This is a genomic window from Nocardia sp. NPDC046763 (genome assembly GCF_040645495.1).
Classification (GTDB): Bacteria; Actinomycetota; Actinomycetes; order Mycobacteriales; family Mycobacteriaceae; genus Nocardia.
In genome coordinates this window covers 1-56,125 of record NZ_JBEYYI010000010.1, presented here as the reverse complement: position 1 = coordinate 56,125, position 56,125 = coordinate 1, and the positions used below count along the sequence as shown (strand labels likewise).

Below are 56,125 nucleotides of genomic sequence, written 5' to 3'. Positions count from 1 at the left end.
CGCCTTGCCCGGTTTTCTTGACTAGTTCCAGAAAACTCGGCACGCTCGAAAACATGACCAAGGCGACCACCACCAATACCGGCGCCCCGGTGCCCAGCGACAACGAATCGCTCACCGCGGGCACACAGGGCCCGATCCTGCTGCACGATCACTACCTGATCGAGAAGCTCGCCCACTTCAACCGGGAGCGGGTGCCCGAGCGCGTGGTGCACGCCAAGGGTTCGGGAGCGTTCGGCGAACTGGTGGTTACCGGTGATGTCAGCCGCTACACCAGGGCCGCGTTGTTTCAGCCGGGCACCCGCACCGAGTCGCTGGTGCGTTTCTCCACCGTCGCCGGTGAGCAGGGCAGCCCCGACACCTGGCGCGACCCGCGCGGCTTCGCGGTGAAGTTCTACACCACCGAGGGCAACTACGACATCGTTGGCAACAACACCCCGGTGTTCTTCATCAAGGACCCGATCAAGTTCCCCGACTTCATCCACTCGCAGAAGCGCCTGCCCGGGTCCGGCCTGCGCGACGCGAACATGCAGTGGGACTTCTGGACCCTGCGTCCGGAGACCGCCCACCAGGTCACCTGGCTCATGGGCGACCGCGGCATCCCGGCCACCCTGCGCCACATGGACGGCTTCGGCTCGCACACCTACCAGTGGATCAACGAGGCCGGCGAGCGCTTCTGGGTGAAGTACCACTTCAAGACCGACCAGGGCATCAAGAACCTGACCCAGGCCGAGGCCGACGAGCTCGCCGGTAAGGACGCCGACTTCCACCGTCGCGACCTGCACCAGGCCATCGAGCGCGGCGATTTCCCGAGCTGGACCCTGAAGGTCCAGATCATGCCGGTCGCCGAGGCGGACAACTACCGCTTCAACCCGTTCGACCTGACCAAGGTCTGGTCGCAGCAGGACTACCCGCTCATCGAGGTCGGCCGCTGGACCCTGAACCGCAACCCCGCGAACTTCTTCGTGGATATCGAGCAGGCCGCCTTCGCGCCCTCGAATGTGGTTCCCGGCATTGCCTTCTCGCCCGACAAGATGCTGCTGGGCCGCGTCTTCGCCTACGCCGACGCGCACCGCTACCGCATCGGCGCGAACCACGAGCAGCTGCCGCCGAACCGGGCCAAGGCCGCGCCGGTGAACTCCTACTCGCAGGACGGCGCCATGCGCTTCGCGCACAATGCCGCCAGTGTTCCGGTGTACGCGCCCAACTCCTTCGGCGGCCCGCACGCCGATCCGGCGCGCGCCATCGACGACGGCGCCTGGGCGTTCGACCCGACCATGGTCCGGGCCGGCTACATCCAGCACCGCGAGGACAATGACTTCGCGCAGGCCGGCACCCTGGTCCGCGAGGTCATGAACGACGCCGAGCGGGATCGCCTGGTGGGCAATGTGGTCGGCCACATCCTGGGCGGTGTGCGCGAGCCGATTCTGAGCCGTGTCTTCGACTACTGGAAGAGTGTCGACGCCGAGCTCGGCAAGCGCATCGAGATCGGCGTCCGCGAGCAGCTCTGACCCGACTCCCGGGATTCCTCGGACCCCACACGAGGCCCGCGCTGCGAATTGTGGCGCGGGCCTTCGCCGTACCCGCGTAACGGATAGCTCGGCTGTCTATAACGCGGCTATCTATGATGGTGGGTCGGTGGGCAAGCCCCGCGCGGTGACGAGGAGGTCCGATGCGAATCGGGGAGCTGAGCAAGGCCAGTGGCGTGTCCACCCCGACGATCAAGTACTACCTGCGGGAAGGCCTGCTGCCCAAGGGGGAGGCGACCGGCCACAATCAGGCGCAGTACGACGACGCGCATCTGCGCCGCCTGCGTTTGGTCCGGGCGCTCATCGAGGTCGGCGGGCTCTCCATCGCCTCGGCGCGCGAGGTGATCGCGGCCCTGGACGATTCGGATCTCGGCACCCACAAGATCCTCGGCGTCGCCCAGCACACCGCCGCCCGCAGCATTGCCTTCTGCGACGAGGAATCGCGCACTGCCGCCCGCGCCGAGGTGGGGGCCATGCTCGATCGCCTGGGCTGGCGCGTCGGCCGTGACAATCCGGCGGTGTCGGCCGCCGCCGAGGTGGTCGGCGCGCTCCGCCAGCTCGGCCACGGCGATATCGCGGACCGCCTCGGCGACTATGCCCGCGCCGTGGCGCCGATCGCCGAATTGGATATGGCCGTACTGACCTCGCGCGGCGATATCGACAGCATGGCCGAGACGGTCGTGGTCGGAAACGTCCTCGGTGACGAGCTCATCGCCGCGCTGCGGCATCTGGCGCAGACGGATCGCTCGGCCGAATTCTTCAGCGGCCGGCCAGCATCGAGTCGGTGAGCCGTTCGGCGAGCGCGTCGTCCAGGGGCGCGTGGCCGAGGATGAAGCGGTACCAGAACACCCCGTAGAACTGGTCGACCAGCAGATCGAGATCGGCGTCGGCGGGCAGTTCGCCGCGCTGCCGCCCGCGCTCGAGCACGGCCCGCGCCGCTGCCCGGCGCTGGGCGGTGAAGGTCCGCAACAGCTCCGCGAGATGCGGGTCGTGCGCCGCCTCGCGCACCAGCGTGCGCAGCGCGGGTGCGGTCGAACTGCTCTGCGCGCCACGGAAAGTCGCTTGCATGAGGGTGCGCAGATCGGTGCGCAGCGAGCCGCTGTCCGGTGGCGGCACCTCGAGCGCCGACCGCTCGGTGAGTGCGTCCAGCAGGACCGCGCCCTTGGATGGCCACCATCGGTACACGGTCTGCTTCCCGACGCCGGCCGCCCGCGCGATGGCATCGATGGTGACCGGGGCGCCTGCGGATTCGCCGAGCAGCCGCAGCGAGGCGTCGAGGATGGCCTGCCGGGTGGCTTCGTTGCGCCGTCGCCCGGTGTGCGGCCGGGCCGGATTGGGCTGTGCCGCCGTGCTTTCCATGGTCGCCCTCCTGTGACACACCTCACCGTTTTGTCGAGACTAAAAGTCTCGCCAACAGTGTTGTCGAGACTGTCAGTTCCGTAAGAAAAGACGGGCAGCGACAGAGAGGTTTCCGACAATGACCACAACACCGCGCGTCGTCGTCATGGGTGGCAGCTCCGGCATCGGCGAGGCCACCGCCACCGCCTTCGCGGCCGACGGCGCCGAGGTCGTCATCACCGGCCGCGGCCGGGACAAGCTCGACGCGGCCGTCGCGCGCATCGGCGGCAAGACCACCGGCTACGCCCTGGACGCCACCAGCCAGGCCGATATCGACGCCTTCTTCGCCCAGGCCGGGACCATCGATCACCTGGTCATCTCGGTGAGCGGCTCGGCCGGCAGCGGTCCCTTCGCCGACCTCGATCTGGACCAGCTGGCCGCCGGCTTCGACGGCAAGTTCTGGCCGCAGGTGCGCATCCTGAAAGCCGCGCTCCCGCACCTGGATTCGCAGGGCTCGGTCACCCTGGTGACCGCGGGCTCGTCCCGCTCGGCCTTCCCCGGCACCGCGGGCCTGGCCGCCATCAACGGCGCGCTCGACGCCATGGTGCCGCCGCTCGCCGTCGAACTCGCCCCGCTGCGCATCAATGCCGTTTCCCCGGGCGTCATCGACACCCCGTGGTGGGACCGGGTTCCCGAGGCGCAGCGCACCGCCCTGTTCGACGGCCTGGTGGCGACCACGCCGGTCGGCCGCGTCGGCCGCCCCGAGGACATCGCCCGCGCCATCCACATGCTGGCCACCAATGGATTCATCACCGGCGTCGTGCTCGACGCCAATGGCGGCACCAGTCTCGCGACGGGTCGCTGACCGGCCAGTAGTTTGGTCGGCATGCTCGAAAGCTCCGCCGCCGCACCGGAAACCACCACACCGCGCCGGGCCACCTGGTTCGAATGCTTCGGTGATCTGGTGTTCGCGGCGGCGGTCGGTCAGATCACCCATCGGGTGGGCGCGCACCCCGATGCCGGTTCGGTGGCCGCGGCGGCCGGGCTGTTCGTGCCGCTGTGGTGGGCGTGGGTCCTGTACGCGGTGCACGCCAATCGGGCCGATCGGGATACCGCGGCCCACCGCCTGCTCACCAGTTTCGGGTTGACCGGCATCGTCGGCATGGCCGTGTTCGCGGGGTCGGTCGGCCAGAGCCGGGGCGTCGACGCCGGATTCGTGCTCGCGTACCTGGTGGCCCGCGCCGGTGTCGCCCTGCTGTATGCCTGGGATTCCCGGCGGAATCCCGCGCTGAAGGACGTATTCCGTTCGTTCACACTGGGTTCGGCGATGAGCGCGGTGGGCTGGCTCGGCGGCCTCGCCTTCGACGCCGGCCCGCTGCGCCACGGCGCCTGGACGCTGGCCATGCTCATGGAGCTGGCTCTGCCGCTGGTGGTGACCCGGCGGCTGGCCGGCGTCGAGCAGGAGACCGACCATCTGCGAGAACGCTTCGGGCTCTTCACCATTGTGATCCTGGGCGAGTCCGTGCTGGGCTTCACCAATGGCCTGGCGGCCGCGCACACCGCCGGCTGGGCGGCGGTGACCGCGGCCGCTGCCTTCGCGCTCACCGTGGGCCTGTGGTGGTCCTACTTCAATGGGAGCGGGATGCGACCGGGGTCGCACACCGAGTTGGCGCGCACCGGAAAACTGCTGCACCTCTACACCTTCGGGCACCTGCCGCTGCTGCTCGGCCTGGCCTTGGCCGGAGCGTCCATGGGCATCGCGGTGACCGGCGGCAGCGCGCATTCGAATGCCACCGCCGCGGACTGTGTCGTCGGCGGCGTGATCGTGTACCTGGTCTCGGTAGCGCTGACCCGGGCCGCCTTCACCGGAATTCGCGAGAGCGTCGTGGTGATCCGCCTGATCACCGCCGTGCTGGTGGCGGGGCTGCTGCCGATCGCCACCCACATTCCGGTGGCGGGATTGCTCAGCGTACTGGCCGGATTGGTGATCGGCTCGGTGGTGGTAGAGACTCCGGCCCAGCGCCGTCGGCTGGCGACGTTGGGCTGAATCACCTGTCGCCGCGGCTCATTTGGCGCGGTCGCGCCGAAACTCCAGTCCGTCCAGGATGAGTCCGAGCTCGGAGTCGAAGAAGTCGTTCCTGGACTGCGTGGGGTCGAGTTCGCGGTAGACGTCGTACCGTTTGGCGACGTGGGGGTAACCACGGACCGCCTGTTCGGACACGGCAATCATCTTGGCGAACCATTCCTGTTCACTGAGCCCGCTGCGGGAGACGCTGGTGAGCATGGCGGTTTCGGTGCCGGCGGAGCCGAGGACGAAGGCCCAGAAGGCATTCGAGGCCCGGTCCGCCTCCCCGTCGTCGAAGCCCGCCGCTTCGAGGGTCGCGAGCATGGCGTTCGACAGGCGCATGAGATTGGGGCCGAGGTAGGCGAGTCCGGCGCCGGTGATGGCGGTGCTCATCCAGGGGTGGCGCAGGACGGTGTCGCGCACATCGCGACCCAGAGCGAGTAGATCGGCGCGCCAGTTCTCCGGTGCGATGGTGGCGGGCTCGTGGACCTCGCCGAACGCCTCGTCGATCACCAGTTCCAGGATCTCGTCCTTGTTCGTGACATGCGTGTAGAGCGAGGTGGCTCCGGCATTGAGGCGGGTGCCGAGCTTGCGCATGCTGAGCGCGTCGTAGCCCTCGGTATCGAGCAGCGCGAGAGCTTCGGACACGATCTGTTCCCGGCTCAGTGCGGGCTGATCTCGCCGCTGTCGCTGCGGGCGGGTCCACACCGACGAAAACTCCTGTGTCTTGGCCGCCATAGCTCTTCCTCCTTCGTCTGTGGAACAGCATAACCCCAGCTAGAACGCCGTTCGTTCGACCGTACACCGTTCCTTCTTGCGAACAGTGTACGGAGACCGTACAGTGTTCGACAACGCCGCACAGTGTGCGGAAGAGCTTCTCGAAGGGGACCTGAAATGACTGCCGAAGACTTGACCGGGGCGTTGACATCGCCTGCGGCCCAGCGCAATCCGAAGCGCTGGCTGATCCTGGTCGTACTCTGTCTGGCAACGCTCGTGCTGGTGATCGACAATATGGTCCTCACCGTGGCGCTGCCGCAGATCGCGATCGACCTGCACGCCGGGTCTCAGGCCCTGCAGTGGGTGATCGACTCTTACATCCTGGTTTTCGCGGGCCTGCTGCTCACCACCGGTAGCCTGTCGGACCGCTTCGGCCGCCGGCTGGTGATGGTGCTCGGGCTCGCGCTCTTCGGCGCGGCCTCACTCATCGCCGCCTACGCGACCAGCACGGGGATGCTCATCTCCGGCCGCGTGATCATGGCGGTGGGCGGCGCGCTCATCATGCCGAGCACGCTGTCCATCCTGATCACGGTGTTCGACGAGGACGAGCGGCCCAAGGCGATCGCCGCCTGGACCGGTGTGTCCGTGCTCGGCATGGTCGGCGGCCCGGTGCTGGGCGGCGTGCTGCTGAACCACTTCTGGTGGGGTTCGGTCTTCCTGCTGAACGTGCCGATCGCGGCGCTGGCCATCGTGGCCGCCTTCGCCCTGATGCCGGAATCCAAGGGTCCCGTCCGTCCGATCGATCTGCCGGGCATGGTGCTCTCGATCGTCGGCATGGTGTCGCTGGTGTGGTCCATCATCGAGTTCCCGGCCAAGGGTCTCAGCGGTACCTGGGTGACCCTGGTGCTGGCGGTTGTCGTGCTGGCGGCCTTCGTGATTCGCGAACTGAAGGCTGAGCACCCGATGGTTCCGCTGCAGCTGTTCCGCAATCGGGTCTTCACCGGATCCAGCTTCTCGTTGGTGCTGGCCACCTTCGCCAATGCCGGCCTGACCCTGGTGCTGACCCAGTACCTGCAGTTCGTGCTCGGCTACTCGCCCATCAAAACGGCCCTCGCCTTCACACCGTTCGCGCTGACCGCGCTGGTGTTCAACGGCCTGGGCGCCGCGCTGGTGCAGAAGCTGGGCGTGCGGCCCGTCGCCCTGGTCGGCATGCTGGTGCTGGCCGGCGGCTTCGGCGCCCTGGCCGCGCTCACCTCCGACTCCGGCTTCTGGCTGCCGGCCCTGGCCATGTCGCTGGTCGGCGCCGGTGCGGGCCTGGCCATGCCGGCCGCGGTCGGTGCGCTGATGGGCGCGATCCCGCCGGAGCAGGCGGGTGTGGGTTCGGCGCTGAACGACACCATCCAGCAGACCGGTGGCGCGCTCGGTGTGGCGGTGCTCGGTGCGGTGCTGGCCGGTACCTACACCGATGGCATGCCCGCCGATGCCCCGGCGGCGGCCCGGGAGGGCATCGCCGGCGCCTTCGCCACCGGTGACGGCACCCTGGTGGCCGCGGCCCGCGACGCCTTCACCGACGCCATGTCGAACACCTTCCTGGCCGGTGGCGCGGCGGTGCTGGCCGCCACGGTGGTCGCCTTCTTCCTCATGAAGGGCGCGAAGTCGGCTGCGCCGGAAGGCGTTCCGGTCGACGCGGATGCCGAGGAACTGATCGAAGCCCGCTAGTCGTCGACACCCACCGGGCAACGACACCCGCGACAGACTCCGCCCCCGGCAGTACGCCGGGGGCGGAGTCGTTCACGTTATTCGCCTGCTCGACCGCCTCGGCCGACTAACTGCTCGATGCGGGCGGTGCAGAACCCGGTGATGTCCATCTCCGGCGGGAGTTGCACGCGGTGGGTCATGCGCAGCAAGGGAATCGACAGCAGGGCGGCCGAGAAGATCTCCTGGTATTCGAGATTGTGAACCTCGTGACCGGTCCGCTTCTCGTAGTAGGCGATGGTCTCGGCGCGGGTCGGCGTGCCCGGCAACGGGGCATGGCCCTCGTACTCGCTGCACGCCCAATCCAGGAACAGCAGCCAGCCCAGATCCGACTCCGGTGCGCCGAGGTGGGCGATTTCCCAATCCAGAACGCCGCTGACCTGGAAGTCGTTGTCGTACAGGATATTCGACATGCGAGCGTCGCCCCAGCAGAGGCACGGCTGATCCGGCTCGTAGAGATTGTCCCGCAGATGGGCGATGGCTCGCCGGTACGTCTCCGGCGGATCGCCCTCGCACGCCCAGCGCAGCGCGGCCTCGAGGTAGTTCACACCCTGCTCGATGACCCCGGCGCCGTGCTGTGGATAGGCGAGGAAGTCCAATCGCAGTGCCCGCCAATCCAGCTGGTTGACCTCGGCGATGGTCTCCACGCATCCCCACCACATGCGAGCCCGCTGGCCCGGCGTGGCCTCGAAGTAGTTCCCGGCGGTGTGATACGAGGGGAAGTCGCTCGGGGCCTTGCCTGCCAGCCGGTTCATGACGAAATACGGACTGCCGAGCGGATTGTCGCCGCGTTCGAGCCACGAGACGGTCGGCACCGGCAGCGCGGTGTCGGCCAGACGCCGCATGACGAGTACTTGCCGCAGCAGGTCGTAGTCGGGGAACAGTGACATGTCCGGTGGCCGTCGCATGACCAGAGGGGTGCGGCCGGATTCGTCCTCGACGTCGAAAAGATAGGTCTCGGTGGCGAATCCGCGCTCGGTGCGCGTGAGGTCGAGCACCCGCGCTTTTCCGGTGAGCGAAAGGTGGTCGCGCACCGGCTGTTCCAGTGCCGTACCGAGATGCTCGGGGGGAATTCTGGTGGTGCTCACGGTCAGTACCCCTCGTACCCGTACCGCGTATTGCGGCCCAGGAACACCATTTCGACCAGCCCGTATCCGACCTTGCCTGCGGCCTCGATGCGGCAGAAGGTCTCGCTGAGCATGCTGGCCTGTTTCAGGTCGGCGGTGTCGGTGAGGTCGGCGGTGAAGCCGTCGCTCCAGTCCGCGCCCTTCCACAGTCCGGAGGCGTAGCCGCGGTAGTGGTCGTATCCCGCGAGGCCGGGCCAGAAGCCGGAGACCGGCGTGATGGTGAATTCGCGATCGCGGCCGTCAGCGCTGCGCACGGTGAAGCTGCCGCCGCTGACGATGCGGAAGTCGTCGCGGAAGGTCAGCGCGTGGTCGGTGGTGACGATCGGCACCGGCTGCGCACCGGAATCGATCGGGGCCAGCACGGTGCCCTCGAAGTGCCACCGCTGCCCGTCGGCGGTCTCGCGCTGCGCGAAATGCACCAGCTCGTCCTCGAATTGGAAGATGCCCATGTAGTAGAGGACGCCGTCGGGGATGTCGCCCGGCTGCAGGCCCTCGCCCTCGCCGAGGCTGCCGCCGCCTCCACCGTGGCGGGTGCCCCAGGAGTGGTCGCGCCCGAACCACCAGGTCTCCGGATCGATCTCGAAGCGGGTGCCGGCCACCTCGACCCACCCGGAGATACGCCCGTTCTGGTAGTAGCGCCGGGCGTCCTCGCGCACGCGGCCGCGGCTGCGGAAGAAAGCGGGTTCCTGCTCGTAGGCCGGGAACTGCCCCTCGAAGTCGAGTTGCAGCCGCACGCCGTGCTCGTTGTCGCCGAGGGTGGCGCGCACCTTGCGCAGCGGTTCGACGATTTCGTACTTGTACGGGCCGACCTGCCAATCGGCGAGGCCGTCGTAGCGGCCGCCGATCTCGCGCGAGAGCCGGATCACGTGGGCGGTCTTGTCGCCGATCGTGATCATGGCGTAGGCGTCGAGCACATTGCGGTTGGGGTAGCGCGCCATGCCGGTCATCACGCTGATCTGGCCGGTGGTGTCGAAGCCGTAGAGGACGACGCGTTCGGTCCAGCGCAGATCGCTCTGCTGGACGTGGTCGAAGGTGGTGGGGAGCTGGTGGGCGAGCAGTTCGTCCTGGGGCGTCAGCATTGACATGCCTCTCGGTGGGAGTGGCCTGGGCCACTAAATTAGAATACGAGGCGCAGCGTATTTCAAATATGGCGAGAATGTAACCTGTTCCAGAAAAGTTCGCCGACCCGAGGGAGATCACGTGACCGCAGCCGCCCGCACCGGCCCCGGCCGTCCACGCGACCCGCAGCTGGACGCCCTGGTACTCACCGCCTGCCAGGAACTCCTGGTGCGCGACGGCTATCAGGCCACCACCATCGCGGCCGTGGCCCGGCGCGCCGGGGTCGTCACGACCTCGATCTACCGCCGCTGGCCCGGCAAGCGTGCCCTGGTCGAGGACGCGATCTTCGCCCTGGACACCGAGAATCACCCCGTTCCCAGCGGTGATCTGCGCACCGACCTACTGGCCTGGACCCGCCTGTTCCTCAATGCCGCCGCGCACCCGGCGGCCCGCTCGGCCATCCCCGGCCTGCTCTCTGAGTATCACGACGATCGGGAGAGCTACCGCCGCCTGCTCGACGGCGGGGAGCGGCCGACGATTCAGGCGCTACGTGAGCTGCTCATGGCCGCTGCCGAATCGGGTCAGGCGGCCAGCACCTGCGATGTCGAGGCGATCTTCGAATTCCTGCGGGGTGCGACCCTGATGCGCGCCCTTACGCACGGCACCGAGGATGCCGACCACTTCAGCCGCCGCATCGCGGACGCGCTGCACGCGGTCGCGCAAACTCCCACGTCAGAGTAGGCCCCACCAGTAGATCAGGCAGGCCAGCACGAAGACGACCACGGTTTCCATCGGCAATCCCAATCTTCTTGGCGCACTTACCTACATGATGCCGTGTGCCGGGCGGACAAAGCCACAAATCGGACGAACAAGATCGCTAACCGTTAGCCTGTCACACAAAGAACCCGCCGTGCCCGACACCCCTCGTGGTCGGACTCGGCGGGTTCTGCGCTGGCCTACCACCCCCTTCGCGGTAGGCCATGTCCCCAATTGAGTACCGGTTGGTTGGTTTGCTGTGGTCGACCCGCCACCCCTCGTAGACGGGTCGGCCCCAGCGTTCCCGCCCCCGGATGGTGGCTCGTTGGGTCCGCCGGTGTGTTCCGGCGGTGACACAAACGATGCCGAGCCGCGCTTGGCGCAGCCTTAACAAGATCTTGTAATTGTGAAAACGCGTGCTAATTAGCGGTTTTCGCGGAGTCAGCGGCGGCGATGACCGCCGTCGAGCACCACCGTGCCCGAATCGGCTATCGCGGCAGCGCAATTGGCGACCACGGCATCCACAGTCCCGAGGTCGGCTGGGGAGAACTGTGGATCATCGGAGACCACACGATTCCCGGCCCCTTCCGGAGGGTCGATGCTCAACGCGTGCGAAACTCTAGCCGTGCAGCGCGGCTACCAGGTCGGCGATGGCGGCATCGGTGACCTGGTAGCCCGGGAAATAGCAGCAGACGCGAGCGGCGCTGTCGCCGAAGCGGGTACGGATCAACTCCGCGCATTCGACCGGTGTGCCGCTGACGGTGAGCGCGTCCACCATCGGGTCCTCGATCAGCCCGGCCATCTCCCGCCATCGCCCCTGCTTGGAGAGCAGGTTCAGCTCGGGTTGCAGCTCCGCCCAGCCCTCCACCTCCAGGACCGGACGGTAGGCCGGCGTGGAACCGTAGAAGGCCAGCAGGTTTCGCACGGCCCGGCGCGCCTCGATCAGCTCCCGCTCCGAATCGCCCATGGCCACAATTGCTTCCACGATGATCTCGAAGGGCCGGGTCGAGTCCCCGCGGCCCTCCGCGACCGCGGCGAGAGTCCGCTCCCGGAAGTGCCGCTCGGTATTGAACGGCATGACCAGCAGGCCGTCCGCCACCTCCGCCGCCATGGTGGTCATGCGCGGCCCCAGTGCGCCGACCAGAATCGGCGGCGCCCCATGGGGATTCGGCCCCGGATCGAACTGCGGGGTCATGAGCGTGTGCTGCCAGAACCGGCCGCGGTAGTCCAGTCGTTGCCCGTCCTGCCAGGCCCGCAGGATCGCCTGCACCGCCAGCACGGTGTCACGCATTCGTTCCACCGGCTCCGACCAGGTGCTGCCGTAGCGCCGCTCGATATGGGTCCGGATCTGACTGCCGAGCCCGAGCCGGAACCGCCCGCCCGACAACGACTGCAGATCCCACGCGGTGTGGGCCAGATGCATCGGGCTGCGTGGGAACGCCATCGCCACATTGGTCATGATGTCGACGCCGGACGTGGCGGCCAGCGTCAGCGGCAGGAACACGTCGTGCGCGCCTTCGAAGGTGAACACCCCGTCCACCCCGAGCTCGCGCAATCGCGCTGCGCGGGAGGCCGATTCGGCGAGCGGCGCGTTGAGCCAGATATCGACAGGCAGGGACACCGGTGACTCCTCTTGATACGAGAAAACAACAGCCCCGGGCCGAGAGGTAGTAGGCCCGGGGCTGTTTCGGGTCAGCGGTGGTCGTGAGCCACTGACCCGCGCGGAGGAGCTACCAGGGAAGTAGCAGCACTCCTCCGCGGGCTTGTGGTCAGCCGATGAATTCGGCCGCCTTCTCGCCGATCATGTAGCTCGGCGCATTGGTGTTGCCGCCGGTGATACTCGGCATGATCGAGGCGTCGGCGACGCGCAGGCCCTCGATGCCGTGCACCTTCAGCGTCGGGTCGACGACCGCGCGCTCGTCCACACCCATGCGGCAGGTGCCGACCGGGTGGTAGATGGAGTGCACGCGGTTGGGCAGCTCGCGGCGCAGCGCCGTCTCGTCCGCCCACTCCTGGCCCGGGAAGAAGTTCTCGGTGATGTCGCCCGCGATGCTCTTGTGCGACATGACCTCCCGGATCATCTTGATGCCCTCGATCAGGAACTCGGTGTCCCACGGGTCGGTCAGGTAGCCCGGGTCGATGAGCGGCGAGGCGAACGGGTCGGCGGAGGCCAGCTTCAGTTCGCCGCGGCTCTTCGGGTAGATGAGGCTGGGCATGACGGTGAGCGCCGGACGGCGGTCCACCAGATGCAGCTTGTCGGCGTCCTGGTTGGGCGTAGGGTAGCTCCACGGCAGGGTGTGGATCTGCATGTCCGGGTGGTCGCCCTCGGCGAACTTGGTCTTGACGAAGCCGGCGGCCTCGAAGACCGTGCGGCCCATGAAGGAGCTGCCCGGGTTGCGCATCTCCTTGAGGATGCCGCGCGCGAAGTAGGTCGGGATGCCGCGGTGGATGGCCTTCTTGGACACGAAGGTCATGGGCACGAACAGGTGGTCGTGCAGGTTCTGGCCGACGGGCAGGTCGGCGACGACCTCGATGCCGAGGTCGCGCAGGTGCCCGGCCGGGCCGATGCCCGAGAGCATGAGCAGCTGCGGCGATCCGATGACACCGCCGGAGACGATGACTTCCTTGGCGGCGCGCACGATACGGCGCGAGCCGTTCTTCTCGGCGATCTCGACGCCGGTGGCGCGGCCGTTCTCGATCACCACGCGGGTGGCCTGCACGTGGGTGAGCACGGTCAGGTTCGAGTTCGGCATGTTGGTGATGAAGCCGCGCGAAGAGCTGTAGCGCACACCGTCTTTCACGCTCTGCTGGAAGATCGAGAGGCCTTCCTGCGATGCGCCGTTGTAGTCCTTGATGATCGGCGCGCCGAGGGTCTCGGACGCGGCGGTCATGAACTCCTCGGAGATCGGGGTGAGCTCGCGGGGGCGGGTGACCTCGATCGGGCCGCCGGTGGCGCGGTAGTCGTCCGCGCCGTCGACCCAGTTCTCCAGGCGCTTGTAGGCGGGCAGGACCTCGTCGTAGCTCCAGCCGGTGTTGCCCTCGGCGGCCCAGGAGTCGAAGTTGGCGCGGTTGCCGCGCACGTAGAGCATGCCGTTGATGGAGCTGGAGCCGCCCAGCACCTTGCCGCGGGTCATGGGGATCAGCCGGTCGTTGGCGTGCTTCTGCGGGACCGAGTACTGCTTCCAGGCCACCAGCTTCTTCAGCTGCGGAACCGTGTGGACCATCGAGATCATGCCGGGGCGGGTGACCAGCTGGGTGTTGTCCTTGCGCCCGGCCTCCAACAGGATCACGCTCGCGCCACGCTGAGCGAGCCGTCCGGCCAATACCGCACCGGCGCTGCCCGCGCCAACGACGACGTAATCGGCTTCGGACGTGGAGCCCGGGGAAGCGGTCATATCAGTTACCTCATCTTCGAGTGTGCCTGGCATCACTGTAGAACAAGTTCTAGTCTGCCGACACAGTGGACATGATGTCCAGTCACAAGATCGACTTCAGGGCGGGTTGCCAGATCTTGTCGGCGCGGCGGATCCTCGCTGAACATGTTTCAGATCCACTGCTGCGGGGTAGCTGCCCCGCAGGGCGTGCGGGAACCAGGGGATCGGAGGCTGAAACGCTGCCCGGCCGCAGGTCGGCATGGTTCAATTTCTGTGAAACACGTTCCAATTTCGTGATCATAGCGGCACCTTGCTCGAGGAGGAACAGTGTCTGTTCCGTCATTACCGGCCGGATTCGATTTCACCGATCCCGCGCTCTGGGCCGACCACAGCCCCGCCGAGGAGTTCGCACTGCTGCGCCGCACGGCGCCGGTCTGGTGGAATGCCCAGACTCCCGAGCAGGCCGCACCCATGGACGACGACGGCTACTGGGTGATCACCCGTCACGAGGATGTCAAGGAGATCTCCCGCAGACCGGAACTCTGGTCCTCGAATCGCAAGGGCTCCATCATCAAAATGCCCGCCGACTCCGAACCCGAACAGCTCGAACTCGGGCGCGAGGCGCTGCTGGTGAATATGGATCCGCCCAAGCACACCAAGATCCGGCGCATCGTCTCCAAGGGATTCACTCCGCGCGCCATCGAGGGATTGCGGGCCGCGCTCACCGAACGCGCGGAAAAGATTGTGCGGGAGGCGAAGGCGAGCGGCGGTGGCGATTTCGTCCAACAGGTGGCGTGCGAGCTGCCGCTGCAGGCCATCGCGGAACTGCTCGGCGTGCCGCAGGACGACCGCCACAAGCTGTTCACCTGGTCCAATCAGCTGCTCAACTACGATGATCCGGAATTCGCGGGCAACAATATGACCGCCAATGCCGAACTGCTCGGCTATGCCTACAACATGGCCGAACAGCGCCGCGCCCGCCCGGTCGGCGATATCGTCTCCCAGCTGGTGACCGCCGACCTGGACGGCGAGGCCCTGGGTTCGGACGAGTTCGGATTCTTCGTCATCCTGCTGTCCGTAGCGGGCAACGAAACCACCCGCAATGCCATCGCGCACGGCATGAAAGCCTTTGTGGATCACCCCGATCAGTGGGCGCTGTACAAGGAGCGCCGGCCGCGCACCGCACCCGATGAAATCGTGCGCTGGGCGACGCCGGTCTCGGCCTTCCAGCGGACCGCCGTGCACGACACCGAAATCGGCGGACGGAAAGTCCTGGAGGGGCAGCGGGTGGGGTTGTTCTACAGCTCCGCCAACTTCGACGAGGAGGTCTTCGACCATCCCTTCGAATTCGATGTGGAGCGCGATCCCAATCCGCACGTCGGATTCGGCGGGACCGGAAACCACTTCTGTGTGGGCGCGAATCTGGCGCGGCTGGAGATCGACCTGATGTTCAATGCCATCGCCGACGCCATGCCGGAAATCACCGAGGTCGCGCCGCCGCAGCGGCTGCGGTCGGGCTGGATCAATGGGATCAAACACTGGCAGGTGAGCTACTCCTGAACCGGTGACCTCATCGAATTCGTTCTAGTATTCGTGTTTGTGACCAATCTTCGCGAGATTCCGCTGCGCACGCTGACCGACAAGCCCACCACGCTGGCCGAACTGGCCGGCGACAAGGTCGTGCTGCTGGTCAATGTCGCCTCCAAGTGCGGGCTCACCCCGCAGTACACGGGCCTGGTCGAACTGCAGCAGACCTACGGGCCGCAGGGCTTCACCGTGGTCGGTGTGCCGTGCAACCAGTTCATGGGCCAGGAGCCCGGCACCGCCGAGGAGATCGCGGAATTCTGTTCCGCCACTTACGGAGTGGACTTCCCGCTGCTGGAGAAGAGCGAGGTCAACGGCGAGGACCGGATTCCGCTGTACCAGGAGCTGACCCAGGTCGCGGACGCCGCCGGTGAGGCCGGGGACATCCAGTGGAACTTCGAGAAGTTCCTGATCGGGCGCGACGGCGCGGTGCTGGGGCGGTTCCGCCCGCGCACCGAGCCGAAGGATCCGGCCGTGGTCGCCGCCCTCGAGGGCGCATTGTAACTCCAGGGCGCGCTGTAACTCCAGGGCACGCTGTAACTCGGCTTCCCGACGGTTGTGCGCGGCGGCGATACCGCACCGCGCACGGCTGTCGCAGCTGCACCACCATCTTGGAATGGTCGTTGCGGTAGCTGTCCGACGGCTGCGCGAACCGTGTAACGGGAGTTGGTGCCCGGCAAGCGGTTTCAGCTCCGCAGCACGCGCAGCGCGAATTTCTCCATGCGATCGGCGATTTCGGCGTAGGACACATAGCCCATGCCGGCGCGCACCAGTGCGCCCGCGTAGATCATTTCGAGTGTCTCGACGAGTTCGGGATCGGCGTCCGCGCCCAGTGCGTCGATCAATCGCCGCCGGATCTCACCACCGATCCGCAGTCGCAGATGCGCCACATCAGGATCGGTCCCCAGCAACGCGGCCGTCACCGCGCCCGCGAGGGTCGGCTCGTCGGCCAGTAGCAGCGCGATCTGCCGCAGCACCGCCAGCACCCGCGCGGTCGAATCGGAGCCCTCCGCGGCGGGCGGCTCGGTGGCGGCCAGTCGTCGCCAGAACATCTCCGCGACCAGGTGTTCCTTCGAGGAGAAATACGTGTACGCGGTGGCCGTGCCCACCCCGGCCTGCGCCGCCACCATGCGCACGGTGAGCCCGGAGAACCCCTCCCGCGACAGCACATCCATGGCCGCGCGGGTCAGGCGGTCCACGGTATCGGCCTGCTTCTCGGTGAGCCGCCGGCGAGTGGCCTCCATGCTCACCGCAGGGCGGACGGAAAGGGGATCAGACACGTGTCCGGATGCTACTATGACCAGGCCCGCCGAGCAACTCGCGGTATGCGCGAACCGTATGAATGAGCGCGCATCGGAAAGGCTTTCGAATGAACCGCATCGCGCTCCAGGCCACCGCGCGCGAAATGTCGGCACTGATCGAGCGAATCAATGCAACGTGGCCGGTCGACGAGGCTTGCGCATTCTCCGACGCCGCGCGCGCATATGCGGGCAAGGGCGTCATTCTCGAAGTCGCCGCTGGCGCCGACGAGGCTGCGCCGGGCAATTCCGACGAGGCTGCGCCGGGTGATTACGACAGCGAGGTTCGGGGGTGGCGTACGCCGCTGCGTCTGCTCCTGATTGCCGAGCCGGGCTCCGATGCCGCCGCGGAGCTCGCCTACGAGGACTGGGCTCATTGGATCGCCGGTGGCGGGCTGGTCGCGCTCCGCGACGCCGATGCCCTCTATCGCCGAGTCGCGGCCGGAGGGAAGTTCCGCGAGCTCGCTGCGGTCGGAGCGCTGCGAATTCTGCAACGGATCGCGGCCTGTAATTAGCCGGCGCGCGGCGCCTCACCTGCGAATGCGGGCGCGCCGACTGCCCCCGCGTCGATCCGACCCCTTGCCGCGCACCGGGCTGCGGAATTCCCCCTGCTGGAACCGATCTCGACCATCAGGATCGTTTCGACCACGCCGACCCCGAAAATGGCGGCCGCACAGTCGAGTCCGATCTCGGATGCCAGTGTCGTCGCCACCATCGCCTGAAGACACTCGACGACAATGGAGCCAATTCCTGCGCAGACCGACCTCCACGCCTGCGGTTTGTCGCGGGCGGGAGGTCGGTGTTGCTCCGGGCTGGGTCAGGCGGTGGGGGTGGTCAGGCCCAGTGGGGCGAGTTTGCCCGCCAGGCGGTCGAGGTAGGCGAGGACGTCGGGTTCGGGCTTGTCGGGGAGGCCGTAGAGGGCGTCGGTGACTCCGGCTTCGGCCCAGGCCGAGAGCTTTTCGGGGTCGGGTTTGTGGGCGAGGGCCACCACGCGCGGAGTGCCTTCGCGGCCTGCTTCCTGCCAGTGCTTCATCAGCAGGGTGGTGGAGGCGGAGACGTCGGATTCGTAGGGGGTGGTGATCCAGCCGTCGCCGGAGCGGGCGATCCACTTGAAGGTCTTCTCGGTGCCGCCGGCGCCGATGAGGACGGGGATGTGGGATTGGATCGGCTTGGGCCAGGCCCAGCTGGGGCCGAAGGAGACGAAATCGCCGGAGTAGGAGGCTTCGTCCTCGGTCCAGAGGGCGCGCATGGCTTCGATGTATTCGCGCAGCACGGTGCGGCGCTTGTTGCCGGGTACGCCGTGGTCGGTGAGTTCGTCGGTGTTCCAGCCGAATCCGGCGCCGAGGGTGACGCGGCCGCCCGAGAGGTGGTCCAGGGTGGCAATGGTCTTGGCGAGGGTGATGGGGTCACTCTCGGTGGGCAGCGCTACCGCGGTGGACAACTCGATGCGGGAGGTGACCGCGGCGGCCGTGCCGAGGGCCACCCACGGGTCGAGGGTGCGCATGTAGCGGTCGTCGGGGAGTTCGGAGGTGCCCGTCTGGGGGTGTGCCGCGTCGCGTTTGACGGGGATGTGGGTGTGCTCGGGGACGAAGAAGGAGCCGAAGCCTCGATCTTCGGCGGCCTTGGCGGCGGCCGCGGGCGTGATCCCGCGGTCGCTGGTGAACAGGACGATGCCGAATCGCATGGGGGACGGCTCCTTTCAGAGCTGCTTGGCGGCGGAGACGCCGGCGCGGCGGCCGTAGAAGCTGCCGTCGCCGAGGGAACATCCGGAGGCGTAGCCGCCGGCGCAGATACCGGAGGTGACGCGGCCCGCGGCGTACAGGCCGGGGATGGGCTCGCCGGAGACGTGGAGGACTCGGGAGTCCAGGTCGGTGCGCAGGCCGCCCAGGGTGAAGCCGCCGGTGTAGCCGCGCAGGTCGTAGGCGCCGAGCGGGGTGCGGATGGGCTTGACCCATTCGGTCTTCTTGCGCAGCAACGGATCCTCGCCCTGCTCCGCGTGGTGGTTGTAGAGGTCGACGGTGGCCTGCAGGGTGTGTTCCGGCAGCCCCATCTCGCTCTCCAGCTCGGCGACCGTCTCGGCCACCCAGGTCGGCGCGGTGCGCAGGAAGGACAGCGAGGACTTGCTCTCCATCGCCTCCTCCAGCGCGAGTTCGTCGATCACCAGGTACGCCTGATTGCCCTGCTCCTGCAGCACAGCCTGACCCATGCGCCCGGCGTAGGTGTCCTCGGTGATGAAGCGCTGCCCGCGCCCGTTCACCAGGATGCCGCGCGCCACCACCTGCGGATCCACCACCAGCGCCACCTCGGTGGCGTCCATGTGCGCGAGATCCGCGCCCAGCGCCTGGGCGACCCGGATGCCGATGCCGTCGTGCTCCTCGACGGTGGCGGTGGGACGGCCGGAGATCTTGGGCGCGTAGCGCTGCACCATTTCATGGTTGTAGGCGAAGCTGCCGGTGGCCAGCACCACGCCGCGTTCGGCGCGCACGTGTACCGGCTTGCCGTAGCGGGTGGCGGCCACGCCCACCACGCGCCCGGTCTCGTCGACGATGAGCCGGCGCAGCCGCACGTCGTATTCGTGCCGCACGCCGAGCTCGTCGGCCTTGTGGGCGAGCGGTTCCATCAGCATGTAGCCGCCGCCCTTCTCGCCCAGCTTCTTGTCCTTGGTCCAGGCCAGGTGACCGCGCGGCGCGGGCGGGATCGAGTCCTTGAACGGCGCGGCGTTCTCGCCGCCGGAGTACATCAGGCCCTGGTCGCCGGGCGGCTCGTAGCCGGGCTCGCCCCAGAACTCCTCTTTGAACGGAACGCCCTGGGCGACGAGCCAATCGAAGTGCTCGATACTGCCCTGGCAGTAGTCGTGGACCTTGGCCTTGTCGACGCCCGGGCCCAGGGCCGCGGTGAGGAATGCCTCCATGTTCTCGGCGGTGTCCTCGAAGCCCAGTTTCTGCTGCAGTGCGGTACCGCCGCCGAGATAGATGAAGCCGCCGGACATGGCGGCCGCACCGCCCCAGCCGCCGGTGCGTTCCAGCACCAGGACATCGGACCCCGAGCGTGCGGCCTCGATGGCCGCGCACACCCCTGCGATGCCGAAGCCGACGACCACGACGTCGGCCTGGTGATCCCAGGTCTCGACCTCGCCGGCCAGAAGCGGTCGGACGCTTGCGGTTTCCGCCATTGTCTCTGTATTCCTCACTGCGGGTAGGGATTACTTCTTCGTGTCCTTGGCGAGCGTCTTGCGAATGACGCCGTCCAGCTTGGTGGCCGCGGGCCAGCCCACGTAGTGGGCCAGGAACACCGCGATCTCACGCAGCTGATCGGCGTCGAGCTCACCATTGCGCAGGGCCGCGCCGACCTGGATCTCGGCGATCTCCGAATGTCCCTGCGCCGTAATGGCGCCGAGCAGCAGCAGCCGCCGGTCGCGCAGCGACAGGCCGGGCCGATTCCAGATATCGGCGAACAGGTGATCGACGGTGACCTCGTAGAACGGATCACCGGCCAGGTTCGGCAGATCGAACCCGTACACCTCCGACATCTTCTTCAGGCCCTGCTGCCGCTGCTCCGAGGGACTCTGATCCGCTGTCATGACTGCTCCTTCGCGATCGTTCCGGGCCCCACACCGAGCCCGTCACCCAGGTCGTGCAATGCGCGCCGCGCCAGCGGCAGATCGACATCCAGCCGCCCGGCCAGATCCAGCGCCAGCGCCAGATCCTTCTCGCCGAGGTCGCGGACGTGGCCGAGAACCGGGAACCAGAAGTCGTCCGCGGCGACCGGCGCGGTGGTCTTGCGCAGCATGATCGCGCCGGGCCCGCCGGTGTGCGAGTCGGAGTGCCGGACCACCTTGCCGAGCGTGGCGATGTCCAGCCCGCCCGCCTCGGCCAGTCGCTGTGCCTCCGACGCCGCGGTGAAGGCGACGAAGTGCAGCAGGTTGCGCGCCAGCTTCATGCGCGTACCCGCACCGACCTCGCCGGCGTGGATGACCAGGGATCCGAAGCGCCCGAACGGTTCCCGCACCGTCTCGAAGGCGGCCGTACTGCCGCCCACCATGACCGCGAGCTCCCCGCGCTGTGCGGCCGGCGACCCGCCGCTGATCGGCGCGTCCACGAATTCCACGCCGTGCGAGGCGCATTCGGCGCCCAGTTCGACGGCCGTGCGGTCGGAGATGGTGGAGTGCACGGCGATGACCGTGCCCGGTTTCGCGGTCCGCAGCAGCCCATCGGGGCCGGTCACGACCGAGCGCACCTGATCGTCGTCGAGGACCACGACCGAGACGACGCCGCATCGCTGCGCAACCTCGGCGGCGGTGGCGGCGGCAGTCGCGCCCGCATCGGTGAACGGCTGCACCGCGTCCGGCCGCATATCGCACACCACGAGCCCGCCCGGCCAGTCGACCAGGCGCTGCGCCATCGGCGCGCCCATATTGCCGAGTCCGATGAACCCGACCGAGATTTCCTCGTTCTCACTCATGGCCGGAATACCTGCCCCCCATCGACATTGAGCACCTGCCCGGTCACCCACGCGGCATCGTCGGACAGCAGGTACAGGCACGCCCCGACCATGTCCTCGGTGGTGCCGAGCCGCTTGAGTGCCATCTGCTTCACCAGCTGATCCACGAACTGGTCGGGCACGATGCTGCGGGTGGCCTCGGTATCGGTGGGCCCGGGCGCGATGGCGTTCACCCGAATCTTGGAGTGCCCCAGCTCGTGCGCCAGCTGCTGGGTGAGGCTGTTGATGCCCGCCTTGGCCAGTCCGTAGAACCCGGAGTAGGTCCAGGCGGCGGTGGACGACTGATTGACGATCGACCCGCCGCCCCGGGCCGCGATGTGCTGGTACACCGCGCGCGTCATATTCAGCGCCCCATCGAGATTCACGGCCATGAACTTCTTGTAGTAGTCCCACGGCACGGTCAGCAGAATGTCGAGCTTCATGTCGCCGTAGATGGCGGCATTGTTGACCAGGTGATCGATGCCGCCGAACTCGGCGACGGTGAAGTCGGCGACCGCCTTGGCGGACACCGGGTCGGCCACGTCGACCTGCGCGAAGACCGCGACGCCGCCAGCGGCGGTGATCTCCTTGGCTACGGTCTCGCCCAGTTCGCTGTTGAGGTCGGCGACAACCACTTTCGCGCCCTCGGCGGCCAGCGCCCGCGCGTAGGCAGCGCCGATGCCGCGCGCGGCGCCGGTGACGATGATCGACCTGTCGGTGAATCGGTTCATCTCAGTTCTCCTCGGACGCCGGTCGCGATGAGTTTGGTCTCGGTGTATTCCTCGAAGCCGAGGACGCCCATTTCCCGGCCGATGCCGGACTGCTTGTAACCGCCGAAGGGCGCGTCGGCCGAATACCAGATGCCGCCGTTCACGCTCAGCGTCCCGGTGCGCACGCCCTCCACGACCGCGCGCAGCCGCTCGGGATCGCGGCCCCAGACCGAGCCGGACAGGCCGTAGGGGGAGTCGTTGGCGATGCGGACGGCATCCGCGTCACCGTCGTGCGGGATGACGGTGAGGACGGGCCCGAAGATCTCCTCCTGGGCCACGGTGGAACTGTTGGGCAGCCCCGTGATCAGCGTCGGCTCGATGAACCAGCCGCCGGCGCGCTCGGGTCGCCCGCCGCCGGTGACGATGGTGCCGCCCTCGGCGCGCGCGATCTCGAGATAGCGTTCGACGCGCGCCAGCTGCCGTTCGGAAATGACGGGGCCGCAGACGGTTCCGGGTTTCGACGGATCCCCGGGCTTGATCCCGGCCAGGGTTCGCGCGGCCGCTTCGACCGCCCGATCGTGCAGCTCGCGCGGCACCAGCAGCCGGGTACTGATCGCACAGCCCTGCCCGGCGTGCACGCACACCCCGAACGCCGCGTAGGCGGCCGCCGCGGCGATGTCCGCGTCGTCCAGCACGATGAACGCCGATTTCCCGCCCAGCTCCAGGAACACCTTCTTCAAAGACGTTGCCGCAGCGGCCATGACGGCCCGGCCGGTCTGGGTCGACCCGGTGAACGAGATCATGTCCACCCGCGGATCGGTGACCAGCTGGGCGCCCAGCCCATGGTCGTCAGAGGTGACGATGTTGACCACCCCGGCTGGAATATCGGTCTCCTCGGCGATGATCCGTCCCACGGCCGCCGCGCACCAGGGCGTATCGGGCGCGGGCTTGAGCACCACCGTGGTTCCCGCCGCGAGCGCCGGTCCCAGCTTGGCGAAATTGATCTGGTGCGGGAAATTCCAGGGCGTGATCGCCCCGACGACGCCGATGGGTTCCCGGCGCACCCGCCGCGCACTCTTGATCCCCATGGGTGAGGCGATGCCGAGATCGGTTTCCCACGCATAGTTCTCGGCGAGGTCGGCGAAGTACCCGAGATCGCCGACGGGGCCCTCCAGCTGCGGCCCGCTGGTCAGCATGCGGGGTGCGCCGGCCTCGGCGATGGTGATCTCGCGCAGTTCCTCGAGGTGCCCGCGCAGCGCGTCCCGCAGCTGTCGCAGGCAGGTCGCGCGAAAACCCGGATCGCGCGACCAGTCGGTGGTATCGAAGGCGGTACGGGCGGCGGCGATGGCCGCGTCCATATCGGCGGCGTCGGCATTGGCGGCATAGCCGAGGGTTTCCCCGGTGGCGGGGTTGGCGGTGGTGAACACACCGCCGCCGCCGGGCGTCAGCTTGCCGCCGATCAGCAGGTGCGAACCGCCGTCGGGGACGAGATCGCTCGGGCTCATAGGTAGCTCCCATGCTGTCCGGACACGTGTACGGACTATAGGTTCGTGGCTCGGATACGCGCAAGAACCTGTTTCAGTTTGCGCGGACGTTGCCGATTCTGTTCGCGGGATTCCGTTGTCAGGTGATCCCGTCGCTAGTACCGTACAGACACATGTCCAGCGACGTGTCTCCGTTGCTGGAAAACGTTCATCGGAGCCGATGAACGCGTTATCGAAGACGAGGTGCAGACACCATGACCGCAGCCTCCCTAGAGCCGCTGCTGTTCGACCCCTACGACTACCGCATCCACGAGGACCCCTACCCCGTGTACCAGCGGTTGCGCACCGAGGCGCCGGTGTACCACCACCCCGACCTGGACTTCTGGGCACTGTCCCGGCACGCCGACGTGACGGCCGGCTTCCGGGACAACATCCGGCTCTCCAGCGCCAACGGCGTCTCCCTGGACCCCGCCGCCTGGGGTCCGCACGCCTGGCGGACCATGTCCTTCCTGGCCATGGACGATCCGCGGCACCTGCGCCTGCGCAAGCTGGTCTACCAGGGCTTCACGCCGCGCCGGGTCACCGAGATGAGCGATCGCATCCGCGACATCACCCGGCACTGCCTCGAACCCGCGCTGGCCGCAGGCGATTTCGACTGGATCGACGCCGTGGCGGGACAGGTCCCGATGGATGTCATCTCCGAACTGCTGGGTGTCCCCGAATCCGATCGCACCGAACTGCGCAGGCTCGCGGACCTGCTGGTGCATCGCGAGGAGGGCGTGCTGGATGTGCCGGTCGCGGCCATGGAGGCCGCCTTGCAGCTGGCGGGCTACTACAACGAGATGCTCATGGCCCGGAAGCGGCGGCGCACCGACGATCTGACCTCGGCCCTGCTCGACGCCGAAGCCGATGGGGACCGGCTCACCGATGAGGAGATCCTCGGATTCATGTTCCTCATGGTGGTCGCCGGGAACGAGACCACCACGAAACTGCTGGGCAATGCGCTGTATTGGGCGGGCTGCAACCCCGGTGAGTATGCCAAGGTCGCCGCCCACCCGGAACTCGTGGCGGACTGGGTGGACGAGACGCTGCGCTACGACGCGTCGAGCCAGATTCTGGCCCGCACCGCCGCCGAGGACCTCGAGTACTACGGGCGGACGATTCCGCGCGGCTCGAAAGTGCTGCTGCTGGTCGGTTCCGCCAATCGCGACGCCGCCGTCTTCCACGACCCGGATCGCTACGACATCGAACGCGCCGACAAGGGCGGGCTGATCAGCTTCGGCCGGGGCGTGCACTTCTGCCTGGGCGCGCACCTGGCCCGGCTGGAAGCCTCGATCGTGCTGGAGGAGTTCGCGGTTCGCGTGCCCGCCTTCGGCATCGGTGAATCCGGTTGCCAGCGCGTGCATTCGGTGAATGTGCGTGGCTTCGCCCACCTACCCGTCTCCGTGGAGGTCCGCCGATGACCCGTTTCCCCGCACATCCCGACCGCCGTCCCGCCATTGTCGCGGGCGCGTCCTCCGGCATCGGCGCCGCCACGGCGGAAGCCCTTGCCGCCCTGGGGCATCCGGTCGCGCTCGGCGCACGCCGGGGGGAGATCTGCGAGACCCTCGCCGAGAAGATCCGCGCGGCCGGCGGTGAGGCGTTCGCCGGGCGGCTGGACGTCTCCGACACCGGCTCGGTGCACGAATTCGTGACCGCCGCGGAGGCAGCGCTGGGCCCCACCGAGATCCTCGTCTCCGGCGCGGGCGACCTCGAATTCGGCCAGGCCTGGGAAATGGATCCCGACGTCTTCGAATCCCAGGTCCGCGTGCATCTGGTCGGCGCGCAGCGCCTCGCGCACCGGGTGCTGCCGGGCATGATCGAACGGCAGCGCGGCGACTTCGTCGTCATCGGCTCCGACTGTGCGGTCCGGGTGCGTCCCGGCGCGGGCGCGTACAACGCGGCCAAGACCGGGGTGGAGGCGTTCGCCACCCAGTTGCGCATGGAGCTGGAGGGCACGGGGGTGCGCTCGTCCATCGTCCGCCCGGGGCAGACCCTCACCGGCATGGGCATGCAGGCCCCCCCTGAAGTCGTCGGCCCGCTGCTGGAGAACTGGGCGAAATGGGGCTTCGCCCGGCACCCGCAGTTCCTGCGGCCCGCCGATCTCGCGGCGGCCGTGACCGCGGTCGTCTCCACCCCGCGCGGCGCGCACCTGGTGCTGGTGGAGGTGCAGCCGGAAGCGCCGATCCAGGACAGGAAGGACGCCTCCTGATGCGACTGATCGTCGATCTCGATCTCTGCCAGGGCCACGCCGTCTGCCAGGACGAGGCCCCCGAACTCTTCCATGTGCCCAAACAGGGTCAGGTCCAGATCCTGCGCCCCGACCCCGGTGCCGACCTGGAAGCGGCCCGCGCCGCCGTCCGCTACTGCCCGACCCAGGCGCTGTCGCTGGTCGACGACAGCGCGACCGAATAGCGCATCCCGAACAGAAGGAGGCCGCGGTGAGCTGGTCCCGCGACGAACTCGACGAAATGATCCGCCGCTGGGTGGACGAGAACAAACAGTGTGAGGCACAGGGCGATTGGAAGCCGCTCGAGCACTTCTACACCGAGGACGCCACCTACGGCTGGAACTACGGCCCGCAGCAGGAGTTCATGGCCGTCGGCCGCGACGAGATCCGTGACATCGCGCTCGGCCAGGAGATGTTCGGCCTGGAGGGCTGGACCTATCCGTATCAGGAATTCGTGGTCGATGAGCGCAGCGGCAGCGTCATCGGCTTCTGGAAGCAGGTCAACGAGGGCCGGCGGGCGGATGGCCGGCCCTACAGTCCGGAAGGCATCGGCGGGAGCTGGTTCCGCTACGCGGGCGACTTCCAGTGGTCCTGGCAGCGCGACTTCTTCGACTTCGGCAATGTGACCGCGCTCTTCGTCGAGATGATCTCCAACGACGCGCTGTCGTCCGGAATGCGCAAGCGCATGGAGCGGGCCATGACGGGCGAACCGCTGCCCGGCTGGTATCCCATCGGAGAGGGGCCGGTGCCCCTGTGGTGAACAGCAGATTCGAAGCCCTGACCAGATCCGAACTGGCTCTGCTGGTTCCGGAGCTGCTGCTGTGCGGTCACCTCATCGACCGCTCCGGCATGGCGCACGTGCTGGGCGCGCTCGGCCGCGAGGGCATGACCGCGGTGGCCATCGACGAATGGCGGCTGGCCAGCCCGGTCTACACCCGGCGCATGCGGCGGGCGCTCGACATCACCGGCGACGGCGTGGACGCCATCTTCAAGGGCTTCCAGCTGGATATCGGCGCGCCACCGCAATTCATGGACTTCCGCTTCCGGGTGATCGACCACGACCACGGCGAATTCCACCTGGACCACTGCGGCGCGCTCGCCGACGTGGAGCCGATGGGCACCGAGTTCGTGGTCGCCATGTGCCACGACATCGAGGACCCCACCTTCGACGCGACCGCACTGGCCACCAACCCCTATGCGCAGGTCCGCCCGGTGCACCGCCCGCCCCGCGAGCCCGCCGACCGGCTGGAACATCCCAAGAAACCGGTGTGCGCGTGGACGGTCACCATCGATCCCGCCCACGAGCCACCGGTCCCGCCTGCCGACGCGCAGGTGGTGGCCGGATCCGAGGCCGCCGCCACGGTATTGGCGCCCATCGATCCGGAAGATCCGGGGCGGCAGGACTATTCGGGCCCGCTGCTGAGCGATCTGCGCTTCGCGGACTTCTCCCGCTCCGCGCTCATCCGGATCGCCGACGAGGTGTGCCTGCAGCACCACCTGCTCACCCTCGGCTACAAGACCGCCGTCGAAGCCCGGACGAAACCAGCAGTGGCGCTGGACATCCTGCGCAAGCAGTGGACGGGAATCGCCGGACTCACCGCCGAACGCATCCGCACGGCGCTCGGGCTCGGCGACGACGCCGCGGCGCTGGTCAAGGTGCTGCGGCTGCATCCGGCCTTCAATCCGGCCGCCTACGTCGACATCGCGGTCGCCACCGAGACCACCGGCGGCGAACAACTGGTGGAACTGCGGATCGGCCGCGGCTGCGGCGCGATCGACGACGGTGCATGGCCCGCCCTGCTCGACCCCGAGCACCTGGCCCCGATCGACGCGCTGGTGCGCGGGGTCAACCCGCGCTTCCACACCCGGGTCCGCTCCGTCGACGAGTGCGGCCTCACCCTCGAAATCGGTTGTGCGGACCTGCCGTACCGCGAGGCCGACGAGGTCGCCATCACCCGGTTCAGCTCCGGGGCCGCCTTCACCTTCACCGACCGGGGCACCCCGCTGCCGCTCACCGTCCTGTAGCCGGAAAACACCAGGAGATACGGCCATGGCGTGTACTTTCGCCGACCTCTACGAACACGCCGCCGACGCCGTGCCGGACCGGACCGCCGTCATCGAGGGCCCGCGCCGGCGCACCTTCGCCGAACTCGACGCCCGCGCCAACCGGCTGGCCCACCACCTCGCCGCCGCCGGGGCGGGATCGGGCACCCACGTCGGCTTCCACATGCACAACAGCATCGAGAGTCTCGAAACGTTGCTGGGCTGCTATAAGATTCGCGCGGCGCCGGTCAATATCAACTACCGGTACCGCGCGGAGGAACTGCGCTACGTCTACGACAACGCCGACCTCGAGATGGCGGTGCACCACCGCTGCTATGCGCCGCTGATCGAGGAGATCCGGCCGCGATTGCCGAAGCTGCGGCACACCCTGGTGGTCGAGGACGATCAGGGCGGTGCGGGGCTGGCGACCGCCTCCGTGCCGTACGAGCAGGCGCTCGAATCCGGTTCGCCCGACCGGGATTTCGGGCCGCGCAGCGCCGACGACCACTTCATCATGTATACCGGCGGCACCACCGGCCTGCCCAAGGGCGTCATCTGGCGGCAGGAGGACATGTGGCGGGTGCTGGGTGGGGGCATCGACTTCTACACCGGTGAACCCGTCGCCGACGAGTACCAGCAATCCCGCGCCGGGGCCGAAAACCCCTCGCCCATGACGTGGTTCGTGCTGCCGCCGCTCATACATGCCGCCGCTATGATGCCCACCTTCACCGCGCTGTGGTCCGGCAACGCGGTGCTGTTCCAGCCGCGCTTCGACGCCGACGAGGTGTGGCAGGTGGTGGCGCGGGAGCGACCCCAGGTCCTGGTGGTCACCGGTGACGCCATCGCCCGGCCGCTGGTGGACTCCTACCGGGCCGCTCCGGTGGACGCGTCCTCGCTGATCTCCATCGGCTCCGGCGCGGCCCAGCTCACCCAGCCGGTGAAGAACGCACTGCTGGAACTGTTCCCGAACACACTGGTCACCGAATCCATCGGTTCCTCCGAAACCGGTTTCGGCGGTATCGGATTCGCGCAGAAGGACGACGATCCGGCCCGCGCGCCACGGGTCGACACCGGGCGCGGGGCGCTGGTGGTGGACGACGCCGGGCGGCCGGTCGGACCGGGCGGCGAGGGCTGGGTGGCCAAGACCGGCAATGTGCCGATCGGCTACTACAAGGATCCGGTCAAGACCGACAAGCTCTTCCGCATCGTGGACGGGGTGCGCATGGTCATCACCGACGATCGCGCGCGCGTGGAGTCCGACGGGTCGGTCACCCTGATCGGGCGCGGCAATATGGTCATCAATACCGGCGGCGAAAAGGTTTTCCCGGAAGAGGTCGAGGCCACCGTCAAGGCTCATCCTGCCGTTTACGACGCGGTCGTCGTCGGGGTGCCACACGAGCGCTGGGGGCAACTGGTGGCGGCCGTGGTGTCGCCGGCCGCGGGCGCGATCGACTTTGCCGCGCTGGCGGAGCACGTGCGCGAGCATCTCGCGGGATACAAACTGCCGCGGCGGATCTGGGTGGCCGAGACCGTTGTGCGCACGCCCGGCGGCAAGCCCGACTACCGCTGGGCCAAGGCGTATGTGGCCGCGCGGGAACCCGACCACGAGGTGAGGTGAAGAAACTCGGTGAAACGACCGGCGTCCGTCACTGAAACCTGTTCTAATTCTGGCATGGAGGCGCATACCGTACTCGGCGAACAGGTCCGCATGCCGGTGCAGATCCGGCATGCGGACGCCTGCTCGGCGCTGTTCCTCGCCGACGCGGCCGCGGCCCGCGACCTGCTCTCCGGCACCGGGCTGGAGCCGATCACGACGCTGCCCGGAAAGGCTGTGCTCTCCCTGGCCTTCGTCCGCTACATCGACGGAGACCTCGGGCCGTACCACGAATTCGCCTTCTCGCTCATGGCCAGACAGCCCGGGCGCAAGAACAGCACCGGCGCGTACATCCACTGGCTGCCGGTCAACCAGAGCTTCACCTGTGAAGCGGGTCGGTCCATCTGGGGCTTCCCGAAACTCATGGCCGATATCGACATCACGCCGGACGGCCGCGGGCACCGCTGCGAGGTCCACGTCGACGGGCAGTTCGTGCTCGCGCTGCGGGTCGCCGACGGCTTCCGCTTGCCCGGCGGCGCGGGCGGGGCATCCATCGACGCCTACACCGCTCGCAACGGAATCCTGCGGCGCACACCCTGGGTCATGAATCCGGCCCAGGTCCGGGGACGGCCGGGCGGTGCGCGCATCGAACTCGGAGACCATCCGGTCTCCGAGCAATTGCGGGCGCTGGGACTCCCCGCGCATGCACTGTTCTCCAGCCGGATCGGCGCACTCCGCATGACCTTCGAGGACGCCGCGACGGTATTGCAGACCCGGGAGGTCCGATGAGCCGGACAGCACTCGTCACCGGAGCGGCCAGCGGCATGGGCCGCATCGTCGCGCAGCGACTCGCCGCCGCGGGCTGGCAGGTGGCCGCGGTCGACCTGAACGCGGACGGCCTGGCCACCATGGCCGCGCGCTCGCCCAACACCCACACCTACGCGTGTGACGTGTCGGATTCCGCGCAGGTCCGCGCCGTCGTCGACAAGGTGCGCGCGGAACTGGGCACCATCGACCGCCTCGTGCACGCGGCCGGCATGGCCCACGTGCACGCCTCCGTGCTGGACCACGACGTGGCTCAGATCCGGAAGATGATGGACATCAACTACATCGGCACCGTCAACCTCTGCCAGGCCGTCATCCCCGCCATGAAGCAGGCCGGCGCGGGCACCGTGGTGCTGTTCGCCTCGCTCGCGGGGTGGCTGCCCTCACCCGGCATGGCCGGGTACACGGCCTCCAAGCACGCGGTGGTCGGCTTCGCCGACAGCCTCTCCTATGAACTGCACGGCACCGGCGTGCGGCTGCTCGTGCTCTGCCCGCCCATGGTGGAGACCCCGTTCCTGGACGCGGTCCGCAAGGAGAACGCCAGCGTGCTCGGCAATGCCGGCGGCGCCACGCCCGAGAGCATTGTCGACGCGCTGGAAAAGGCGCTCGCCAAACCGAAGGCGCCGCTGTTCGTCTTCCCCGGACAGGCGCGGCCGGCGTATCTCGTGCGGAGGCTGCTTCCCGGCCTGGCGCGCGCCATCGTCCGGCGCTCGGTGCACCCCACCGAGTAATCCCCGAACGTGGATGCCGGCACGTGCTCCGATCGGCATCCGCTCCCGGCGCTGGGCAGCCGGCCCTGCGGCTGCCCAGCGCTGAAAACCGCTGGGCCGGCGCCGGAAACCAGCTACGGCATGGCAAAAATTCGGTGGCGAACCCTCTCCCCACCAGGCACTCTGGGCTGTCTGCACTGCTCGAAGCACCTATTCGAGAGGGGATGGATGAGTTCGCGCACATCCGCTGTCAGGCTGGTTCTGCGCTACTACGGCCGGGAAATGGCCCGGCGCAAGGCAATCACGATTCCGGCCATGCTGGGGCCCGCCCTCGGCAATGTCTGCCAGCTCTACATCGCGCCGCTGCTGGTCGCGGTGGTCGTGGGCAAGGTGGCCGCCACCGGTGACTCCTCGTTCGGCACGCTCGCGCCGTACGTGATCGGTTTCGGCGCGCTGCTGTTCATCGCGGAAGTCTTCTGGCGGTTGGGCATCCACTGCCTCAACCGCCTCGACGCCTACGGCATCGAGAGCCTCTACAACACCGCCATGGACGAACTGCTGGCCAAGGATTCGGCGTTCTTCCACAACAACTTCGCGGGCTCGCTGACCAAGCGCGCGCTGAGCTTCGCGACCCGGTTCGAGGAGTTCGCCGATACCTTCGCTTTCGAGATCGTCGCCGCCCTGGTGCCGCTGAGCTTCGCCTCGGTGGTGCTGTGGCGCTACGACCCGATGCTGGTCGTCGTGCTGCTCGGCCTGATCGCGGTGAGCGGCGTCGTGGTCGCCCCGCTGATCCGGCGGCGCCAGCACCTGGTCGACGATCGCGAGGCCGCCATCGCGCGGGTGTCGGGCCACGTCTCCGACACCCTGTCGAACATGCAGGCGGTGCGGGCCTTCGCGGCCGAACCGCAGGAGATCGACGAGCATCGGCGGCGGGTGGCGGTGCAGCGGCGAAAGTCGTTGCGGTCCTGGGACTACAACAACCTGTACATCGACACCGCGGTCACGCCGCTGATGGTGATCGTGAACGTCTCCGGATTGCTGATCGCCCTGGGCATCGGCGGCGGGCACGCCTCGGTCGAGGTGATCATGGTGGCCTTCACCTACTACTGGAACGCCACCGGCATCATGTTCCGGTTCAACCAGATCTACCGACGGCTGGAGAGCTCCACCACCGAGGCCGCGCAGTTCACCGAACTACTGCTGGAATCGCCGACGGTGCTCGACACGGCCGAGCCGGAACCGCTCTGCCCCAAGGGCTCCGGCGTCCGGTTCGAGCGGGTGGACTTCGCCCACGCGGGTGCGCCGCCCCTGTTCCGCGGGCTGGATCTGGAGGTGGCCAGTGGCGCGCGCATCGGCCTGGTCGGCCGGTCGGGCGGCGGCAAGAGCACGCTCACCCAGCTCCTGCTGCGCATGATGGACGTCGACGGCGGTGTCATCCGGATTGGCGGACAGGACATTTCGCGCCTGCGTCAGCATGATCTGCGCAGCCTGCTGTCCTACGTGCCGCAGGACCCGGCCATGTTCCACCGGTCACTGAGCGAGAACATTCGCTTCGCCCGGCCCGAGGCCACCGACGAGGAGCTGCGGCGCGCCGCCAAAGCCGCGCACGTCACCGAATTCGCGGACGGGCTGCCCGAGGGCATGGACACGCTCATCGGCGAGCGCGGCGTGAAACTCTCCGGCGGGCAACGCCAGCGGGTCGCGCTCGCGCGGGCCATCCTGCGCGACGCCCCGATCCTGCTGCTGGACGAGGCCACCAGCGCCCTTGACTCCGAGAGCGAAATCCTTGTGCAGCAAGCGCTCTGGGAGTTGATGGAAGGGCGTACGGCGCTGGTGGTCGCGCACCGGTTGAGCACGGTGGCCGGGATGGACCGGCTGATCGTGCTCGATCGCGGGCGGATCGTCGAACAGGGCAGCCACGAGGAGCTGCTGCGCGGCGAAGGTACGTACGCGCAGCTGTGGCGGCACCAGTCCGGCGGCTTCCTCGGCGAGGAACTGGCCGCCCGCTGACGGTGAGGTGGCGATGCGAGAGGTCCGTCGCCACCTCATCTCCGGGGGGACAGTTCCCCGGAATTCCTAGTTGCCCTGGAAGTTCGGCTTGCGCTTCTCGGCGAAGGCGCGCGGGCCCTCCTTCGCGTCGTTGCTGCGGAAGACCGGCAGGCCGACCTTGGCGTCGATCTTGAACGCCTCTTCCTCGTGCATGCCCTCGGTGTCGCGAATGACCTTGAGGATCGCCTGCACGGCCAGCGGGCCGTTGTTGTTGATCAGCTCGGCGATCTCCAGCGCCTTGTCCAGCGCGGTCCCGTCCGGCACCACGTGGCCGATGAGGCCGAAGTTCAGCGCCTCGGCCGCGGTGATGTGGCGGCCGGTCAGCAGCAGTTCCGCGGCGACGGTGTAGGGGATCTGGCGCGGCAGCCGCACCGCCGAGCCGCCCATCGGGAACAGGCTCCACTTCGCCTCGGAGACACCGAACTTGGCGCTCTCACCGGCGATGCGGATATCGGTGCCCTGCAGGATCTCGGTGCCGCCCGCGATGGCCGCGCCCTCCACCGCCGCGATCAGCGGCTTGGTCAGGCGACGGCCCTTGAGCAGACCGGGCATGCGGGACGGGTCGAACGCGCTGCCCTCCTTCATGCCGTCGTCCGGGCTGCGCTTGTTCATGGCCTTCAGATCCGCGCCCGCGCAGAACGCGCCGCCGGCACCGGTGAGGATGCAGGAGCGGATCTCCGGATCGTTGTCGACGGTGTCCCACGCCTCGGTCATGATCGCCAGCATCTCGCCGGTGAGGGCGTTCTTGGACTTGGGGCGGTTCATGGTGACGATCAGCGTCGCGCCGCGCTTCTCGACCAGAGCGTGCGGTTCGGTGTTGCTAGGTGTTTCAGCAGTCGCTGCGGTCATCGCCGACCCTTCTTTCCACATGGGCGAACCAAGATTCCGGCACGAAACTACCCCGCGCCGTTGTCCTGAACAATAACGTGTTCTAGTTTGGATCATGGTGACCGCCGTCACGGGCGGCAAGTAGTGGAGAGAGTCCCATGAGCACAACGAGCAAGGCGAAGCTTCCGCCGCGCGTCACGGAATCCCTCATCAACCGGCTGACCGCGATGGTGACGGCGGGCAAGGCCGGCGAGGCCCGCGAGCCCTTCGAGATGGTCGAGGTCTACACCGGCGACGTCGTCGGCTACCTGCCGCAGTCCTCGCCCGAGGACGTCGAGGCCGCCGTCGAGATCGCCCGCGCCGCCCAGAAGGAATGGGCCGCCCGGCCGCTCAAGGACCGCCTCGCCGTATTCGAGCGCGCGCACGAGCTGATTCTCTCCGAGATCGAGACCATCGCGGACCTGATCCAGATCGGCTGCGGCAAAGCGCGGCGGATGGCCATCGAGGAGGCGTGCGATACGCCGATGGTCATCGCCCACTACCTGAAGACCGCCGAGAAGACCCTCAAGCCCAAGAAGCGCAGCGGCCCGATGCCGGTCATCACCTCCTCCACCGAGGAGCACCGGCCCAAGGGCGTGGTCGCGGTCATCGCACCGTGGAACTTCCCGTTCGCCATCTCCATGTCCGACTCCACCCCGGCGCTCATGGCCGGCAACGGCGTGATCATGAAGCCGGACAACAAGACCGCGCTGTGCACCCTCTACGGCATCGAACTGCTGCAGAAGGCGGGCCTGCCGCGCGGGCTCATCCAGGTGGTCTGCGGCGGCGGCCCCGACGTCGGCCCCACCCTTATCGACAATGTCGAATTCGTCATGTTCACCGGCTCCACCGCCACAGGCCGCACCATCGGTGAGCAGGCCGGACGCAACCTCATCGGCTGCAGCCTGGAACTCGGCGGCAAGAACCCGATGATCGTGCTCGACGACGTCAACCTCGACGAGGCCATCCCCTCGGCCGTGTTCGCCGTCTTCGGCAACACCGGCCAGGCGTGCATGCACATCGAGCGCATCTACGTCCACGAGCGCATCTACGACGAGTACCTGCGCCGCTTCGTGGCCGCCGCCGAGGAACTCGCCGGCAAGATGGGCGCCAGCTACGACTTCGATCCCGAGATGGGCTCGCTGGTCTCGGTGGACCACATGAAGCGCGTCGCCTCCCACGTCGACGAGGCCCGGGAGAAGGGCGCGACCGTCGTCACCGGCGGCAATCCCCGCCCCGACATCGGCCCCGCCTTCTTCGAGCCGACCGTCCTCACCGGCGTCACCAAGGACATGGCCCACGCCACCATGGAGACCTTCGGCCCCGTGGTCAGCATCTACAAGTACGGCACCGAGGACGAGGCCGTCGCGCTCGCGAACGACACCGCGTACGGTCTCAATGCCAGCATCTGGACCGGAAACATCGACCGCGCAACGAAACTCGCCGAGCGCGTCGAAGCCGGCGCCATCAATATCAACGACGGCTTCGTCACCAGCTACGCCGCCAAGGGCACCCCGTCGGGCGGCGTGAAGCAGTCCGGCGTCGGCACCCGCCACGGCGCGGCCGGCATCCTCAAGTACACCGACACCATCAATGTCGGCGTGCAGAAGAAGCAGATCATGGCGGCCCGCGCCGCCATGCCCTACGAGAAGCAGCTCAAGTCCACCCTGGTCACCCTGCGCCTCATGCGGCGCCTGCACCTGGGCTGAAAGCCGTTCCACCACACCGGGTCCCGGCCGATACCGCCGGGACCCGGTGTGCGTTCCGGGTCAGGGTCGCTGCGCGGTCAGCGACAGCCGGGCCACGCCGATGATGTGCGAACCCATCGAGAAGGACGCGACCGTCGGGGTGGTCGCCGCGGGCAGGTCCAGGGTCGGGGTGTCCAGGGCCAGCACGGAGATCTGGTAGGTGTGCGGCCGGTCGCCGGCGGGCGGGCACGGCCCCAGGTAGCCGGGGACGCCCGCGTCGTTGGCGCCCGCCACACCCGCGGTGCCAGCGGTGAAATCGGTTGCGGCAGCGGGGATGTCCCAGTTCATCCAATGCCAGAAGCCCGCGCCGGTCGGGGCGTCCGGATCGAACATGGTGACCGCGAAGCTCCTCGTTCCGGCGGGAGCGCCGGACCAGTGCAGGCGCGGGACGTGATTGGCGGCCGTGCAGCCGAAGGCGCCCGCGTAGAAGTCGGCCGGGAAGGCGTTGCCGGCCGTGGCGTCGCCGGTGGTGACGGTGAACTGGGCGGCCGACGCGGGGACCACGGCCCGAACCTGAACGGAGGGAGCCGGATTCGAGCTCGGGGTCGCGGAGGACGAATCCCGGTCGCTGCCGCAGGCGGCGGCGGACAGCAGGGCCGCCACGGCGAAGGTCGCGGAAACGATGCGTGCGGTGCGATTCATGGCGGTTCTCCTCGTCGTTCGAATGGCAAGAAAGAGACTCTCGAAATCCGGTACCGCCAGGGAGATCGTCCGCACCCTGGTATCCCGCGTACCACCCGGCCGCGCCTTAGGCTGAGGGCCGGGAGCCCGGGCGGTGCCGTGGCTCCGGCGAGAAGGAGTGCGAGCGTGGACACTACGGCATCGGGAAGGGAGCTGGGCGCCTTCCTGCGGGCCATGCGGGAGCGGCTGACCCCCGAACAGGCGGGGCTGCCGAACGTCGGGCAGCGGCGCACTCCGGGCCTGCGACGGCAGGAGGTGGCGCAGCTCGCGGCGGTCAGCGTCGACTGGTACATCCGCCTCGAACAGGGCCGCGTCGGAACCCCCGGCGCCGCCATCCTCGACGCCCTCGCCGACGCGCTGCGGCTCACCGATACCGAGCGCGCGCACCTACACCTCATCGCCCGCGGCGCCCAGCCGCCCACCCGCCGCCGACCGGCCGACCCGCCGGAGTCACTGCGCGCCATCCTCGACGGCCTGCCCGCCCTCCCGGCGTACCTGTCCGACTTCCGCCTCGACGTGCTGGCCCGCAATACCGCCGCGTCGGCGCTGTTCGGCCCGGGCTTCGAACCCGGCATCAATCTCGCCCGCCTGACCCTGCTCGACCCCGCCACCCGCGCCACCCAGCTGGACTGGGAGCGGGTGGCCCGCGAGACCGTCGGCAACCTGCGCCGCAACCTGGCCCGCCACCCCGACGACCCGCGCCTACGTGAGGTGATCGGCGAATTGCGCACGGAGAGTCCCGAATTCGCCACCTGGTGGGACGACCATGCGGTCCAGGACCGCAGCCACGGCACCAAACGCATCCGGCATCCCGAAGCGGGCGACCTGACGGTCTGCTACGACAACCTCACCAGCCCCGACGGGGCCGACCACAGCATCACGGTCCTCACCCCCGTGGACGCGGCGTCCACCGCCGCCCTGCGTGCCATCCTCACCGACCACGCGGATCGCCTGGGCGGCACCCGCCTTCGTCCGGTCGCGGGCTGACGACTGAAAATCGACCCCCGAAAACACGCTGGGTCCCGGAAAAACACGCTGGGTCCCCGAAAACACAAAACCCCCGGCTCTCGAAAGAGCCGGGGGCCGAGTTGTGTCTCAACCACACAGTCGGGGTGACAGGATTTGAACCTGCGACCTCTTCGTCCCGAACGAAGCGCGCTACCAAGCTGCGCCACACCCCGTGAAGCGAACCTGCAGTAGCTTAGCGCACCCGCCGTCCAGGTGTTAAATCGGCTGGTCAGGTGCTCTAAAGCAGGCGAAAAGTGGCGAACAGCTTACGCGCGAAATCGGCCGTGACCGAGCGATCCACGCCCGTGTCGGCGAGGATCACCAGCACCAGCGAACCCTTGCCGGTGCCCACGCTGAGGGCGAAGGTGTAGATCGAATAGCCGGTGGCGCACCCCGCGGGAGCGGTGAAGCCGCCGCTGGTCTCCAGGAAGGTGCCGTGCAGTTGGCCGTCGCTGGTGTCGAGGGGTTGCGCGGTGCCCGCGGCGAGCGAGGTCTTGGTGGTGTAGCCGATGCGGGCGGCGTGCGCACCCACATCGGTGGCCGCCGCGGTCGCGTCGGAGATATCCGAGGTGGACAGGAACATGGTGGTACGTACATTGCTCGGGCAGTAGTCCGAGCCCTCCTGCGCGAAGCCGGCCGCGGGAATGCTGTCGGTGCCGTTCCCGTAGGTGGTGGCGGTCAGATCGGTCGTCCAGTCGCTGGGGATGTCCCACGCGGCCTTCAGGTCCTTGGGCACGTCGACCTGATAACCGGGAATCTGGGGAGTCAGGGTGGACACCGGGGCCGTGGTGGTGTGCGGCGTGGTGGCGGCCGTGCTGGTGATCGAGGTGGGCTTGGCGGCGGTCGGGGTGGGGCCCGTGCCGGAATCGCGCATCACGATCACGATCGCCACGACGGCCACGATCGCCACCACGAGCGCGCCTACGCCCGCCAGCAGCCACACCCGCCCGCGATTGCCGCCCGGCGGGGGTGCGAAGCCGCCCGGTTGCGCGGTGGCGAAGGGCGACGGGCCGGTGTTGTGCGAATTCGCGTTCGGCGGAACGGGATTCGGCCCGGACCGATAGGGCGAGGACTGGTAGGGGTTGGGCCCCGACTGGTACGGGCCCGGCCGCGGCACCGGACCCGGGATCGGATTCGGCCCGGAGGCATAGGGATTCGGGCTCGGATGGGGATACGGCGTCGGGCTGGGCCGGGGCCGTTCGTGTACCGGCCCTTGCCACCAGTCGCCGCTGGACGTCGTCTTCTCGGGATCGATGTCCTGACCGTCGGTTCCATCGCTCATCGTCGGACCCCCTGTCTGACGAGTCGTGCCGCCTATTGGATCGGGCGGATGCTGGCGAGAATCTTCTTCGCTAGGGTCGCGTCCACGGACTGGTCCACCCCGGTGTCCGCGGCGATGGTGAACACGAAAGCGCCGCTGTCGCCGGGGAAGGCGAAGGTGTAGACCGAATACGTCGAGGCGCAGCCCGCCGCCGGAGCCGGGGCAGTGCCCTTGGTCTCCATGTAGACGCCCTGCAGCTGCCCGTCCGACGACTGGAACGACTCCGCCGCACCGGGCGTCGCACCCGTCGACGTGGACCAGCCGATACGGCCCATCCGGGTGCCGATGTCGGCCGCCGCCCTCGCCGGATCCGTCTCGTCGGACTGGGTCAGAAAGATGTTGGTGCGCACGTACTTCGGGCAGTACTCGATGCCGTCCTGCGCCAGCCCGGCCACCGGAATGCTGTCCGCGCCGCTGCCGAAGGCGCTCTGCCCGGTGCCGTCCACCTTCCAGTTCTGCGGAATGTCGTATGCCGCACCGTTATCCGGGATCGTGACCACGTGGTACCCGGGGATCACCGCGGCGGGCGTGCTGGTCGCCTTCGGGCCGGTGGTCCTGGTGGCCGTCGGCCGGCCCGACTGGGTGGGCTTGGCCGCGGTCGAGGTGAGCGCGCTGATCAGCGACGGTGTGGGATTCGACTTGGCCGAGGCGTCGTTCGAGTTCCGGTGCACCAGCGCCACGACCACCACCGCGACGATGATCGCCAGCACCAGCACGCCGACACCGGCGAACAGCCATACCCGGCCCTTGCCGCCACCGGGCGGCGGGGGATAGCCGGGAGGCCGGCCATAACCCTGCGGCGCGCCGAACGCCTGCGTCTGCGGGTACCCGGTGGGGCCCGCCGGGTACCGGGCCGGGCCGGGCGGATAGGGCTGGCCGTACGGACCGCCGGTGAGGGGAGTCGTCGGCTGCGGCTGCCCGTAGCCGGGCTGCTGCCAGCCCGGATTGGGTTGCGGCGCGCCATAACCCGGCTGCGGCGGCTGTTGCGGCTGCTGCCAGGCCTGATCCTGTCCGGGCACACCCTGCCACCAGTCCGGATCCGGTTCCGGACGGCCGGGCTCGTTGCTGTGGTCGTTTCCACTGGTCACAGTTGCCCCCTGACTGACGACTACATGCCGCGCTGTATATCGCGGCGGGCGGTCACCGCGCGACAGCCTCCGACGACGCGGTGCGACCCCGCCCCGACTCGGCGACCGGCTTCTTCGGCGGCGCGCCGACCAGCGTCAACAGCGTCGCCTCCGGGCGGCAGCAGAACCGGTACGGAGCCCAGGGCGAGGTCCCCAGACCCGCCGACACGTGCAGCCGGGTGTGCGCGCCCCAGCGCGAGGCGCCCTTCACCCGGGCCCGGTCGATCCCGCAGTTGGTCACCAGGGCGCCGAAGCCCGGCAGGCACAGTTGCCCACCGTGGGTGTGGCCCGCCATCACCAGGTCGTAACCGTCGGCCGCGAACCGGTCCAGTACCCGCGGCTCCGGCGAGTGGGTGAGCCCGATGCTCAAGTCCGCCAGCGGATTCGGCGCACCCGCCACGGTGTCGTAACGGTCCCGCTGCAGATGCGGGTCGTCCACGCCCGCGGTCGACATACGCACCCCGGCGACCTCGATATCGCGGCGCACATGCGTCAGATCCAGCCAGCCCCGCTCGGTGAACGCGGCCCGCAGATCCTGCCAGGGCAGCGGATCGCCGTAGACCCGCTTGTGGTCCTTGTTGAAGTACCTGAGCGGGTTCTTCGGCACCGGCGCGAAGTAATCGTTCGAGCCGAACACGAAAATGCCGGGGCGCGCGAGCAGTCCGCCCAGCGACTGCACCACCGCGGGCACCGACTTCTGGTGCGAGAGGTTGTCCCCGGTGTTCACCACCAGATCCGGCTCCAGCCGGTCCAGCTCCCGCAGCCAGGCCTGCTTCAGCTGCTGCCCGGGCATCATGTGCAGGTCGCTGATGTGCAGCACCCGTAGGGAGGGCTTGCCCGGTTCCAGCACCGGTAGCGTCGCCTCACGCAGCGTGAAGGCATTGCGCTCGATGAGCGTCGCGTATCCGATTCCGGCGACCGCGGCCCCGGCGGCTCCGAGTGCGGCACGGCTGAGTGCGGAGGTCGAGAAGACGGGCATTTGCCCAGAATAGGCGACCCGGCGGAGAAACATCGAGTCAAATGAGCTGGACCACGATAGAAGTCCCTCGTACCGTGTCGCTCATGTCGGAACTCAAATCCAAGCTGCGGTCGGACATGACCACCGCGATGAAGAGCAAGGACACGCTGCGGCTGGCCACGCTGCGGATGCTGCTGTCCGCGGTTCAGAACGCGGAGGTCGCCGGGCCAGAGGCCCGTGAGCTTTCCGACCCGGAGATCATCGCCGTCCTGCAGAAGGAGGCGAAGAAGCGCAATGAGGCCGCCGTCGTCTACGAGCAGGCCGGGCGTGGCGAACTGGCGGCCAACGAGCGCGCCGAGGAATCGATCATCGACGAGTACCTGCCCACCCAGCTCACCGATGCCGAGGTGGGCGACATCGCCGACACCGCCATCGCCACCATCGCCGAGCAGCTGGGGGAGCGGCCGGGGATGAAGCAGATGGGTCAGGTCATGAAGGCCGCGACGGCGCTCGCTTCGGGTCGCGCGGACGGGTCGCGTATCTCCGCCGCCGTGAAGGCGCGACTCTGACGCTGTCTTATTAATACGAAAGGCCCGGAGTGAGTGAATCACTCCGGGCCTTTCCTTCGCTTACCGCGGGATCGGGATGGGAATCGGGATCGGCGGCAGTTGCGGGAGGGGGATGCTCGGCAATCCCGGCATCGCGGGCGGCGCGTTCGGCGCCGGCGCCGGGATCTGACTGCCGTCGCTCACGTAGAGCGTGATCACCGAGCCCGGGATGGCCGACCCGTTCGGCGAGACGTTCATGACCGTCCCCTTGTTCGCGCCCGGCTGCGTCGTCACCGACACCTGGAAGCCCGCCCCGACCAGGGTGGAGGTGGCCTCCGCCTGAGACATGCCGATCACATCCGGGATCTGTGAATTGTTCGATCCGCGAACGTACTTGTCGTCCAGCGGCGGCAGCACCGCCGGCGGGAACCGGTCGAGCACGTTCTTCATCGCGCCCAGATAGGTTTTAGCCGGTTCATTACCGCCGTACAGGTTTCCGCTGCCGCAGCTGCGCAGCGGGAACGAGCAGATCTCGCCCGGCGTCGGGCTGTCGCCGTAGATGTAGCTGGCCCCGGCGAAGGAGTTGGTGAAGGCCAGGAAGGCCGAGGACCGGTGGGTCTCGGTGGTCCCCGTCTTGGCCGAGGTCGGGACGTTCCAGCCCACCGAGTGCGCCGAACCCGCACCGGTACCGCTCACCACGTCCTGGCTCAGGGCATTGGCGAGGGTGTTGGCCAGGCCCGGATCCACCACCTGCTCACACGCCTGCTGGGTCAGCGGCACCTGCTTGCCGTTGCGGTCCACCACCTCCTTGATCGGGGTGGGCGGGCACCACTTGCCGTTGGAGGCCAGTGTGGCAGCCACATTCGATAGTTCGAGGGGATTGATCGCCACCGGGCCCAGGGTGAACGAGCCCAGGTTCTGGTCCTTGATCATGTCGGCCAGGCTCTGGTTGCCGTGGCCGGAGGTGCCGGGCTGGGTGTAGGAACGCATGCCCAGGCGGACCGCCATATCGACGGTCGGCTGCACCCCGACGGCCTGGATCAGCTTGACGAAGGCCGTGTTCGGCGAGGTCGCCAGCGCCTGCGTCACCGACATCGAGCCCGCGTAGTTGCCCGCGTTCTTCACGCAGTAGGTCTCGGGCGGGCAGCCCGGCGTCCCGGAATTACCCATGCCCTTGGCCGAGAAGAACGACGGGACATCCAGCGTGGCGTTGATGCCCAGGCCCTTCTCCATGGCCGCGGCCGTGGTGAAGATCTTGAAGATCGAGCCCGCGCCGTCACCGACCATCGAGTACGGCTGCGGCTGCACGGTCTGATGCGCGTTGGCGTCCAGGCCGTAGACGCGGCTCGAGCCCATGGCCAGCACCGGATGCGAATCCTGGCCGGGCGCCACGATATTCATGACCTCGGCGATGTCGTCCAGGGTCGGGTTGGTGTTGGCGGCCAGCGAGTCGCGCACCTGGTCCTGGACCGCTGGATCCAGCGTGGTGTGGATCAGGTAGCCGCCCTTCTCGAGCTGATCGCGGCTGATGCCGGCGTTGTTCAGGTACTGCATCGCGTAGTCGCAGAAGAAGCCGCGGTCATTGGCCGCGATGCAACCGCGCGGCAGGCCTTTGGGCTCGGGCAGCACGCCGAGGGGCAATTCCTTGGCCTTGCGGTATTCGTCGGCGCGGTTGGGCACGTTCTGGATCAGCGTGTCCAGCACGGTGTTCCGGCGCTCCAGCACACCCGCGGCGTTGGTGTACGGGTTCAGCTTGGAGCTGGACTGCACCATGCCGGCGAGCATGGCCGACTGCACCACGTTCAGATCCTTGGCATCCACGCCGAAGTAGGTCTGCGCGGCGTCCTGGATGCCGTAGGAGCCATTGCCGAACGGCACCAGATTGAGATACCGGGTGAGGATCTCATCCTTGGTGAGCCGCTTGTCCAGGGTCAGTGCCATCCGGATCTCGCGGATCTTGCGGGCGGGGGTGGTCTCGATGGCGGCCCGGCGCTCGGCGTCGGTCTTGGCCACGACGAGCAGCAGGTAGTTCTTCACATACTGCTGGTCGATGGTGGAGCCACCCTGTGAGACCTGGCCGCCCGACGTGTTGGTCAGGAAGGCGCGGAAGGTGCCCTGCCAGTCCACACCGTGGTGGTCGGCGAAGCGCTTGTCCTCCACCGAGACCAGGGACAGCTTCATGTCATTGGAGATCTTCTCGCTGGGGACCTCGAAGCGGCGCTGCTCGTACAGCCAGGCGAACGGTGTCCCATTCGCATCCACCATGGTCGAGACGGCGGGCACACTGCCCTCGACGAGTTCGGCGGAGACATTGTCGACGGCGTCCGCGGCTCGGTTGGAGATGAACCCGAAGCCACCGGCGAGCGGGAACAGCAGACCGGCGAGCAGCACGGCGGCCAAGACGCACGCGCCTGCCAGTCTCCAGAGCGTTCGTGTGATCGGCACGGGCCCTAGCCTAATTGGCCTTCCGGACACTCGGCGTTCGCCCGGCGGGGTGTTCATTCGTCCTGAAAGAGACGGACTGACCGGTTCCATGCAACGAATGCGTGGACGGACGTACCAGAAAATCTCGGGACGGTCTTGCGCAGGCCGCACACCTTTACCTAGATTGAGAACCCAGTGTGATAGAGCTAACACTCAAAGTGGAATGTGGTGCAGAACGCAGTGGGGTTGGGTAACTGCGCGCTGCACTCGCGATTCTGGAGCGCCGTGACCCGGTGTTCGGACTGCAAAGGGGCACACCAAATGCACATGACTACCCCGATCGCTCGATTGGACGTGGAGCAGGCCGAAGCGAGAATCGCCTGGGTTTCCCAGGCCCGATGCAAGGAAGTGGATCCCGACCAGCTGTTCGTGCGTGGCGCAGCGCAGCGCAAAGCGGCAACCATCTGTCGGCACTGCCCGGTGCTGATGGAGTGCGGGGCGGATGCCCTGGACAACCGTGTCGAGTTCGGAGTGTGGGGCGGCATGACCGAGCGGCAGCGCCGCGCGCTGCTCAAGCAGCATCCGGAGGTGACGAGTTGGGCGGACTTCTTCCGCGTCCAGCGATCACAGAAGGTAGCAATGTAAGCGAGTATCCCTTACCCAGATCCCCCCTATAAGCAGAACGGATCGAGCCCGCGAAAGCGGGCTCGATCCGTGTCCGGGGTCGGATCGGGCATTTCAAACCAAAGGGTCGAACTGCCTGACTCTCAGGCGGACTTCACGCCCGACTCGACCAGCTGGTCACCCACCACACGCAGCGCTTCCAGGTCGGCGACCTCGAACGGCAGCGCGGTGACGGCCACGATCGGGACGCTCGGGTGCGCGCTCGTGAAGCGGTGCAGCAGATGCTGTTCCCGCTTGGCGGTGGCGGCCCGGTGGGCGTGAATGCGCAGCACCGCGGCGGCCAGGGACTCAGGGGTCTCCCCCTCGGGTTCCGGCGTCGCGCCGTTGGTCGCGGTCTCCGGCGCGAGCCGATCCGCGGCGACCTGCGCCTCCTCCGCGGACAGGCCGCTCAGCACCGGGTGCGTCCGGTTCAGTACCAGGCCGGCCAGCGGCATCCGGTCGGTCGAGAGGCGATCGACGAAGAAGCTCGCCTCGCGCAGTGCGTCCGGCTCGGCCGCGGCCACCACCAGGAAGTGGGTGCCCGGTCGCGACAGCATGGCGTAGGTGCGGTCCGCGCGATCCTGGAAGCCGCCGAACATGGACTCCAGTGACTGCAAGAAGACACTGGCGTCTTTGAGCAATTGACCGCCGACGATGGTCGACACGCCGCGCAGTGCCAGGCTCATGGCGCCCGCCACGAACCTCCCGACCCCGCGGCCCGGGGCCATGATGACCCGGATCATCTTGCCGTTGAGGAAGTTGCCCAGCCGTTTCGGCGCGTCCAGGAAGTCCAGGGCATTGCGGGAGGGTGGGGTGTCGACCACGATCAGGTCCCACTCCCGCTTGGATGCCAGCTGCCCGAGCTTCTCCATCGCCATGTACTCCTGGGTGCCACCGAAGGAGGACGCGACGGTCTGGTAGATCGGGTTGGCGAAGATCTGCTCGGCCTTGTCGGGGCTGGTGTGCTCCAGCACCATATCGTCGAAGGTGCGGCGCATGTTCAGCATCATGGCGAACAGCTCGCCCTTGGCCTCGGGCCCGAGTTCGACCTTCTGCGGGACGTTTCCGAGATCGCTCACGCCCAGCGACTGGGCCAGCCGGCGCGCCGGGTCGATGGTGAGGACGACGACCTTGCGGCCGGACTCGGCGGCGCGCAGCGCGATGGCCGCGGCCGTGGTGGTCTTGCCGACGCCGCCGGAGCCGCAGCACACCACGATGCGGGCCGACGGATCCGCGAGGATCTTCGAAATGTCCAGGGGCACAGTGCCTGCCGGAACGACCATGACTAGCGAACCCCCTGCGCGCTCAAGACTTCGGCCAGCTCGTAGAGCCCGCCCAGATCCATGCCGTCGGCCAGCGACGGCAGGTACAGCCGCGAGATGTCGAGCTGGGCCAGTTCCGCGGCGCTCTCGTCCTGGGCGGCCAGCCGTGCGGAATGCTCCACGGTCTCGGCGACCAGGCCCTCGAAATCGGTCTCGGACAGGCTGATCCCGGCCTCGGTCAGCCCGGCCTGCAGGGCGTCGATGTCGACCGCACCCTGCGCGGCCTGTTCGCGCACCGAGCGCGGCAGGTAGCCCTCGCTCGCCCGATTCACGATGACCGTGCCGATATTCAGGTCGTTGGCGGTGAGTTCGGCGACGGCGTCGGCGGTTTCCTGCACCGGCAGCGCTTCCAGCAGCGTGACCAGGTGGATCATGGTCTGCTCGGAGTGCAGCAGCTTGGACACGCCCTCGGCCTGCGAGGCGATGGGACCGCCGCCGGCGATCTCGGCCATGGCCTGGGTGACGTCCAGGAAGCTGGCGATGCGGCCGGTCGGGGGCGCGTCGATGACGATCTCGTCGTAGGCGGGCTTGCCGGACTTGTCGGCGCGCACCGCGCATTCCTTGATCTTGCCGGTGAGGATCACGTCGCGCAGGCCCGGCGCGATGGTGGTGACGAACTCGATCGCGCCCACCCGGCGCATGGCGCGACCGGCGAAGCCCAGGTTGTAGAACATGTCGAGGTACTCGAGGAAGGCGTGCTCGACGTCGAGGGCCAGCGCCATCACCTCGCCGCCGCCGTCCGCGGTGGCGATGCGAGTCTCGGTGGGCGGCAAGGGCGGGAGATCGAACAGCTGGGCAATCGACTGTCTGCCCTCGACCTCGACCAGCAGCACCCGGCGCCCCCCGGCGGCCAGTGCCAGTGCGAGCGCCCCGGCGACGGTCGACTTCCCGGTGCCCCCCTTCCCGGAAACGTAGTGCAGGCGGGCCTTGTCCGCCCGCTCCGGCCAACCTGCTTCGACCCCCGGCTCAACCGAAACGGGCACTGCTATCGGTACTCCCACGCTCGCGAGCCTATAACTCGTTCCCAAATCCTGCCCAGAGGCGCGACAAACTGTCTGATACACCACTCCGAGTTCGCGGCGGACTGACGGAGCGGGGGAGCGAAGCGGAGGGGCGGAGGAGGGAAGGTCGAGGTACCGGCTCCATAGACCTGCGCCTCGGCCGCGAACAGTCGGAGCGAAGGGGAGGCAGACGGGGCGCAGCACTGCGGGAACCTGGCCGGGGCTAGTCTCAGCGCATGAGTGATGTGACCGTGTGGGAGTACGCGACCGTGCCCCTGTTGACCCATGCCACCAAGGCCATTCTGGACCAGTGGGGTTCCGACGGATGGGAACTCGTCACGGTGCTGCCCGGACCCACCGGCGAACAGCATGTCGCCTACCTGAAGCGGGCGAAGAGCTGATGTCCTGGGCCGAGAACCTGAAGGAGCTCGGGCTCGAACTGCCGCCGGCCCCGAAGCCGGTCGCGGTGTACGTGCCCGGTGTCCGGTCCGGCAACTACGTCTACACCTCCGGCCAGTTGCCATTCGTGAACGGCGAGCTGCCGCTGACCGGCAAGCTCGGCGCCGAGGTCACCGTCGAGCAGGGCGCGGAGATGGCCAAGCTGGCCGCTCTCAATGCCCTTGCGGTCGTGCACGATCTGGTCGGCCTCGACAATGTCGTGCGCATCGTCAAGGTCGTCGGTTTCGTGGCCTCCGCGTCCGGCTTCAACAGCCAGCCGCTGGTCATCAACGGCGCGTCCGAGCTGCTCGGCGCGGTGCTCGGCGAGGCCGGGGTGCACGCCCGTTCCGCTGTCGGCGTCAACGAGCTGCCCCTGAACACCCCGGTCGAGGTGGAACTCATCGCCGAGGTGCGATAGCCCCGAAATGCTTGGGGCACAGTCGAAAGCGTGATGCGTTCAACTCTGGACGCATCACGCTCGGTGCATTAGGACGAAACAATGACGCTCACTCATCCCGCGTACGGGCAACTGCGGCAGGTGACTCCGTCCGCCGCCGTCGTGCTGGCCGACAATCCCAGCGGAATGACGTTGCAGGGCACCAACACCTGGCTGCTGCGCGCCCCCGGCGCCACGGAATACGTTGTGGTGGACCCGGGGCCGAAGGATCGCGCGCACACCGCGAATCTGGTGCGCGAGACCGGTGGGAACATCGCTCTCACCCTCATCACCCACAAGCATCACGACCACACCGGCGGCATCGACCACCTGGTCGAGGCCACCGGTACCCCGGTGCGCGCCAAGGATTCCGAGTTCTTGCGCGGCACCGGTACCGATCTGACCGACGGTGAGGTCATCGAGGTCGCCGGGCTGCGCATCACGGTGCTCGCTACCGCGGGGCACACCGAGGACTCGCTCAGCTTCCTGCTCGACGGCCCGGACGGTGAGCAGGCGCTGCTCACCGGTGACACCGTCCTCGGAAGTGGTACGACCGTCCTGGAATCCTGGGATGGCGCGCTGGCGGCCTATCTGGACTCCCTGGACCGGCTCGTGGCGGTCGCTCCCGGCCGCACCCTGCTCCCGGCCCACGGTCCCGATCACGCCGACGCCGAACCGGTCATCCGCTACTACATCGCCCACCGCGAGGAGCGCCTGAACCAGGTCCGCGCCGCCCTGGAGAAGCTGGGCCCCAAGGCCGAAGCGCTGCAGATCGTCGCCGAGGTCTACGCCGATGTGGACAAGCGCCTCTGGCCGGCCGCGCACAGTTCGGTCGAAGCGCAGTTGGCGTATCTGCGTTCGCAGGGATAGGGGTCTCAGGGGCGAAGCCCCCGAGAATCCGAACAGTTTGGTCCGTTCACACGTTGAGGCGCGTCACCACCGCTACGGGGGTGGCGACGCGCCTCGCGTATGTGGCCTCGCGTATGTAATTGTCGCCGCTCAGCGAGCGCGACGAGCCAGTCTCTCCGAGTCGGAGATCAGCACGCTCTTGCCCTCGAGCCGCAGCCAGCCGCGGTGCGCGAAGTCGGCGAGCGCCTTGTTCACGGTCTCGCGGGAGGCGCCGACCAGCTGGGCGATCTCCTCCTGGGTGAGGTCGTGGGTCACGCGCAGCGCGCCCGCCTCCTGGGTGCCGAAGCGCTGGGCCAGCTGCAGCAGCGCCTTGGCGACACGACCCGGAACATCGGTGAAGATCAGGTCGGCCAGGTTGTTGTTGGTGCGGCGCAGGCGACGGGCGAGCACCCGCAGCAGCTGCTCGGCGATCTCGGGTCGCTGATCGATCCACGCCTTGAGGGCGTCCCGGTCCATGGTGACCGCGCGGACCTCGGTGACGGTGGTGGCCGTCGAGGTGCGCGGGCCCGGGTCGAAGATCGAGAGCTCGCCGAACATGTCCGACGGGCCCATGATCGTCAGCAGGTTCTCACGACCGTCGGGGGAGCGGCGGCCGATCTTCACCTTGCCCGAGGTGATGATGTACAACCGGTCGCCGGGTTCGCCCTCGTTGAAGATGACGTGGCCGCGCGGGAAGTCAACGGGCTGCAGCTGTTTGGCGAGAGCGGCCACCGCGGTGGGCTCGACGCCTTGGAAGATGCCTGCTCTGGCGAGGGCCTCGTCCACGAATGTGCTCCTTTGGGAAATGGCTCTGTCCTGGACCGAAACGACTCGGCCGACAGTGCAGTCTACTTTGCAATACCGCCGGGTAGTGATAGACACCACGCGCCGAGCTCATTCTCAGACACGCGGAGCCCCAGTACGCGACACACAACGACGGTTTCGCGACACGCTTCACAAGTAATCTACGACACGCCGTGAGACCGGCGTCATGAAGATCGTAAAAAGTGGTCCGGAGCCGAAAGCCTCCGGACCACTCGACCACCGACCCGCGCGGATCAGCTGGCCTGTGCGACGTCCATTCCCTTGGCTGCGGGCCGGGCACGCCGCGGACGCGCCGCCGCGGCCGGCAAACCCAGCTTTGTCAGATCACTGACCTCGGCATTCGTGGCTCGATCGAGATACTGCTGGACCTCCGGGTCTGGTTCGAGAAGCTTGCGGAGTCGATTCTCGACCCGTTCCATCACCAACGCGAACAGCATCAGCGCTATCGGAAACAGCACCACAGCGAGTCCTTGCATAGGCAGCAGTAAACACGCCGAAGGTCTCAGATGGAACACGGCGGGTACTCGGCCCGGTTGTGGGGCAGGGGTGGTTCCGTAAGGTGGGGGCGTGCGTGTCTCTGAATCCAACGCGGCCGTGAGCGGGGCAGACCCGGATAATTCGGGCGTTCAAGCGACCTTTGACGGGGATCCGGTCGATGTCTCGGATGCGCCACGGTTTTCGCGTCCGGCCAAAGCGCGCAAGCGCGACAAAGAGACTCGGATCGGCCTGGTCCGACGGGCTCGGCGCATGTACCGGGAAATGACCCTCGAGTTCCCCGACGCGCACTGTGAGCTGGATTTCACCACGCCTCTCGAATTGGCGGTCGCCACAATTCTTTCCGCGCAGTGCACCGACGTGCGGGTGAACCTCACCACACCCGCGCTGTTCGCGAAGTACCGCAGTGCACGCGATTACGCCGAAGCGAATCGGGCCGAGCTGGAGGAGTACATCCGGCCCACCGGCTTCTACCGCAACAAGGCCAATTCCCTCATCGGGCTGGGCCAGGAACTGGTCGAGCGTTTCGACGGTGAACTGCCGGGCACCCTCGGCGAACTGGTCACCCTGCCCGGCATCGGGCGCAAGACCGCGAATGTCATCCTCGGCAATGCCTTCGATGTCCCGGGCATCACCGTCGACACCCATTTCGGGCGCCTGGTGCGGCGCTGGGGCTGGACCGCGGAGGAGGATCCGGTCAAGATCGAGCACGCCGTCGGCGAGCTGATCGAGCGCCGCGACTGGACCATGCTCTCGCACCGGGTGATCTTCCACGGCCGCCGCGTCTGCCATGCGCGCAAGCCCGCATGCGGCGCGTGCCTGCTGGCCAACGACTGCCCGTCCTTCGGCGAGGGGCCGACCGATCCGACCGAGGCCGCCAAGCTGGTGAAGGGCCCGGAGACCGAGCATCTCCTCGAACTGGTCGGCCTGTGAGCGCCGATACGGCGCGGGGCAATACCGGGTGGCGGTGGGCGCTGGCGGCGGTGATCGTCGCCGTGGCGGTGGCGGTCGCTTTGTGGCCGCAGTTCACCCACACCGACGACAAGAGTGCCGCGACCGGCTCGACGACGGCCACCGGGCCCGCCGAACCGGCTGTCGCCGAATCGGATCGGGCCGCGGCGGCGCTGGCCGCCTGTCCCCTGCCCACCGGCGCGCCCGTCGGCGACAGCCCGCTGCGCGGCATCACGCTGGACTGCCTGGCCGACGGCCGGCCGGTGGATCTGGTCGCAGCGCTGGCCGGCAAGCCCGCGCTGCTCAATCTGTGGGCTTACTGGTGCGGTCCGTGCGCGGAGGAACTGCCGCTGCTGCAACAGTTCTCGCAGCAGGCCGGGAACGCGCTCACGGTGCTGACCGTGCACACCGATCAGGGGACCGCCAAGGCGCTGTCGCGGCTGAGCGGACTCGGCATCCACCTGCCCGGGGTCGAGGATCCGAATGCCAGGGTCCGCACCGCGGTCGGCGCGCCCGCCGTGCTGCCGATCTCGGTGCTGTTGCGCGCCGATGGCACCGTTGCGAAAGTCGTGGTGCGCCCGTTCACCAGCGTCGAGGACATTTCCGCCACCGTCGCGGCCGAATTGGGGGTCAGGGCGTGAGGGCGGGACGAGTGGATCTTTCGACAAGGGCGTGGTGATGAGACTCGAGCCGTCTGCGAATGGCATTCCGGAGTGGCTGCGCGGGGTGGCGGAGCACGACCCGGCCGATCCCACCGGCGTGAACCCGGTGCTGCGCCACAGCACCATGCGGCGCTTCGCCGCCGCGACGACCCGGGCCCGGGAGGCGTCGGTGCTGGTGCTCTTCGGCGGCTCCCCCGAGCCGGATCCGACTGCGCCGGGCGGGCTTCCGGCCGATGCCGACGTGCTGCTCACCCAGCGTGCCGCCACCCTGCGCCAGCACAGCGGCCAGGTGGCGTTCCCGGGCGGCGGGGTGGAGCCGCAGGACGACGGCCCGATCAGCACCGCACTGCGCGAGGCGCGCGAGGAGACGGGCCTCGACCCCGCCGGCGTGGAGCCGATCGCGGTGCTGCCGAAGATTTTCGTGCCGCCATCGCGGTTCGATGTGACGCCGGTGGTCGCCTATTGGCGCACCCCCGGCGAGGTGGGGGTGGTGAGCGAGACGGAGGCCGCCCGCGTGGCGCGGGTGCCGCTGTCGGAGCTCATCGATCCGGCCAACCGTTTCGTGGTGCGCCACCCACTGGGCTATGTGGGCCCGGCGTTCACCGTGGACGGAATGCTGGTGTGGGGGTTCACCGCCGGGGTGCTCGCCGGATTGCTGGCGGTGTCCGGGTGGGAACGTGAATGGGACCATCACGACGTACGTGATCTGCAGGCCGCATTGGCCGCGGTAGGGATGACATTATGAGCGCCTCGGGCTGGCTCGACCTCGGCATCATCATTCTGGCGCTGCTGGCCGCCACCTCCGGGTGGCGGCAGGGCGCGGTCGCTTCGGCGCTGGCCTTCCTAGGCGTGATTCTCGGTGCGGTCGCGGGCATTCTGATCGCGCCGCACATCCTGAAGCACCTGAACGAGGGCCGTACCCGAGTGCTGGTGGGCGTGCTGCTCATCGTGGCGCTGGTGATCGTCGGCGAGGTCGCGGGCATGGTGCTCGGGCGGGCCGCGCGCGGCGGCATGCGGGATCCGTTCACCCGCAGCGTGGACAGCGTGGTGGGCGCGGGCCTGCAGGCGGTGGCGGTGCTGGCCACCGCGTGGCTGCTGGCGCTGCCGCTGACCAACTCCTCGCAGCCGGGAATCGCGGCCGCGGTCACCAACTCCCAGGTGCTGCGCAATGTCGACCATGTCGCGCCGGACTGGCTGCGGCGGGTGCCGACCGACTTCTCGAACCTGCTCAACACCTCCGGGCTGCCGGATGTCATCGGCCCGTTCGGGCACGTCCCGATCACCGCCGTGGAACCGCCCGATCCCAGCGTGCTGCAGCTGCCGGTGGCCCAGCAGCTGCAGGGCAGCGTGCTGCGCATCCGCGGCATCGCGCCCAGTTGCCAACGGCAGCTGGAGGGTTCGGGCTTCGTGGTGGCCCCGGAGCGCATCATGACCAACGCCCACGTGGTCGCGGGCACCAACAATGTCAGCGTGGACACCGCGCGCGGGTCGCTGCCCGCCACCGTCGTGCTGTTCGACTCGTCCAAGGACGTGGCGATCCTCGCGGTGCCGGGCCTGAACGCGCAGCCGCTGGATCTGGCTCCGGCCGACGCCGCCTCGGGGGAGAGCTCCATCGTGCTCGGCTACCCGGGCGGCGGGCGCTACACCGCCAGCGCGGCCCGCGTGCGCGAGACCCTGAACCTGAAGGGTCCCAACATCTACCGCGACGCCGACGTCAAGCGTGAGGTCTACACCATTCGCGGCCAGGTCCGGGCCGGTAATTCCGGCGGCCCGCTGGTGGATACCGACGGCCGGATCCTGGGCGTGGTGTTCGGCGCGGCGGTCACCGACGACGACACCGGATACGTGCTCACCCTCGACGAGGTGCGGCCCGAACTGAGCTCGGCGGCAAGTCAATCGGCGGCGGTCGGCACCGGCAGCTGTGTACTGAGCTGATCCCGGCATAACGGAAAACGGCTCAGGCGAACATGATTCGCCGGGGCCGTTTTCCGTATTGGTGAGCCTGGTCAGGCCAGCAGTTTGGCGATCTCCGCGGTCACCGGCTCTGGATTCTCCTGGTGCGCATAGTGACCCGCGTCCGGGATGGCCACCACCCGGCGCTGCGGTGAGAGCTGCTGGCCGCGGCGGATGGTGCCCGGCAGGATGTACCGGTCGCGGTCGCCGTACAGGGCCAGCGTGGGCACCAGCACCGGTTCACCCATGGCCGCCATGAAACGCCGGCCGTCGGGCCGCCATTGGCTGCGGAAGGCCCAGCGCTGATATTCCAGCGCACAGTGCGCCGCGCCGGGGATCCGGATGGCGGTGCGCATGCGGCGGGCGGTGTCGGTGAATTCCTCGGTGGCCGACCAGCGTTCGCCCACCCGGTCGCGGAGCAGGAGTTCGATCTCGATGCCGTCGCCGCGGGTGAGCCGGGCCTCGGGCACGCGCGGCACCTGATAGCGCAGGAAGTCCGGCAGCCAGGCCGAGCGCTGGGGCTTGTCGCGCAGCACCGCCCGTTTCAGCGCCACCGGATGCGGGGAGCTGATCAGCGCGATGGACCGCACCAGCCGCGGGTGCAGCACGGCGGTGGCCCAGCACACCAGGCCGCCCTCGGCGTGCCCGACCAGGGTCGCCTCGGTGTGGCCCAGCGCGCGGATCAGGCCCGCGACATCACCGGCGAGGGTCCAGCCGTCGTAGCCGCGCGGCGGCTTGTCGGTGTCGCCGTAGCCGCGCAGGTCCACCGCCACCGTGCGGAACCCGCGCGCGGCCAGCCCGGTCAGCTGGTGGCGCCAGGACCACCAGAAGTCGCCGAAGCCGTGCAACAGCACGACCAGCGGCATGTCCGGGTCCGCGTAGGCCATCCCGGCGGGCACGGCCTCGACCACGTGGAAGCGAATGCCGTTGGCATGCACGTCCCGATGGGTCCACGGCCCGTCATAGCGGACTGCGGACGGATCCGGATGCGAATTCGACGACACGCCGATGGAGCGTAATCGAAGGTCTAGGTCCGGGGCTTGTCGAGTTCGACGGAGACCTCGGCCGTCTCCGTGTCGGTGTGGCCGAAACCGCTGGGCAGCACGCTCTTCGCCTCCTTGAGGGACTCGATGGTCTTCTCCGGGGCGCGCAGCTTGCGCACCTTCAGGTAGCCCAGCAGTGCGAAGGCCGCCACCGCCGCGATCATCAGCAGGAACACCACCAGGAACGCGGCCCAGCGATACAGCCAGATGTTGAGCAGTTCGGCGAGGAAGAAGAAAAAGAAGAAGGAGCTGAACAGCAGGATGGTCAGCGCCAGGATGAAGAAGACGCTGCCCTGCAGGCCCTTCTTGATCTCACCGGTCACCTCGGCCTTGGCGAGCTCCACCTCGGCGCGCACCAGGGTCGACATCTGCTCGGTCGCGTCGCGGACCAAGGTGCCGAAGGTGGCCGACTGATGGGCGTCGATATCGGACAGCGGAATCGAAGTGACGGTGCGGGTGCGGTTCCCGTCGTAGCCGTTACCGCCCTGTGTGAAGCTCAATTGCTCGACCCTTCTCCATGTCCCGGTAGTACTGTCCGGTGTCACTCTTGATTTTGCAGTGCCCGCTCGTCACGCCGTGCCTGGTGAGCACGGCCCCGACGCAACAGTAGCGCCGAACCCGCCAGGGAAGCCGCCAAAGACGTGAGCAACACCGCCGCTTTCGCGAGTTCTGCCGCCGACCCGTCGCCGACGTCTTCCAAGGCCAGTTCTGCCACCAAGAGGCTAACGGTGAAGCCGATTGCGCCCAGTACCGACAGGGCGAACATGTCCCGATAACCGAGATCACCGGGTCGTTCCGCGATCCCCAACCGTACGGCGAGCCAACTGGATCCGAAGATGCCGATCGTCTTGCCGACCAGAAGACCCAGGATGATGGCCAGCGCCATCCGGTCGGTGAACAGCTTCGACAGCACGCTCGCATCCAGCGGAACACCCGAGGCGAACAGCGCGAACAACGGTACGCACAGTGCGGCGGAGATGGGCTGGAAGAAATGCTCGAGCCGGGCCGCGGGCACGGAGTGCTCGTTCTCGCCCGGATCCGGGCGCACCCGGGTGAGCAGGCCACAGGCCACGCCCGCGAGGGTGGCGTGAATTCCGGCCTCGTGCAGGGAGTACCAGGCGATCAGGGCCAGCGGGACGTAGATGAACGGGCTGCCGAGCCGGAAGCGCTGGGCCAGCGCCCAGCAGGCCAGGCACAGCACGGCCACCAGCAGCCACAGCATCTTCAGGGTGGTGGTGAACAGGACCGCGATCAGGATGATGGCGATCAGGTCGTCCACCACGGCCAGGCTGAGCAGGAACACCCGGGCGCTGGCCGGAATCCGCGATCCGGTCATGGCGAGCACGGCCAGCGCGAAGGCGATATCGGTGGCGACCGGGATGGCCCAGCCGCGGTCCATGCCCGGTGCGCCCCAGCCGACGGCGGTGGCGATGAGCGCGGGCAACACCACACCGCCGAGGGCGGCCACGATGGGCAGGGTGGCGCGTTTGCGGTCGGCGAGTTCGCCGACCACCAGCTCCCGCTTGAGCTCCAGCCCGGCCACGAAGAAGAAGATCGCCAGCAGGCCGTCCTTGGTCCAGTCGGCCAGAGTGAGGTCGAGGTGGAGGGCGGGAATGGCGAGCTTGGTGTCGACCACGGTCGTGTAGCTCGCGCCCCACGGCGAATTGACCCAGATGAGTGCTGCGGCGGCGGCGATGAGAAGCAGTGCGCCGCCGAAGGTTTCGGTTCTCAGATAGCGGGCCAGCTCGGAGCGGACCTGAGTGATCACGGTGCAGCCTTCCGGTCGGTCGACGAAAAAGCGGCGTGCGACACCACTCCAGGGACCGACGGCACAACCGCATGCCGACCAGACTTCCCGGCACACCTTTTGCGCAATTCTAACGGTTTGCCCGGAACTTCTTGACCACCCCAGCCCTACCTGCCGCCCGGCCCGCACCGCGCCCTCGGGTCCGGCGGTGCGAACGTCCTGCTCGACTGCACCTGGCCGATCGACCTTGCACCACA

56 protein-coding genes and 1 tRNA gene are annotated in these 56,125 nt (G+C 68.2%); 29 read left to right on the top strand and 28 right to left on the bottom strand.

Annotated features, from left to right (window positions below; translation table 11 throughout):
* Positions 1-53 precede the first annotated feature (53 nt).
* Together ABZ909_RS18035 and ABZ909_RS18030 are read left to right on the top strand one after the other, a co-directional pair.
* Complete coding sequence (locus ABZ909_RS18035) at positions 54-1,508, top strand: catalase (RefSeq protein WP_357000659.1); 1,455 nt, start codon at positions 54-56, stop codon at positions 1,506-1,508.
* 161 nt (positions 1,509-1,669) lie between these two features.
* Positions 1,670-2,314 carry a MerR family transcriptional regulator gene (locus ABZ909_RS18030; RefSeq protein WP_357000656.1) on the top strand — a complete coding sequence of 215 codons (645 nt, stop codon included), beginning with the start codon at positions 1,670-1,672 and terminating at the stop codon, positions 2,312-2,314.
* Here ABZ909_RS18030 and ABZ909_RS18025 read toward each other — a convergent pair.
* Positions 2,286-2,885: a TetR/AcrR family transcriptional regulator gene (locus ABZ909_RS18025; RefSeq protein ID WP_357000654.1), complete on the bottom strand. Its 600-nt coding sequence runs from the start codon at positions 2,883-2,885 to the stop codon at positions 2,286-2,288. The two genes, ABZ909_RS18030 and ABZ909_RS18025, sit on opposite strands and share 29 nt — an antisense overlap.
* Before the next feature lie 118 nt (positions 2,886-3,003).
* Between ABZ909_RS18025 and ABZ909_RS18020 the strand changes: the two genes are divergently transcribed.
* Together ABZ909_RS18020 and ABZ909_RS18015 are read left to right on the top strand one after the other, a co-directional pair.
* Positions 3,004-3,729: an SDR family oxidoreductase gene (locus tag ABZ909_RS18020; protein WP_354838942.1), complete on the top strand. Its 726-nt coding sequence runs from the start codon at positions 3,004-3,006 to the stop codon at positions 3,727-3,729.
* 21 nt (positions 3,730-3,750) lie between these two features.
* Complete coding sequence (locus ABZ909_RS18015; RefSeq protein WP_357000651.1) at positions 3,751-4,911, top strand: low temperature requirement protein A; 1,161 nt, start codon at positions 3,751-3,753, stop codon at positions 4,909-4,911.
* A gap of 18 nt (positions 4,912-4,929) precedes the next feature.
* Here the strand turns inward: ABZ909_RS18015 and ABZ909_RS18010 are convergent, their stop codons facing one another.
* Complete coding sequence (locus ABZ909_RS18010) at positions 4,930-5,667, bottom strand: TetR/AcrR family transcriptional regulator (protein ID WP_357000649.1); 738 nt, start codon at positions 5,665-5,667, stop codon at positions 4,930-4,932.
* 156 nt (positions 5,668-5,823) lie between these two features.
* On the opposite strand from ABZ909_RS18010, the gene ABZ909_RS18005 reads away from it, so the two are divergent.
* Positions 5,824-7,365: an MFS transporter gene (locus ABZ909_RS18005; RefSeq protein WP_357000646.1), complete on the top strand. Its 1,542-nt coding sequence runs from the start codon at positions 5,824-5,826 to the stop codon at positions 7,363-7,365.
* A gap of 77 nt (positions 7,366-7,442) precedes the next feature.
* On the opposite strand, the gene ABZ909_RS18000 is transcribed toward ABZ909_RS18005, so the two are convergent.
* Positions 7,443-8,489, bottom strand: a complete 1,047-nt coding sequence (locus ABZ909_RS18000; protein WP_357000643.1) for a phosphotransferase family protein — start codon at positions 8,487-8,489, stop codon at positions 7,443-7,445.
* A 2-nt stretch (positions 8,490-8,491) separates the two neighbouring features.
* The gene (locus tag ABZ909_RS17995) at positions 8,492-9,607 is read right to left on the bottom strand and encodes a hypothetical protein (RefSeq protein ID WP_357000641.1); all 1,116 of its coding nucleotides are present in this window, start codon (positions 9,605-9,607) and stop codon (positions 8,492-8,494) included.
* A gap of 121 nt (positions 9,608-9,728) precedes the next feature.
* On the opposite strand from ABZ909_RS17995, the gene ABZ909_RS17990 reads away from it, so the two are divergent.
* Positions 9,729-10,328 carry a TetR/AcrR family transcriptional regulator gene (locus ABZ909_RS17990; protein ID WP_357000638.1) on the top strand — a complete coding sequence of 200 codons (600 nt, stop codon included), beginning with the start codon at positions 9,729-9,731 and terminating at the stop codon, positions 10,326-10,328.
* Positions 10,329-10,784: 456 nt separating this feature from the next.
* Here the strand turns inward: ABZ909_RS17990 and ABZ909_RS17985 are convergent, their stop codons facing one another.
* From ABZ909_RS17985 to ABZ909_RS17975, 3 genes are all read right to left on the bottom strand, one after another.
* Positions 10,785-10,949 (bottom strand): hypothetical protein, encoded by a 165-nt coding sequence (locus ABZ909_RS17985; protein ID WP_357000635.1) that lies wholly within the window; start codon positions 10,947-10,949, stop codon positions 10,785-10,787.
* Between the two features lie 13 nt (positions 10,950-10,962).
* On the bottom strand, positions 10,963-11,958 hold the full coding sequence (locus tag ABZ909_RS17980) for a TIGR03617 family F420-dependent LLM class oxidoreductase (protein WP_357001201.1): 996 nt from the start codon (positions 11,956-11,958) through the stop codon (positions 10,963-10,965).
* 154 nt (positions 11,959-12,112) lie between these two features.
* On the bottom strand, positions 12,113-13,738 hold the full coding sequence (locus tag ABZ909_RS17975) for a GMC family oxidoreductase N-terminal domain-containing protein (protein WP_357000632.1): 1,626 nt from the start codon (positions 13,736-13,738) through the stop codon (positions 12,113-12,115).
* Between the two features lie 306 nt (positions 13,739-14,044).
* Here ABZ909_RS17975 and ABZ909_RS17970 point away from each other — a divergent pair, with 306 nt between their 5' ends.
* Both ABZ909_RS17970 and ABZ909_RS17965 read left to right on the top strand, forming a co-directional pair.
* Positions 14,045-15,277: a cytochrome P450 gene (locus ABZ909_RS17970; protein ID WP_357000630.1), complete on the top strand. Its 1,233-nt coding sequence runs from the start codon at positions 14,045-14,047 to the stop codon at positions 15,275-15,277.
* Between the two features lie 39 nt (positions 15,278-15,316).
* Positions 15,317-15,805 carry a glutathione peroxidase gene (locus tag ABZ909_RS17965; RefSeq protein ID WP_357000628.1) on the top strand — a complete coding sequence of 163 codons (489 nt, stop codon included), beginning with the start codon at positions 15,317-15,319 and terminating at the stop codon, positions 15,803-15,805.
* 182 nt (positions 15,806-15,987) lie between these two features.
* Here the strand turns inward: ABZ909_RS17965 and ABZ909_RS17960 are convergent, their stop codons facing one another.
* On the bottom strand, positions 15,988-16,551 hold the full coding sequence (locus ABZ909_RS17960) for a helix-turn-helix domain-containing protein (protein ID WP_357001199.1): 564 nt from the start codon (positions 16,549-16,551) through the stop codon (positions 15,988-15,990).
* Between the two features lie 119 nt (positions 16,552-16,670).
* Here ABZ909_RS17960 and ABZ909_RS17955 point away from each other — a divergent pair, with 119 nt between their 5' ends.
* Positions 16,671-17,114: a hypothetical protein gene (locus ABZ909_RS17955; protein ID WP_357000626.1), complete on the top strand. Its 444-nt coding sequence runs from the start codon at positions 16,671-16,673 to the stop codon at positions 17,112-17,114.
* Positions 17,115-17,416: 302 nt separating this feature from the next.
* On the opposite strand, the gene ABZ909_RS17950 is transcribed toward ABZ909_RS17955, so the two are convergent.
* Genes ABZ909_RS17950 through ABZ909_RS17925 form a run of 6 tightly spaced genes read right to left on the bottom strand, consistent with a single transcriptional unit; the run spans position 17,417 to position 23,293 of the window.
* Complete coding sequence (locus ABZ909_RS17950) at positions 17,417-18,283, bottom strand: LLM class F420-dependent oxidoreductase (RefSeq protein WP_357000623.1); 867 nt, start codon at positions 18,281-18,283, stop codon at positions 17,417-17,419.
* 15 nt (positions 18,284-18,298) lie between these two features.
* Positions 18,299-19,771, bottom strand: coding sequence for an FAD-dependent oxidoreductase (locus ABZ909_RS17945; protein WP_357000620.1), 1,473 nt, complete (start codon positions 19,769-19,771; stop codon positions 18,299-18,301).
* 30 nt (positions 19,772-19,801) lie between these two features.
* The gene (locus ABZ909_RS17940; protein ID WP_357000618.1) at positions 19,802-20,179 is read right to left on the bottom strand and encodes a carboxymuconolactone decarboxylase family protein; all 378 of its coding nucleotides are present in this window, start codon (positions 20,177-20,179) and stop codon (positions 19,802-19,804) included.
* The gene (locus ABZ909_RS17935) at positions 20,176-21,060 is read right to left on the bottom strand and encodes an NAD(P)-dependent oxidoreductase (RefSeq protein ID WP_357000615.1); all 885 of its coding nucleotides are present in this window, start codon (positions 21,058-21,060) and stop codon (positions 20,176-20,178) included. Before ABZ909_RS17935 ends, ABZ909_RS17940 begins: the two co-directional genes overlap by 4 nt.
* Entirely contained in the window at positions 21,057-21,809 is a 753-nt protein-coding gene (locus tag ABZ909_RS17930; RefSeq protein WP_357000613.1) for an SDR family oxidoreductase, read from the bottom strand. Before ABZ909_RS17930 ends, ABZ909_RS17935 begins: the two co-directional genes overlap by 4 nt.
* Positions 21,806-23,293, bottom strand: a complete 1,488-nt coding sequence (locus tag ABZ909_RS17925) for an aldehyde dehydrogenase (protein ID WP_357000610.1) — start codon at positions 23,291-23,293, stop codon at positions 21,806-21,808. The genes ABZ909_RS17930 and ABZ909_RS17925 overlap by 4 nt, the downstream gene beginning before the upstream one ends.
* Before the next feature lie 233 nt (positions 23,294-23,526).
* Between ABZ909_RS17925 and ABZ909_RS17920 the strand changes: the two genes are divergently transcribed.
* From ABZ909_RS17920 to ABZ909_RS17880, 9 genes are all read left to right on the top strand, one after another.
* Positions 23,527-24,735 carry a cytochrome P450 gene (locus ABZ909_RS17920; RefSeq protein ID WP_357000607.1) on the top strand — a complete coding sequence of 403 codons (1,209 nt, stop codon included), beginning with the start codon at positions 23,527-23,529 and terminating at the stop codon, positions 24,733-24,735.
* A complete protein-coding gene (locus ABZ909_RS17915) occupies positions 24,732-25,523 on the top strand; it encodes an SDR family oxidoreductase (protein WP_357000604.1) in 792 nt (263 codons plus the stop codon). The genes ABZ909_RS17920 and ABZ909_RS17915 overlap by 4 nt, the downstream gene beginning before the upstream one ends.
* Positions 25,523-25,726 (top strand): ferredoxin, encoded by a 204-nt coding sequence (locus ABZ909_RS17910; protein ID WP_357000601.1) that lies wholly within the window; start codon positions 25,523-25,525, stop codon positions 25,724-25,726. Before ABZ909_RS17915 ends, ABZ909_RS17910 begins: the two co-directional genes overlap by 1 nt.
* Before the next feature lie 56 nt (positions 25,727-25,782).
* Complete coding sequence (locus tag ABZ909_RS17905; RefSeq protein ID WP_357001197.1) at positions 25,783-26,301, top strand: nuclear transport factor 2 family protein; 519 nt, start codon at positions 25,783-25,785, stop codon at positions 26,299-26,301.
* Positions 26,298-27,566, top strand: coding sequence for a hypothetical protein (locus tag ABZ909_RS17900; RefSeq protein ID WP_357000599.1), 1,269 nt, complete (start codon positions 26,298-26,300; stop codon positions 27,564-27,566). The genes ABZ909_RS17905 and ABZ909_RS17900 overlap by 4 nt, the downstream gene beginning before the upstream one ends.
* A 25-nt stretch (positions 27,567-27,591) precedes the next feature.
* Positions 27,592-29,202 (top strand): acyl-CoA synthetase, encoded by a 1,611-nt coding sequence (locus ABZ909_RS17895; RefSeq protein ID WP_357000596.1) that lies wholly within the window; start codon positions 27,592-27,594, stop codon positions 29,200-29,202.
* Between the two features lie 54 nt (positions 29,203-29,256).
* Positions 29,257-29,967, top strand: coding sequence for an acetoacetate decarboxylase family protein (locus ABZ909_RS17890; RefSeq protein WP_357000593.1), 711 nt, complete (start codon positions 29,257-29,259; stop codon positions 29,965-29,967).
* Positions 29,964-30,734, top strand: a complete 771-nt coding sequence (locus tag ABZ909_RS17885; RefSeq protein WP_357000590.1) for an SDR family oxidoreductase — start codon at positions 29,964-29,966, stop codon at positions 30,732-30,734. Before ABZ909_RS17890 ends, ABZ909_RS17885 begins: the two co-directional genes overlap by 4 nt.
* Positions 30,735-30,941: 207 nt before the next feature.
* The gene (locus ABZ909_RS17880) at positions 30,942-32,723 is read left to right on the top strand and encodes an ABC transporter ATP-binding protein (RefSeq protein ID WP_357000587.1); all 1,782 of its coding nucleotides are present in this window, start codon (positions 30,942-30,944) and stop codon (positions 32,721-32,723) included.
* A 66-nt stretch (positions 32,724-32,789) separates the two neighbouring features.
* On the opposite strand, the gene ABZ909_RS17875 is transcribed toward ABZ909_RS17880, so the two are convergent.
* Positions 32,790-33,611, bottom strand: coding sequence for a crotonase/enoyl-CoA hydratase family protein (locus tag ABZ909_RS17875; protein ID WP_354839022.1), 822 nt, complete (start codon positions 33,609-33,611; stop codon positions 32,790-32,792).
* 137 nt (positions 33,612-33,748) lie between these two features.
* Here ABZ909_RS17875 and ABZ909_RS17870 point away from each other — a divergent pair, with 137 nt between their 5' ends.
* The gene (locus ABZ909_RS17870; RefSeq protein ID WP_357000583.1) at positions 33,749-35,338 is read left to right on the top strand and encodes a succinic semialdehyde dehydrogenase; all 1,590 of its coding nucleotides are present in this window, start codon (positions 33,749-33,751) and stop codon (positions 35,336-35,338) included.
* A gap of 60 nt (positions 35,339-35,398) precedes the next feature.
* Here the strand turns inward: ABZ909_RS17870 and ABZ909_RS17865 are convergent, their stop codons facing one another.
* Entirely contained in the window at positions 35,399-36,019 is a 621-nt protein-coding gene (locus ABZ909_RS17865) for a YbhB/YbcL family Raf kinase inhibitor-like protein (protein WP_357000580.1), read from the bottom strand.
* A 165-nt stretch (positions 36,020-36,184) separates the two neighbouring features.
* Here ABZ909_RS17865 and ABZ909_RS17860 point away from each other — a divergent pair, with 165 nt between their 5' ends.
* Complete coding sequence (locus ABZ909_RS17860; RefSeq protein ID WP_357000577.1) at positions 36,185-37,045, top strand: helix-turn-helix transcriptional regulator; 861 nt, start codon at positions 36,185-36,187, stop codon at positions 37,043-37,045.
* 120 nt (positions 37,046-37,165) lie between these two features.
* On the opposite strand, the gene ABZ909_RS17855 is transcribed toward ABZ909_RS17860, so the two are convergent.
* From ABZ909_RS17855 to ABZ909_RS17840, 4 genes are all read right to left on the bottom strand, one after another.
* Positions 37,166-37,239: transfer RNA gene (locus ABZ909_RS17855), tRNA-Pro, on the bottom strand.
* Positions 37,240-37,304: 65 nt separating this feature from the next.
* Positions 37,305-38,348, bottom strand: coding sequence for a DUF3824 domain-containing protein (locus ABZ909_RS17850; protein WP_357000574.1), 1,044 nt, complete (start codon positions 38,346-38,348; stop codon positions 37,305-37,307).
* A 32-nt stretch (positions 38,349-38,380) separates the two neighbouring features.
* Positions 38,381-39,475 carry a hypothetical protein gene (locus ABZ909_RS17845; RefSeq protein WP_357000571.1) on the bottom strand — a complete coding sequence of 365 codons (1,095 nt, stop codon included), beginning with the start codon at positions 39,473-39,475 and terminating at the stop codon, positions 38,381-38,383.
* A gap of 52 nt (positions 39,476-39,527) precedes the next feature.
* On the bottom strand, positions 39,528-40,493 hold the full coding sequence (locus tag ABZ909_RS17840; protein WP_357000568.1) for a metallophosphoesterase: 966 nt from the start codon (positions 40,491-40,493) through the stop codon (positions 39,528-39,530).
* A gap of 83 nt (positions 40,494-40,576) precedes the next feature.
* Between ABZ909_RS17840 and ABZ909_RS17835 the strand changes: the two genes are divergently transcribed.
* Complete coding sequence (locus tag ABZ909_RS17835) at positions 40,577-41,041, top strand: GatB/YqeY domain-containing protein (protein ID WP_357000565.1); 465 nt, start codon at positions 40,577-40,579, stop codon at positions 41,039-41,041.
* A gap of 60 nt (positions 41,042-41,101) precedes the next feature.
* Here ABZ909_RS17835 and ABZ909_RS17830 read toward each other — a convergent pair whose 3' ends face one another.
* Positions 41,102-43,465: a transglycosylase domain-containing protein gene (locus ABZ909_RS17830; RefSeq protein WP_357000562.1), complete on the bottom strand. Its 2,364-nt coding sequence runs from the start codon at positions 43,463-43,465 to the stop codon at positions 41,102-41,104.
* 300 nt (positions 43,466-43,765) lie between these two features.
* Here ABZ909_RS17830 and ABZ909_RS17825 point away from each other — a divergent pair, with 300 nt between their 5' ends.
* The gene (locus ABZ909_RS17825) at positions 43,766-44,089 is read left to right on the top strand and encodes a WhiB family transcriptional regulator (RefSeq protein ID WP_033089817.1); all 324 of its coding nucleotides are present in this window, start codon (positions 43,766-43,768) and stop codon (positions 44,087-44,089) included.
* Positions 44,090-44,211: 122 nt separating this feature from the next.
* Here ABZ909_RS17825 and ABZ909_RS17820 read toward each other — a convergent pair whose 3' ends face one another.
* Entirely contained in the window at positions 44,212-45,390 is a 1,179-nt protein-coding gene (locus ABZ909_RS17820; RefSeq protein ID WP_357000558.1) for an ArsA family ATPase, read from the bottom strand.
* Between the two features lie 2 nt (positions 45,391-45,392).
* Complete coding sequence (locus ABZ909_RS17815) at positions 45,393-46,412, bottom strand: ArsA-related P-loop ATPase (protein WP_357000555.1); 1,020 nt, start codon at positions 46,410-46,412, stop codon at positions 45,393-45,395.
* Between the two features lie 254 nt (positions 46,413-46,666).
* On the opposite strand from ABZ909_RS17815, the gene ABZ909_RS17810 reads away from it, so the two are divergent.
* From ABZ909_RS17810 to ABZ909_RS17800, 3 genes are all read left to right on the top strand, one after another.
* Positions 46,667-46,831 (top strand): DUF4177 domain-containing protein, encoded by a 165-nt coding sequence (locus ABZ909_RS17810; protein ID WP_085996654.1) that lies wholly within the window; start codon positions 46,667-46,669, stop codon positions 46,829-46,831.
* A complete protein-coding gene (locus tag ABZ909_RS17805) occupies positions 46,831-47,286 on the top strand; it encodes a RidA family protein (protein WP_357000552.1) in 456 nt (151 codons plus the stop codon). Before ABZ909_RS17810 ends, ABZ909_RS17805 begins: the two co-directional genes overlap by 1 nt.
* Before the next feature lie 81 nt (positions 47,287-47,367).
* On the top strand, positions 47,368-48,174 hold the full coding sequence (locus ABZ909_RS17800) for an MBL fold metallo-hydrolase (protein ID WP_357000549.1): 807 nt from the start codon (positions 47,368-47,370) through the stop codon (positions 48,172-48,174).
* Positions 48,175-48,303: 129 nt separating this feature from the next.
* On the opposite strand, the gene ABZ909_RS17795 is transcribed toward ABZ909_RS17800, so the two are convergent.
* Positions 48,304-48,978, bottom strand: coding sequence for a Crp/Fnr family transcriptional regulator (locus tag ABZ909_RS17795; RefSeq protein ID WP_019044571.1), 675 nt, complete (start codon positions 48,976-48,978; stop codon positions 48,304-48,306).
* Positions 48,979-49,250: 272 nt separating this feature from the next.
* A complete protein-coding gene (locus ABZ909_RS17790; protein ID WP_081986109.1) occupies positions 49,251-49,478 on the bottom strand; it encodes a hypothetical protein in 228 nt (75 codons plus the stop codon).
* Positions 49,479-49,764: 286 nt separating this feature from the next.
* Here ABZ909_RS17790 and nth point away from each other — a divergent pair, with 286 nt between their 5' ends.
* From nth to ABZ909_RS17770, 4 genes are read left to right on the top strand one after another with little or no spacing between them, the layout of a single operon-like run.
* Positions 49,765-50,445 (top strand): endonuclease III, encoded by a 681-nt coding sequence (gene nth / locus ABZ909_RS17785; protein WP_357001195.1) that lies wholly within the window; start codon positions 49,765-49,767, stop codon positions 50,443-50,445.
* Positions 50,442-51,104, top strand: coding sequence for a TlpA disulfide reductase family protein (locus ABZ909_RS17780; RefSeq protein ID WP_357000545.1), 663 nt, complete (start codon positions 50,442-50,444; stop codon positions 51,102-51,104). The genes nth and ABZ909_RS17780 overlap by 4 nt, the downstream gene beginning before the upstream one ends.
* Positions 51,105-51,141: 37 nt before the next feature.
* Entirely contained in the window at positions 51,142-51,870 is a 729-nt protein-coding gene (locus ABZ909_RS17775; protein ID WP_357000542.1) for a CoA pyrophosphatase, read from the top strand.
* Positions 51,867-53,060 (top strand): MarP family serine protease, encoded by a 1,194-nt coding sequence (locus ABZ909_RS17770; RefSeq protein WP_357000539.1) that lies wholly within the window; start codon positions 51,867-51,869, stop codon positions 53,058-53,060. The genes ABZ909_RS17775 and ABZ909_RS17770 overlap by 4 nt, the downstream gene beginning before the upstream one ends.
* Positions 53,061-53,131: 71 nt before the next feature.
* Here the strand turns inward: ABZ909_RS17770 and ABZ909_RS17765 are convergent, their stop codons facing one another.
* From ABZ909_RS17765 to nhaA, 3 genes are read right to left on the bottom strand one after another with little or no spacing between them, the layout of a single operon-like run.
* Positions 53,132-54,082, bottom strand: coding sequence for an alpha/beta hydrolase (locus ABZ909_RS17765; protein ID WP_357000536.1), 951 nt, complete (start codon positions 54,080-54,082; stop codon positions 53,132-53,134).
* A gap of 23 nt (positions 54,083-54,105) precedes the next feature.
* Positions 54,106-54,621: a phage holin family protein gene (locus ABZ909_RS17760; protein ID WP_357000533.1), complete on the bottom strand. Its 516-nt coding sequence runs from the start codon at positions 54,619-54,621 to the stop codon at positions 54,106-54,108.
* A 41-nt stretch (positions 54,622-54,662) separates the two neighbouring features.
* Positions 54,663-55,886, bottom strand: a complete 1,224-nt coding sequence (nhaA, locus tag ABZ909_RS17755) for a Na+/H+ antiporter NhaA (RefSeq protein WP_357001192.1) — start codon at positions 55,884-55,886, stop codon at positions 54,663-54,665.
* Positions 55,887-56,125 lie beyond the last annotated feature (239 nt).

Coding starts and splice junctions, on each gene's coding strand:
- ABZ909_RS17945 (WP_357000620.1), bottom strand. CDS start 19,771: ATGGCGGAAACCGCAAGCGTCCGACCGCTTCTGGCCGGCGAGGTCGAG.
- ABZ909_RS18010 (WP_357000649.1), bottom strand. CDS start 5,667: ATGGCGGCCAAGACACAGGAGTTTTCGTCGGTGTGGACCCGCCCGCAG.
- ABZ909_RS17975 (WP_357000632.1), bottom strand. CDS start 13,738: ATGACCGCTTCCCCGGGCTCCACGTCCGAAGCCGATTACGTCGTCGTT.
- ABZ909_RS18020 (WP_354838942.1), top strand. CDS start 3,004: ATGACCACAACACCGCGCGTCGTCGTCATGGGTGGCAGCTCCGGCATC.
- ABZ909_RS17905 (WP_357001197.1), top strand. CDS start 25,783: ATGATCCGCCGCTGGGTGGACGAGAACAAACAGTGTGAGGCACAGGGC.
- ABZ909_RS17870 (WP_357000583.1), top strand. CDS start 33,749: ATGAGCACAACGAGCAAGGCGAAGCTTCCGCCGCGCGTCACGGAATCC.
- ABZ909_RS17865 (WP_357000580.1), bottom strand. CDS start 36,019: ATGAATCGCACCGCACGCATCGTTTCCGCGACCTTCGCCGTGGCGGCC.
- ABZ909_RS17850 (WP_357000574.1), bottom strand. CDS start 38,348: ATGAGCGATGGAACCGACGGTCAGGACATCGATCCCGAGAAGACGACG.
- ABZ909_RS17995 (WP_357000641.1), bottom strand. CDS start 9,607: ATGCTGACGCCCCAGGACGAACTGCTCGCCCACCAGCTCCCCACCACC.
- ABZ909_RS17770 (WP_357000539.1), top strand. CDS start 51,867: ATGAGCGCCTCGGGCTGGCTCGACCTCGGCATCATCATTCTGGCGCTG.
- ABZ909_RS17915 (WP_357000604.1), top strand. CDS start 24,732: ATGACCCGTTTCCCCGCACATCCCGACCGCCGTCCCGCCATTGTCGCG.
- ABZ909_RS17935 (WP_357000615.1), bottom strand. CDS start 21,060: ATGAGTGAGAACGAGGAAATCTCGGTCGGGTTCATCGGACTCGGCAAT.
- ABZ909_RS17930 (WP_357000613.1), bottom strand. CDS start 21,809: ATGAACCGATTCACCGACAGGTCGATCATCGTCACCGGCGCCGCGCGC.
- ABZ909_RS18035 (WP_357000659.1), top strand. CDS start 54: ATGACCAAGGCGACCACCACCAATACCGGCGCCCCGGTGCCCAGCGAC.
- ABZ909_RS17880 (WP_357000587.1), top strand. CDS start 30,942: ATGAGTTCGCGCACATCCGCTGTCAGGCTGGTTCTGCGCTACTACGGC.
- ABZ909_RS18005 (WP_357000646.1), top strand. CDS start 5,824: ATGACTGCCGAAGACTTGACCGGGGCGTTGACATCGCCTGCGGCCCAG.
- ABZ909_RS17890 (WP_357000593.1), top strand. CDS start 29,257: ATGGAGGCGCATACCGTACTCGGCGAACAGGTCCGCATGCCGGTGCAG.
- nth (WP_357001195.1), top strand. CDS start 49,765: ATGTACCGGGAAATGACCCTCGAGTTCCCCGACGCGCACTGTGAGCTG.
- ABZ909_RS17800 (WP_357000549.1), top strand. CDS start 47,368: ATGACGCTCACTCATCCCGCGTACGGGCAACTGCGGCAGGTGACTCCG.
- ABZ909_RS18025 (WP_357000654.1), bottom strand. CDS start 2,885: ATGGAAAGCACGGCGGCACAGCCCAATCCGGCCCGGCCGCACACCGGG.
- ABZ909_RS17820 (WP_357000558.1), bottom strand. CDS start 45,390: ATGGTCGTTCCGGCAGGCACTGTGCCCCTGGACATTTCGAAGATCCTC.
- ABZ909_RS17955 (WP_357000626.1), top strand. CDS start 16,671: ATGAACCGCATCGCGCTCCAGGCCACCGCGCGCGAAATGTCGGCACTG.
- ABZ909_RS17950 (WP_357000623.1), bottom strand. CDS start 18,283: ATGCGATTCGGCATCGTCCTGTTCACCAGCGACCGCGGGATCACGCCC.
- ABZ909_RS18030 (WP_357000656.1), top strand. CDS start 1,670: ATGCGAATCGGGGAGCTGAGCAAGGCCAGTGGCGTGTCCACCCCGACG.
- ABZ909_RS18015 (WP_357000651.1), top strand. CDS start 3,751: ATGCTCGAAAGCTCCGCCGCCGCACCGGAAACCACCACACCGCGCCGG.
- ABZ909_RS17920 (WP_357000607.1), top strand. CDS start 23,527: ATGACCGCAGCCTCCCTAGAGCCGCTGCTGTTCGACCCCTACGACTAC.
- ABZ909_RS17805 (WP_357000552.1), top strand. CDS start 46,831: ATGTCCTGGGCCGAGAACCTGAAGGAGCTCGGGCTCGAACTGCCGCCG.
- ABZ909_RS17875 (WP_354839022.1), bottom strand. CDS start 33,611: ATGACCGCAGCGACTGCTGAAACACCTAGCAACACCGAACCGCACGCT.
- ABZ909_RS17940 (WP_357000618.1), bottom strand. CDS start 20,179: ATGACAGCGGATCAGAGTCCCTCGGAGCAGCGGCAGCAGGGCCTGAAG.
- ABZ909_RS17885 (WP_357000590.1), top strand. CDS start 29,964: ATGAGCCGGACAGCACTCGTCACCGGAGCGGCCAGCGGCATGGGCCGC.
- ABZ909_RS17925 (WP_357000610.1), bottom strand. CDS start 23,293: ATGAGCCCGAGCGATCTCGTCCCCGACGGCGGTTCGCACCTGCTGATC.
- ABZ909_RS17775 (WP_357000542.1), top strand. CDS start 51,142: ATGAGACTCGAGCCGTCTGCGAATGGCATTCCGGAGTGGCTGCGCGGG.
- ABZ909_RS17895 (WP_357000596.1), top strand. CDS start 27,592: ATGGCGTGTACTTTCGCCGACCTCTACGAACACGCCGCCGACGCCGTG.
- ABZ909_RS17825 (WP_033089817.1), top strand. CDS start 43,766: ATGCACATGACTACCCCGATCGCTCGATTGGACGTGGAGCAGGCCGAA.
- ABZ909_RS17840 (WP_357000568.1), bottom strand. CDS start 40,493: ATGCCCGTCTTCTCGACCTCCGCACTCAGCCGTGCCGCACTCGGAGCC.
- ABZ909_RS17835 (WP_357000565.1), top strand. CDS start 40,577: ATGTCGGAACTCAAATCCAAGCTGCGGTCGGACATGACCACCGCGATG.
- ABZ909_RS17810 (WP_085996654.1), top strand. CDS start 46,667: ATGAGTGATGTGACCGTGTGGGAGTACGCGACCGTGCCCCTGTTGACC.
- ABZ909_RS17910 (WP_357000601.1), top strand. CDS start 25,523: ATGCGACTGATCGTCGATCTCGATCTCTGCCAGGGCCACGCCGTCTGC.